52 protein-coding genes (2 of these 52 cut by a window edge) are annotated in these 57,671 nt (G+C 63.5%); 24 read left to right on the forward strand and 28 right to left on the reverse strand.

Going from position 1 to position 57,671, the window contains the following annotated elements; translation table 11 throughout:
* The 7 genes from BMY84_RS14605 to BMY84_RS14635 form a co-directional block, all read left to right on the forward strand.
* Positions 1-2,210, forward strand: the 3' portion of a protein-coding gene (locus BMY84_RS14605) for a glycoside hydrolase family 3 N-terminal domain-containing protein (RefSeq protein ID WP_093084795.1). 163 nt of this gene lie to the left of the window's left edge; 2,210 of the gene's 2,373 nt are visible here — the last part of the coding sequence; its start codon lies beyond the left edge, outside the window; its stop codon occupies positions 2,208-2,210.
* A 14-nt stretch (positions 2,211-2,224) separates the two neighbouring features.
* Positions 2,225-3,436: a D-mannonate dehydratase ManD gene (manD, locus tag BMY84_RS14610; protein WP_093084797.1), complete on the forward strand. Its 1,212-nt coding sequence runs from the start codon at positions 2,225-2,227 to the stop codon at positions 3,434-3,436.
* Between the two features lie 172 nt (positions 3,437-3,608).
* The gene (locus tag BMY84_RS14615; protein ID WP_093084798.1) at positions 3,609-4,922 is read left to right on the forward strand and encodes an MFS transporter; all 1,314 of its coding nucleotides are present in this window, start codon (positions 3,609-3,611) and stop codon (positions 4,920-4,922) included.
* Positions 4,919-6,334, forward strand: a complete 1,416-nt coding sequence (gene uxaC / locus BMY84_RS14620) for a glucuronate isomerase (protein WP_093084800.1) — start codon at positions 4,919-4,921, stop codon at positions 6,332-6,334. Before BMY84_RS14615 ends, uxaC begins: the two co-directional genes overlap by 4 nt.
* Complete coding sequence (locus BMY84_RS14625; protein WP_093084801.1) at positions 6,331-7,797, forward strand: mannitol dehydrogenase family protein; 1,467 nt, start codon at positions 6,331-6,333, stop codon at positions 7,795-7,797. The genes uxaC and BMY84_RS14625 overlap by 4 nt, the downstream gene beginning before the upstream one ends.
* 146 nt (positions 7,798-7,943) lie before the next feature.
* Positions 7,944-10,841: a TonB-dependent receptor gene (locus BMY84_RS14630; protein ID WP_093084802.1), complete on the forward strand. Its 2,898-nt coding sequence runs from the start codon at positions 7,944-7,946 to the stop codon at positions 10,839-10,841.
* Between the two features lie 385 nt (positions 10,842-11,226).
* Complete coding sequence (locus BMY84_RS14635; protein ID WP_093084939.1) at positions 11,227-12,453, forward strand: SGNH/GDSL hydrolase family protein; 1,227 nt, start codon at positions 11,227-11,229, stop codon at positions 12,451-12,453.
* Here the strand turns inward: BMY84_RS14635 and BMY84_RS14640 are convergent.
* Entirely contained in the window at positions 12,437-12,928 is a 492-nt protein-coding gene (locus BMY84_RS14640; protein WP_093084804.1) for an Lrp/AsnC family transcriptional regulator, read from the reverse strand. The two genes, BMY84_RS14635 and BMY84_RS14640, sit on opposite strands and share 17 nt — an antisense overlap.
* A gap of 98 nt (positions 12,929-13,026) precedes the next feature.
* Here BMY84_RS14640 and putA point away from each other — a divergent pair, with 98 nt between their 5' ends.
* Positions 13,027-16,626: a trifunctional transcriptional regulator/proline dehydrogenase/L-glutamate gamma-semialdehyde dehydrogenase gene (gene putA, locus BMY84_RS14645; RefSeq protein ID WP_093084805.1), complete on the forward strand. Its 3,600-nt coding sequence runs from the start codon at positions 13,027-13,029 to the stop codon at positions 16,624-16,626.
* Between the two features lie 184 nt (positions 16,627-16,810).
* On the opposite strand, the gene arfB is transcribed toward putA, so the two are convergent.
* On the reverse strand, positions 16,811-17,215 hold the full coding sequence (gene arfB / locus BMY84_RS14650; RefSeq protein WP_093084807.1) for an alternative ribosome rescue aminoacyl-tRNA hydrolase ArfB: 405 nt from the start codon (positions 17,213-17,215) through the stop codon (positions 16,811-16,813).
* On the reverse strand, positions 17,202-17,879 hold the full coding sequence (locus tag BMY84_RS14655; protein ID WP_093084808.1) for an RluA family pseudouridine synthase: 678 nt from the start codon (positions 17,877-17,879) through the stop codon (positions 17,202-17,204). Before BMY84_RS14655 ends, arfB begins: the two co-directional genes overlap by 14 nt.
* Before the next feature lie 67 nt (positions 17,880-17,946).
* Here BMY84_RS14655 and BMY84_RS14660 point away from each other — a divergent pair, with 67 nt between their 5' ends.
* Positions 17,947-18,897, forward strand: a complete 951-nt coding sequence (locus BMY84_RS14660; RefSeq protein WP_093084810.1) for an acyltransferase family protein — start codon at positions 17,947-17,949, stop codon at positions 18,895-18,897.
* A 251-nt stretch (positions 18,898-19,148) separates the two neighbouring features.
* Here BMY84_RS14660 and BMY84_RS14665 read toward each other — a convergent pair whose 3' ends face one another.
* Together BMY84_RS14665 and BMY84_RS14670 are read right to left on the reverse strand one after the other, a co-directional pair.
* Complete coding sequence (locus tag BMY84_RS14665; RefSeq protein ID WP_093084811.1) at positions 19,149-20,009, reverse strand: sigma-70 family RNA polymerase sigma factor; 861 nt, start codon at positions 20,007-20,009, stop codon at positions 19,149-19,151.
* Positions 20,009-20,464 carry a carboxymuconolactone decarboxylase family protein gene (locus tag BMY84_RS14670; RefSeq protein WP_093084813.1) on the reverse strand — a complete coding sequence of 152 codons (456 nt, stop codon included), beginning with the start codon at positions 20,462-20,464 and terminating at the stop codon, positions 20,009-20,011. Before BMY84_RS14670 ends, BMY84_RS14665 begins: the two co-directional genes overlap by 1 nt.
* Positions 20,465-20,636: 172 nt before the next feature.
* Here BMY84_RS14670 and BMY84_RS14675 point away from each other — a divergent pair, with 172 nt between their 5' ends.
* Complete coding sequence (locus tag BMY84_RS14675) at positions 20,637-20,822, forward strand: hypothetical protein (RefSeq protein WP_004212193.1); 186 nt, start codon at positions 20,637-20,639, stop codon at positions 20,820-20,822.
* 292 nt (positions 20,823-21,114) lie between these two features.
* Here BMY84_RS14675 and wrbA read toward each other — a convergent pair whose 3' ends face one another.
* Together wrbA and BMY84_RS14685 are read right to left on the reverse strand one after the other, a co-directional pair.
* On the reverse strand, positions 21,115-21,714 hold the full coding sequence (gene wrbA, locus BMY84_RS14680; protein WP_093084814.1) for an NAD(P)H:quinone oxidoreductase: 600 nt from the start codon (positions 21,712-21,714) through the stop codon (positions 21,115-21,117).
* Between the two features lie 102 nt (positions 21,715-21,816).
* Positions 21,817-22,536 (reverse strand): pirin family protein, encoded by a 720-nt coding sequence (locus BMY84_RS14685; protein WP_093084816.1) that lies wholly within the window; start codon positions 22,534-22,536, stop codon positions 21,817-21,819.
* Positions 22,537-22,642: 106 nt separating this feature from the next.
* Between BMY84_RS14685 and BMY84_RS14690 the strand changes: the two genes are divergently transcribed.
* From BMY84_RS14690 to BMY84_RS14700, 3 genes are all read left to right on the forward strand, one after another.
* A complete protein-coding gene (locus tag BMY84_RS14690) occupies positions 22,643-23,536 on the forward strand; it encodes a LysR family transcriptional regulator (RefSeq protein ID WP_093084817.1) in 894 nt (297 codons plus the stop codon).
* Positions 23,537-23,817: 281 nt separating this feature from the next.
* Entirely contained in the window at positions 23,818-24,525 is a 708-nt protein-coding gene (ctrA, locus tag BMY84_RS14695; protein WP_056682290.1) for a response regulator transcription factor CtrA, read from the forward strand.
* 162 nt (positions 24,526-24,687) lie between these two features.
* On the forward strand, positions 24,688-25,296 hold the full coding sequence (locus BMY84_RS14700) for a methyl-accepting chemotaxis protein (protein WP_093084819.1): 609 nt from the start codon (positions 24,688-24,690) through the stop codon (positions 25,294-25,296).
* A 93-nt stretch (positions 25,297-25,389) separates the two neighbouring features.
* On the opposite strand, the gene BMY84_RS14705 is transcribed toward BMY84_RS14700, so the two are convergent.
* The 6 genes from BMY84_RS14705 to BMY84_RS14730 form a co-directional block, all read right to left on the reverse strand.
* Entirely contained in the window at positions 25,390-28,218 is a 2,829-nt protein-coding gene (locus BMY84_RS14705) for a TonB-dependent receptor (RefSeq protein ID WP_093084820.1), read from the reverse strand.
* Positions 28,219-28,399: 181 nt separating this feature from the next.
* The gene (locus BMY84_RS14710) at positions 28,400-29,173 is read right to left on the reverse strand and encodes a metallophosphoesterase (protein ID WP_093084822.1); all 774 of its coding nucleotides are present in this window, start codon (positions 29,171-29,173) and stop codon (positions 28,400-28,402) included.
* A 16-nt stretch (positions 29,174-29,189) separates the two neighbouring features.
* Positions 29,190-29,744: a dCTP deaminase gene (gene dcd / locus BMY84_RS14715; RefSeq protein WP_093019718.1), complete on the reverse strand. Its 555-nt coding sequence runs from the start codon at positions 29,742-29,744 to the stop codon at positions 29,190-29,192.
* Between the two features lie 5 nt (positions 29,745-29,749).
* Complete coding sequence (locus BMY84_RS14720) at positions 29,750-30,208, reverse strand: cytidine deaminase (RefSeq protein ID WP_093084823.1); 459 nt, start codon at positions 30,206-30,208, stop codon at positions 29,750-29,752.
* Positions 30,208-30,891 (reverse strand): GH25 family lysozyme, encoded by a 684-nt coding sequence (locus BMY84_RS14725; RefSeq protein WP_371262423.1) that lies wholly within the window; start codon positions 30,889-30,891, stop codon positions 30,208-30,210. The genes BMY84_RS14720 and BMY84_RS14725 overlap by 1 nt, the downstream gene beginning before the upstream one ends.
* A 13-nt stretch (positions 30,892-30,904) precedes the next feature.
* Positions 30,905-31,387: a UPF0262 family protein gene (locus tag BMY84_RS14730; RefSeq protein ID WP_093084825.1), complete on the reverse strand. Its 483-nt coding sequence runs from the start codon at positions 31,385-31,387 to the stop codon at positions 30,905-30,907.
* Positions 31,388-31,500: 113 nt separating this feature from the next.
* Between BMY84_RS14730 and BMY84_RS14735 the strand changes: the two genes are divergently transcribed.
* Entirely contained in the window at positions 31,501-32,985 is a 1,485-nt protein-coding gene (locus tag BMY84_RS14735; protein WP_093084826.1) for a replicative DNA helicase, read from the forward strand.
* Between the two features lie 122 nt (positions 32,986-33,107).
* On the opposite strand, the gene BMY84_RS14740 is transcribed toward BMY84_RS14735, so the two are convergent.
* From BMY84_RS14740 to BMY84_RS14780, 9 genes are all read right to left on the reverse strand, one after another.
* Complete coding sequence (locus BMY84_RS14740; RefSeq protein WP_093084828.1) at positions 33,108-34,916, reverse strand: DUF885 domain-containing protein; 1,809 nt, start codon at positions 34,914-34,916, stop codon at positions 33,108-33,110.
* 36 nt (positions 34,917-34,952) lie between these two features.
* Positions 34,953-35,864: a beta-1,6-N-acetylglucosaminyltransferase gene (locus BMY84_RS14745; protein ID WP_093084829.1), complete on the reverse strand. Its 912-nt coding sequence runs from the start codon at positions 35,862-35,864 to the stop codon at positions 34,953-34,955.
* Positions 35,865-36,118: 254 nt separating this feature from the next.
* Entirely contained in the window at positions 36,119-36,910 is a 792-nt protein-coding gene (locus BMY84_RS14750) for a phosphoadenylyl-sulfate reductase (RefSeq protein WP_093084831.1), read from the reverse strand.
* Positions 36,903-37,343, reverse strand: coding sequence for a DUF934 domain-containing protein (locus tag BMY84_RS14755; RefSeq protein ID WP_093084832.1), 441 nt, complete (start codon positions 37,341-37,343; stop codon positions 36,903-36,905). The genes BMY84_RS14750 and BMY84_RS14755 overlap by 8 nt, the downstream gene beginning before the upstream one ends.
* Positions 37,336-38,967 carry a nitrite/sulfite reductase gene (locus BMY84_RS14760; RefSeq protein ID WP_093084834.1) on the reverse strand — a complete coding sequence of 544 codons (1,632 nt, stop codon included), beginning with the start codon at positions 38,965-38,967 and terminating at the stop codon, positions 37,336-37,338. The genes BMY84_RS14755 and BMY84_RS14760 overlap by 8 nt, the downstream gene beginning before the upstream one ends.
* Positions 38,968-38,969: 2 nt before the next feature.
* Positions 38,970-39,266 (reverse strand): DUF2849 domain-containing protein, encoded by a 297-nt coding sequence (locus BMY84_RS14765; RefSeq protein ID WP_093084835.1) that lies wholly within the window; start codon positions 39,264-39,266, stop codon positions 38,970-38,972.
* On the reverse strand, positions 39,263-40,090 hold the full coding sequence (gene cobA, locus BMY84_RS14770) for a uroporphyrinogen-III C-methyltransferase (protein ID WP_093084942.1): 828 nt from the start codon (positions 40,088-40,090) through the stop codon (positions 39,263-39,265). Before cobA ends, BMY84_RS14765 begins: the two co-directional genes overlap by 4 nt.
* A gap of 98 nt (positions 40,091-40,188) precedes the next feature.
* Positions 40,189-41,619, reverse strand: coding sequence for a succinylglutamate-semialdehyde dehydrogenase (astD, locus tag BMY84_RS14775; protein WP_093084837.1), 1,431 nt, complete (start codon positions 41,617-41,619; stop codon positions 40,189-40,191).
* A 50-nt stretch (positions 41,620-41,669) separates the two neighbouring features.
* A complete protein-coding gene (locus BMY84_RS14780; protein ID WP_093084838.1) occupies positions 41,670-43,064 on the reverse strand; it encodes a protein adenylyltransferase SelO family protein in 1,395 nt (464 codons plus the stop codon).
* A gap of 37 nt (positions 43,065-43,101) precedes the next feature.
* On the opposite strand from BMY84_RS14780, the gene BMY84_RS14785 reads away from it, so the two are divergent.
* The 5 genes from BMY84_RS14785 to BMY84_RS29740 all read left to right on the forward strand — a co-directional run bounded on the left by BMY84_RS14785 (position 43,102) and on the right by BMY84_RS29740 (position 47,546).
* On the forward strand, positions 43,102-43,971 hold the full coding sequence (locus tag BMY84_RS14785; RefSeq protein WP_093084840.1) for an alpha/beta fold hydrolase: 870 nt from the start codon (positions 43,102-43,104) through the stop codon (positions 43,969-43,971).
* Entirely contained in the window at positions 43,964-45,109 is a 1,146-nt protein-coding gene (locus BMY84_RS14790) for a glycosyltransferase family 4 protein (RefSeq protein ID WP_093084841.1), read from the forward strand. The genes BMY84_RS14785 and BMY84_RS14790 overlap by 8 nt, the downstream gene beginning before the upstream one ends.
* A 91-nt stretch (positions 45,110-45,200) precedes the next feature.
* On the forward strand, positions 45,201-46,604 hold the full coding sequence (locus BMY84_RS14795; RefSeq protein WP_093019834.1) for an NAD(P)H-dependent flavin oxidoreductase: 1,404 nt from the start codon (positions 45,201-45,203) through the stop codon (positions 46,602-46,604).
* Between the two features lie 10 nt (positions 46,605-46,614).
* Positions 46,615-46,824, forward strand: coding sequence for a DUF2093 domain-containing protein (locus BMY84_RS14800; RefSeq protein ID WP_093084843.1), 210 nt, complete (start codon positions 46,615-46,617; stop codon positions 46,822-46,824).
* 560 nt (positions 46,825-47,384) lie between these two features.
* Complete coding sequence (locus BMY84_RS29740) at positions 47,385-47,546, forward strand: hypothetical protein (protein ID WP_177204029.1); 162 nt, start codon at positions 47,385-47,387, stop codon at positions 47,544-47,546.
* 20 nt (positions 47,547-47,566) lie between these two features.
* On the opposite strand, the gene BMY84_RS14805 is transcribed toward BMY84_RS29740, so the two are convergent.
* From BMY84_RS14805 to BMY84_RS14820, 4 genes are read right to left on the reverse strand one after another with little or no spacing between them, the layout of a single operon-like run.
* On the reverse strand, positions 47,567-47,902 hold the full coding sequence (locus BMY84_RS14805) for a DUF6678 family protein (protein WP_371262424.1): 336 nt from the start codon (positions 47,900-47,902) through the stop codon (positions 47,567-47,569).
* Between the two features lie 5 nt (positions 47,903-47,907).
* Positions 47,908-48,786, reverse strand: coding sequence for a formyltetrahydrofolate deformylase (purU, locus tag BMY84_RS14810; protein ID WP_093084846.1), 879 nt, complete (start codon positions 48,784-48,786; stop codon positions 47,908-47,910).
* A 43-nt stretch (positions 48,787-48,829) separates the two neighbouring features.
* A complete protein-coding gene (astD, locus tag BMY84_RS14815) occupies positions 48,830-50,230 on the reverse strand; it encodes a succinylglutamate-semialdehyde dehydrogenase (protein WP_093084944.1) in 1,401 nt (466 codons plus the stop codon).
* A gap of 5 nt (positions 50,231-50,235) precedes the next feature.
* A complete protein-coding gene (locus BMY84_RS14820) occupies positions 50,236-51,258 on the reverse strand; it encodes a DUF1338 domain-containing protein (protein WP_093084847.1) in 1,023 nt (340 codons plus the stop codon).
* An 87-nt stretch (positions 51,259-51,345) separates the two neighbouring features.
* Here BMY84_RS14820 and BMY84_RS14825 point away from each other — a divergent pair, with 87 nt between their 5' ends.
* Positions 51,346-52,242, forward strand: a complete 897-nt coding sequence (locus tag BMY84_RS14825; protein WP_093084848.1) for a LysR substrate-binding domain-containing protein — start codon at positions 51,346-51,348, stop codon at positions 52,240-52,242.
* 98 nt (positions 52,243-52,340) lie between these two features.
* Here the strand turns inward: BMY84_RS14825 and BMY84_RS14830 are convergent, their stop codons facing one another.
* Positions 52,341-53,420 (reverse strand): SPOR domain-containing protein, encoded by a 1,080-nt coding sequence (locus tag BMY84_RS14830; protein WP_093084849.1) that lies wholly within the window; start codon positions 53,418-53,420, stop codon positions 52,341-52,343.
* 170 nt (positions 53,421-53,590) lie between these two features.
* On the opposite strand from BMY84_RS14830, the gene BMY84_RS14835 reads away from it, so the two are divergent.
* The 4 genes from BMY84_RS14835 to BMY84_RS14850 all read left to right on the forward strand — a co-directional run bounded on the left by BMY84_RS14835 (position 53,591) and on the right by BMY84_RS14850 (position 57,325).
* Positions 53,591-54,313, forward strand: a complete 723-nt coding sequence (locus BMY84_RS14835; protein WP_093084850.1) for a ParA family protein — start codon at positions 53,591-53,593, stop codon at positions 54,311-54,313.
* A gap of 16 nt (positions 54,314-54,329) precedes the next feature.
* Positions 54,330-54,845 carry a hypothetical protein gene (locus tag BMY84_RS14840; protein WP_093084851.1) on the forward strand — a complete coding sequence of 172 codons (516 nt, stop codon included), beginning with the start codon at positions 54,330-54,332 and terminating at the stop codon, positions 54,843-54,845.
* A gap of 19 nt (positions 54,846-54,864) precedes the next feature.
* Positions 54,865-56,247: an SPOR domain-containing protein gene (locus BMY84_RS14845; protein ID WP_093084853.1), complete on the forward strand. Its 1,383-nt coding sequence runs from the start codon at positions 54,865-54,867 to the stop codon at positions 56,245-56,247.
* Between the two features lie 136 nt (positions 56,248-56,383).
* Positions 56,384-57,325 carry a glutaminase gene (locus BMY84_RS14850; RefSeq protein ID WP_093084854.1) on the forward strand — a complete coding sequence of 314 codons (942 nt, stop codon included), beginning with the start codon at positions 56,384-56,386 and terminating at the stop codon, positions 57,323-57,325.
* On the opposite strand, the gene BMY84_RS14855 is transcribed toward BMY84_RS14850, so the two are convergent.
* Positions 57,322-57,671 carry the 3' portion of a cation:proton antiporter domain-containing protein gene (locus BMY84_RS14855; protein WP_093084855.1) on the reverse strand. Its footprint extends 1,435 nt past the window's final position, so 350 of the gene's 1,785 nt are visible here — the last part of the coding sequence; its start codon lies off the right edge, out of view — the gene reads right to left on this strand; its stop codon occupies positions 57,322-57,324. The two genes, BMY84_RS14850 and BMY84_RS14855, sit on opposite strands and share 4 nt — an antisense overlap.

Consider the following 57,671-nt stretch of genomic DNA (forward strand, 5'->3'; position numbering starts at 1 on the left):
AGGAGAAGGTCGGCCAGATCATCGCGCTCTGGGCGACCAAGGCGGATATCATGGATGACCTGACCTTCTCGCCCGCAAAGGCGAGCAAGGCCTATCCCCAGAGCTTCGGCCAGATCACGCGGCCTTCGGATCGGCGCGGCGCGCCCAATGGTTCGACACAGGCGGGTGGCGTTGGCGCGCGCTGGCGCACCCCGGCGGACACGGTCGCCTTCATCACCGCCGTCCAGAAATGGGCGATCAATGAAACCCGCCTCGGCATCCCCGTGCTGTTCCATGAAGAATCACTCCATGGTTATATGGCGACCGACGCCACCATGTTCCCGATGGCGATCGGCATGGCCGGTGCCTTCGACCGCGACCTGATGCGCGAAGTCCAGTCGGTCATCGCGCGCGAAGTGCGCGCGCGCGGCGTCCATCTGGCGCTCTCGCCGGTAGTGGATATCGCCCGCGACCCACGCTGGGGCCGGATCGAGGAAACCTTTGGCGAAGACCCCTATCTCTGCGGCGAAATGGGCGTCGCGGCGGTGTTGGGCCTGCAAGGGGAAAGCAAGCAACTCGGCCCGGACAAGGTCATGGCCACGCTCAAGCATATGACCGGCCACGGTCAGCCCCAGAGCGGCGAGAATATTGCGCCCGCGCCGATCAGCCAGCGGGAGTTGCGCGAGAATTTCTTCCCGCCTTTCCGGCAGGTGGTGAAGCGCACCGGCATTGCTGCCGTCATGCCGTCCTACAATGAAATCGACGGTGTACCGTCGCACCAGAATAAGTGGCTGCTCGGCGACATATTGCGCGGCGAATGGCATTTCGACGGTGCGGTGGTCAGCGACTATGGCGCGGTCCACGAACTCGACACCATCCACCATGTTCAGCCCGATCCGGAGGCATCGGCCCGCGCCGCCCTCCGCGCCGGCGTCGATTGCGAGTTGCCCGATGGCCAGACCTATCGGACGCTCGTGGAACAGGTCCGCGCGGGCAAGGTGCCCCTCGAAGCGGTCGACATCGCCTGCACGCGCATGTTGACGCTCAAGTTCCGCGCGGGCCTGTTCGAAAATCCCTGGCCGCGCCGCGACTATGACGCGCTGACCGGCAATGCTGAGGCGCGCGCGCTGGCATTGAAGGCCGCGCACAAATCGATCGCGCTGCTCAAGAATGACGGCACGCTGCCGCTCGCCGCCGGTGCGCACAAGCGGGTCGCGGTGATCGGCCCCAATGCCGCCATCGCGCGGCTGGGCGGCTATTCCTCGATCCCGCGTCAGGATGTGTCGCTGCTGGAAGGGGTGCAGGCCAAGCTCAAGGGCAAGGCGGAGGTCGTCCATGCCCAGGGTGTGTTCATCACCCAGAGCGAGGATCGTTCGGTCGATGAGGTCTATCTGGCCGATCCGGTCAAGAACCGCGCGCTGATCGCCGAAGCGGTCGAGGTGGCGAAGGGCGCGGATATCATCCTGCTCGCCATCGGCGACACCGAACAGACGAGCCGCGAAGGCTTCGCCAAGAACCATCTGGGCGACCGCACCAGCCTCGACCTGGTGGGCGAGCAGAATGAATTGTTCGCGGCCATGAAGGCGACCGGCAAGCCCATTGTGGTCTGCGCCATCAACGGCCGCCCGCCCAGCTATCCTGCCGTGGTGGAAGGCAGCAATGCGCTGCTCGAATGCTGGTATCCGGGGCAGGAGGGCGGCACCGCCATGGCCGATATCCTGTTCGGCGACGTCAATCCGGGTGCGAAGCTGCCCGTCACGGTCGCGCGCGACGCGGGGCAGATTCCGATCTTCTACAATCGCAAGCCCAGCGCCCGGCGCGGCTATGTGTTCGAGGATATCTCGCCGCTCTTCCCGTTCGGCTATGGCCTTAGCTACACCAAGTTCGAAATTGGAAAACCACGACTTTCTTCGCCGCGCATCGGCACGGGCGGCAGCGTGACCGTCGAAGTCGATGTGCGCAATGTCGGCCAGCGGGCAGGGGATGAGGTCGTCCAGATCTATGTCCATGACCAGGTCGCCAGCGTCACCCGCCCGATCAAGGAATTGAAGGGCTTCGAACGCATCACGCTCGCGCCCGGCGAAACGAAGACGGTGCGCATCCCGCTTGGTCCCGACGCCTTCACCCTGTGGAATCTCGACATGGAAGAAGTGGTCGAACCCGGCCTGTTCGACATCATGGTCGGACCCGACAGCCAGAACATCCAGACCGTCACGCTCGAAATCATCTGAACAGGACCGCTCAAATGCCCAAGATTATTGATGCCAAGGTCATCGTCACCTGCCCCGGCCGCAACTTCGTCACTTTGAAGATCATTACCGAAGACGGTGTTTATGGTCTGGGCGATGCCACGCTCAACGGCCGCGAACTGTCGGTCGCCAGCTATTTGCAGGACCATGTCATCCCCTGCCTGATCGGCCGTGACGCGCACCGGATCGAGGATATCTGGCAATATCTCTACAAGGGCGCCTATTGGCGTCGCGGTCCGGTGACGATGAGCGCCATCGCCGCCGTCGACACCGCGCTGTGGGATATCAAGGGCAAGCTGGCGGGCCTGCCGGTCTATCAGTTGCTGGGCGGCGCCAGCCGCGAAAGCGTTATGGTCTATGGCCATGCCAACGGCACCACGATCGAGGACACGGTCAAGACCGCGCTGGAATATCAGGCGCAGGGCTACAAGGCGATCCGCATCCAGTGCGGCGTGCCGGGCATGGCCAGCACCTATGGCGTGTCGAAGGACAAATATTTCTACGAACCCGCCGACGCGGACCTGCCGACGGAAAATGTGTGGAATACCAGCAAGTATCTCCGCATCGTTCCCGAACTGTTCAAAGCCGCGCGCGAAGCGCTGGGCTGGGACGTGCATCTGCTCCACGACATCCATCACCGCCTGACGCCGATCGAGGCGGGCCGTCTGGGCAAGGATCTGGAGCAATATCGTCCCTTCTGGCTGGAAGATGCGACCCCGGCGGAAAATCAGGAAGCGTTCAAGCTGATCCGTCAGCACACCACGACGCCGCTGGCCGTGGGCGAGATTTTCAACTCGATCCACGATTGCCGCGAGCTGATCGAAAATCAGCTGATCGATTATATCCGCGCCACCGTGGTTCATGCCGGCGGCATCAGCCATCTGCGCAAGATCGCCAATCTGGCCGACCTCTATCAGGTTCGTACCGGCTGCCACGGCGCGACCGACCTGTCGCCGGTCTGCATGGCCGCCGCGCTGCATTTCGACCTCAGCGTCCCGAATTTCGGCGTGCAGGAATATATGCGCCATACGCCCGAAACCGACGCGGTCTTCCCCCACGCCTACACCTTCGCGGACGGGGCCATGCATCCGGGCGAAGCGCCGGGTCTGGGCGTTGATATAGATGAGGAACTGGCGGCAAAGTACGAATATAATCGCGCCTTCCTGCCGGTAAACCGGCTGGAAGACGGCACCATGTTCAACTGGTGATGGCTATGCTGGACCTACTGTCCCTCTCCCAATGGGTCGAACGGAGGCACGTGGCTCCGTTCGAGGAAGGAGCCGCGAAGCGGCGGGAGGGTGAGGGCGATCTGCACCCCTTCCTCACCCTTCCCACGGCCCGCGCCCGCAGGCCCCTTCCCTCTCCTGAAAGGAGAGGGATATGAGTGCCATCTCAAAACTCTCCGTGCCCAAACTCTCCGGCCCACCCAAACCCTCCGGCAAAGTCCGCTGGATCGTCTGCGGCCTGCTGTTTGCGGCGGTGGTGCTCAGCTATATCGACCGGCTCGTCCTGCCGACGCTCAAGCCCGATCTTCAGGCCCGTTATGGCTGGAGCGAGAGCGGCTATGCCAGCCTCGCCATCTGGTTTCAGGCGGGCTACGGCATCGCTTATGTGGCCTTCGGGCGTCTGATCGACCGGATCGGCGCGCGGGCGGGCTATGCGCTCGCGGTGACGCTGTGGACGATCGGCCATGTCGCGCACATCTTCTTCACCTCGACGGCGGGGATGCTGCTGGCGCGCATTCCGCTTGCGATCGGGGAGGCGGGGACATTCCCCGCCGCCATCGCCGCGACCAATGAATGGTTCCCCAAGAAGGAGCGGGCGCTCGCCATCGGCATCTTCAATGCCGGGTCCAATGTCGGCGCGATCCTGACGCCGCTGGTGGTGCCGATCATCGCGGTGACGCTGGGCTGGCGCTGGGCCTTCATCCTGACCGGGCTGCTGACCGTCTTCTGGCTCGCGGCCTGGCTGACCTTCTACCGCCGCCCGCGCGAGAAGAAGGGGCTGTCCCGCGAAGAACTGGCCTGGATCGAAACCGATCCGGTGGAGCAGCATCGCCCGGTCAAATGGCTCACCCTGTTCGGCTATCGCCAGACATGGGCCTATATGGCGGGCCGCTTCATGATCGATCCGGTCTGGTGGACCTTCCTCTTCTGGCTGCCGGATTTCTTCAACAAGCAATATGGCGTGAAGATGCTGGACTTCGGTCCGCCGCTGATCGCCGTCTATCTGATGGCCGATGTCGGATCGGTGGCAGGCGGCTGGGCCTCCTCGCGCTTCATGGGCCGGGGTTGGAGCGTCAATCGCGCGCGCAAGACGGCAATGTTCCTTGCCGCATTGTGCGCCGTGCCGATCGCCTTTGCTACCCATGCGCCCAATATGTGGGTTGCCGTCGGCCTGATCGGGCTGGCCTGCGCCGGGCATCAGGGCTTTTCCGCCAATCTCTACGCCCTGCCGGGGGACGTCTTCCCGCGCCATATGGCCGGGTCGGTGGTCGGGCTGGGCGGTCTGGCCGGTGCGATCGGCGGGATGCTGATGGCGAAATTCGCCGGGGTCATTCTGGAAACCGTCGGCAGCTATGGCCCGATCTTTGCCGTCGCATCCTGCGCCTATCTGGTCGCTCTTTGCACTATTCATATTATCATAACACGTTATCAGGTCGTTGACACCGGTATCAGTGGAGTCGAATCTTGACGAAACCCTTGCATCTCCATCCCGATCGCCTTTTCCCGGCCGAGCCGACGACCCGCAGCATCGCCCGCGCCCTGCATGCGTCGGTGAAGTATCTGCCGATCATCAGCCCGCACGGCCATACCGACCCGCGCTGGTTCGCCTATGACGAGCCGTTCGCCAATCCGACCGACCTGCTGATCGTTCCCGACCATTATGTCTTCCGCATGCTCTACAGCCAGGGCGTGAAGCTGGAGGATTTGGGCATCCCGACCAAGGACGGTAGTCCGACCGCCAGCGATCCGCGCGCGATCTGGCGTCTGCTCGCCGAACGCTATCATCTGTTCCGTGGCACCCCTTCGCGCATGTGGCTGGACTGGGTGTTCTCCGACGTGTTCGGGCTGGAGGTTCAGCTGGAAGCGGCGACCGCCGATCTCTATTATGACACGATCGACGCCGCGCTGAAGACCCCGGCCTTCCGCCCGCGCGCGCTGTTCGAACAGTTCAACATCGAAGTGATCGCCACGACCGAAGGGCCGCTCGATCCGCTCGACCATCATCGCGCGATCCGGGAGTCCGGCTGGAGCGGCCGCGTCGTCACCGCCTATCGCCCCGATCCGGTGATCGACCCGGAACATGACGGTTTCCACCGCAATATCGAGAAGTTCGGCGCCGTCAGCGGCGAAGATGTGTCGACCTGGGCCGGCTATCTGCGCGCGCACCAGAATCGTCGCGCATGGTTCCGGGAAGCGGGCGCCACCTCGACCGACCATGGCCATCCCAGCGCCGCCACCGCCAACCTGTCCCGCGCAGAAGCCGAAGCGCTCTATGCCAGGGTGCTGGCCGGTCCGGTCACGCCGGCGGAAGCGGAACTGTTCCGTGGCCAGATGCTGACCGAAATGGCGCGCATGAGCATCGACGATGGCATGGTGCTGCAAATCCATCCGGGCGTGTGGCGCAACCATAATGCCGGCGTCATGGCCCGCTTCGGCCGCGACAAGGGCGCCGATATTCCGATGGCGACCAGCTATGTCGATGCGTTGAAGCCTTTGCTCGACGCCTTTGGCACCGATCCGCGCCTGTCGGTGATCCTCTTCACCCTGGACGAAACCAGCTATTCGCGTGAACTCGCGCCGCTGGCCGGCCATTATCCGGTGCTGCGCCTTGGTCCGCCCTGGTGGTTCAACGACAGTCCCGAAGGCATGCGCCGCTTCCGCGAGCAGGTGACGGAGACGGCCGGTTTCTACAATACGGTCGGTTTCAACGACGACACCCGTGCCTTCCTGTCGATCCCCGCGCGCCATGACGTCGCCCGGCGGATGGATTGCGGCTGGCTGGCGCAGTTGGTGGTCGAACATCGCATCGAAGAGGATGAGGCGTTCGAACTGGCCCGCGCGCTGGCCTATGACCTCGCCAAGCAGGCCTATAAGCTGTGACCCGACTATCCTTGCAAACGCTGGCGGATTTGCCCGCAGATGTGATCCGTCCTGCCTATGACCGGTCGGCAATGACATGCGGCGTCGTCCATCTGGGCATTGGCGCCTTCCACCGCGCGCATCAGGCGGTGGTGTTTGACGATGCGCTGAATGCGGGCGACATGCGCTGGGGCATCATCGCGGCCTCGCTGCGATCGCCCTCGGTCCGCGACCAGATGGCGCCGCAGGATGGCCTTTACACCATGCTGGTGCGCGATGGCGCGGCCGAGCAGGCGCGGTTGATCGGCGCGGTGCAACAGGTGATCGTCGCACCGGAAGAGCCACAGGCATTGCTCGCCGCACTGGCATCGCCCGACACGCATATCGTCACGCTGACCGTCACCGAGAAGGGCTATAAGCTCGATCCGGCGACCGGCGCGCTGATCGAAAGCGATCCGCAACTCGCCGCCGATCTCGCTTCGCTGGAGAGTCCGCAGACTGCGCCGGGCTATCTCGTCGCCGCGCTGGCGCTGCGCAAAGCCGCGGGCCTGCAGCCCTTCACCGCGATCAGTTGCGACAATCTGCCGCATAACGGCACCCGCCTGCGTGCCGCCGTGATCGCGCTGGCCCATCGCCATGATCCGGCGCTGGCGGACTGGATCGCGGCGGAGGGGGCTTTCCCCGAAACCATGGTCGACCGCATCGTGCCCGCGACCACGGCCGATGACATCGAAGCGCTCACCCGGCGCATCGGCGTCGAGGATCAGGCCATGGTCAAGACCGAGCCTTTCATCCAGTGGGTGATTGAGGACAGTTTCTGCGGCCCGCGTCCGGATTTCGGCGCAGGCGTGCAGGTCACGGCCGCCGTTGCCCCATGGGAGGAGGCGAAGCTGCGCCTGCTTAACGGCGCGCATAGCGGCATCGCCTATCTGGGCGGCCTCGCTGGCATCGACCATGTCCATGAAGTGCTGGCCTTGCCCGAAGCCCGCCATTTCGTCGAAAGCCTGTGGGACGAGGCGGAAACGACCCTGTCGCCCCCGGCCGAGTTGGATGTCGCCGCCTATCGCCGCGACCTGATGGCGCGTTTCGACAATCCGACGCTGAAGCATCGCACGCGCCAGATAGCGATGGACGGATCGCAGAAGCTGCCCCAGCGTCTGCTCGCCACCATCGCCGCCCGGCTGGCGGCGGGGCAGGGGATCGATGCCCTTGCGCTGGCCGTCGCCACCTGGGTCCGCTGGCAGGCTGGGCTGGATGATTTGGGGCAGTCGCATCAGGTGGACGATCCGCTTGCCGCGCCGATCGCTGAGGCGCTGGCACAGGCGACTGATCCTGAATCCCGCGTCGCGGCGATTCTGGCGTTCGATGCCGTCGTGCCGCCCGAACTGGCGTGCAACCCGCTGTTGGCCGAAGCGTTGACGCGCTGGCTGACGATACTGGAGACGCAGGGTGCAAGGGGCGCATTGGCGGCTTTCCGCCAATGACAACGTAGACACCTATATCGTTACCATTTCCAATGCCGCCGCATCTTGACAATCAGGATGCGGCGTTTATTGAAGTCTTAGTGATAGCGCTACCAGTTTGGCCCACCGGAGAGTCGGGGGCAGCGCTCAGGGAGAGGAACGGATCAATGTCTTCACGCACGCATCATTTCCGTAATGCGCTGTTCGCCGCCTCGGCGATCGGCTCGCTCGGCCTGTCGCAGGCCGCTTTTGCGCAGGATAGCGCGGCAACTGCCGCCGCCCCGCAGGCCGATGCAGCCGTTGCGCCGCAGGACGATGGCGTTGCGGACATCGTCGTCACCGGCATCCGCGCATCCTTGCAGAGCGCTACCAATGCGAAGAAAGATGCTGTCGCTTTTGGTGACTCGATCTTCGCCGAAGACATCGGCAAGCTGCCCGCCACCAACCTCGCCGAAACGCTGAACCGCATGCCGGGCGTCCGCCTGCGTCGCGACAATAATGGTGAAGGCACGCAGGTCGCGATCCGCGGCCTTGGCCCCAGCTTCACCCGCGTATTGCTGAACGGTTCGCAGATTCAGGTCGCGTCGGATGGCGGCACCAACGGCGGCAGCGCCAACCGTGAAGTCGATCTCGACTTCTTCCCGTCCGAACTCTTCACCCGCCTCGATCTGGCCAAGAGCCCGTCGCCCTCGACGCTGGAAGGCGGCATCGCCGGCACCGTCAATCTGCGCAACGCGCGGCCTTTCGACAAGGAAGGCACGCACTTTACCGTCGTGGCACAGGGCCAGTATACCAGCCCCAATGACAAGGTCAGCCCGCGTGGCGCGATCGTGGCCAGCCATACCACCGACACGTTCGGCATATTGGTCGGTGTCGCTGGCGTGAAGACCAAGACCCGCATCAAGGGTTTTGAAACTGTCGGTTGGACCGATGGTAATCTTGGCCGGGATACGGCTGGCAATAATGATGCCGGCGGTAATAACTTCTCTTGGGCGTCGGTCGTCCCGGCCAATGCCGGCCATGGCCTAGTCGCTGGCCAGCCGGTCGATGTCGTCGCGACGTCGGGCCTGACCCGCTCGCAACTCAGCACCGCGCTGTTGCCGCGTCTCGGCCGCGAAAGCCTGACCGAAGGCACGCGCTCGCGCATCTCGGCGCTGGCCGCGCTCGAATGGCGCCCCAGCGATGAACTGCATTTCGCCATCGACGGCATCTGGGCCAAGTCGACCCGCGACTATACGAAGGTCAACATGAACTGGCAGGTCCGCAATTCCGGCCCTGGCACCAGCGCACAATCGACTGGCGGCATGATCCCGATCGACCTGACCGTGGACGAAAATAATGTCGTGACCAGCGGCACCTTCGCCAACTCTTCCTACTTCCTCGAAGCCAGCATGTTCAAGCAGACGACGAAGTTCTGGAACGTCAACCCCAGCGTCAGCTGGGAACCGACCGACAATCTGAAGGTCAACCTCAGCGCAAACTATTCCAAGAGCCGCTTCTTCCGCGAACAGCCGACCTGGGCTTTCCAGACCACCCCCAATTCCGGCGTCGACACCTATTATGAAAATAATGGCGGCGACTATCCCTCAATCACCAGCAATCTGGACCTTAACGATCCGAACAATGGCAGCTGGCAGTGGTATCGCCAGAATATCCAGCTGGTCCGCCGTCACACCGAAACCAAGGGCGCGCATTTCGACGTCATGTATGGTGATGATCAGTTCAACGTGAAGGTCGGCGCTGCCTATGACCGGGCGACCCGTTCGATCCGCGCCTATGACAACAGCTCGGCCTATCAGTTGTCGGTCTGCGGCACGGGGTGCACCGGCGCCACCGGCTCGATCACGACCAGCCAGATCGCGCAATATCTGAAAAGCTCTTCAGTCGCCGGCTTTGTTGTCCCCGATTTCAACGCCATCAAGTCGGCCACCAACTATACCAGCTATCGCGACAGCGCGCCCGAAGCGCGTGGCGCGGTTACGGGCGGCGCGACTGGCGACATGGATGAAAAGGTGATGGGCGCCTATTTCGAAGTGAACGGCGTGACCGAAATTGCCGGTCGTGACCTGCACATAAATGCCGGTATGCGCTATGCTCATACCGATCAGGAAGTGACCGGCCCCAGCCAGGTCGGCACCACGATCGTCGATATCACGTCGCGCTCCAAATATGAAAATTTCCTACCGTCGATCAACCTGACCTATGACGTGGCCGACAATATCAAGCTGCGTGCATCGGCCTCGCGCACCATGACCCGTCCGGATGCGGGCCAGATCCTGCCCGGCGTCACCTTCTCCGATCCGTCGGCCCTGGTCGCGACGGCTGGCAACCCGGACCTGAAGCCCTACACCTCGGACAATTATGATCTAGGTGGGGAATTCTACACTGGCGGCATCGGCTATATCGGCGTCTCGGCCTTTACGAAGAATGTTCAGGGCTTCACCACCACGGTGCCGACGCAGGCGACCTTCGGTTCGCTGAACATCCCTTATGCCAGCCTGCTTTCGACGCAGCAGATTGCTTTGACCGATCGTTCGGCGGCGACTGGCGTTGCCGTCAATGATCTGGCCATTACCGTGAACCGTCCGGTCAACCTTTCTGACCTCAAGATCAAGGGTCTGGAAGCGACTTGGGTGCAGCCGCTCGACTTCTTCGTGAAGGGCCTCGGCTTCTCAGCCAACGGCACCTATCTGAAGCAGTCGTCGTCTTCGGGTCTGGTGGCCGAAGGCGTGTCGAAATATTCGTACAACCTTCAGGGCTTCTACGAAAATCACGGCCTGTCGATCAGCCTGAACTATGTGTGGAATGGCAAGTCGATCGCACCCGGCGGGAACGGCCCGCAGAACGGCATCACCGGCGCGGACCTGAAGGCTGATGCCCGTGGTCAGCTCGACCTGTCTGCCGGCTACGAACTGCCCTTCTTCAACAAGGCGATGCGCCTGACGCTGGACGTGCTGAACATCACGAACGAGCCGATCCGCACCACCTTCGAATATAGCAATGCTGCCTATTCGGTCTATTATCCGGGCACGTCGGTCCTCGCCGGCATCCGGGCCAACTTCTGATCCTCCCCCAGGACCAATACAGAGGGCCGGCCGCAACGCCGGCCCTTTTTTGCAGGGAGAGGAGGCAGGCTAAGGCTGCCATGATCCTGCCCGACAAAATCCTTTCCATGTTGGATTTAATCTGGTCAATCCTGTGCCATGACACAGCAGCATTCGGCCCTGTCCCATCCCTTCGCACATCCGTATGCCGCCGGCGGTGGCATAGCCCGACTCCATCACATGTCGCGTTACCGTCGCCTTTGTGGTGCTTCACTGTGGCGCCAGAAGCGCGTGACAGGCGCGTTGATGCCGCTTTTGTAGGCCATAATCAGTGGAAAACGCCCGGAAATGCGAAGCCAGTGACGGTGTGAACTTCGCTCCTGTGATCTTGCAAAGGCAGACAATGATGCGTCTCTCCCTTCTGGCCGCTCTCCCGCTCGCTCTGATCGCGACCCCTGCGACCGCAAAGACCTGCACGCCGACCTGGGTGGCCGGTTGGGCCTCGTCGCAATTCCGCCCCACCGGCGACGCGGAACTGCCCGCCGGCACGCTTCGCGACCAGACGCTGCGACAGATCGTGCGTCCCTCCATATCGGGCGACCGGTTGCGGGTGCGCCTGTCCAACCTTGCCGGAACCACGCCGCTGCGCATCGCCGGCGCCAGCATCGGCCGCGCGCTGGGGCCGGCTTCGGCGGCGGTCGATCCCGGCACGCTGATCTCCCTGCGTTTCGACGGCGCGCCGGAGGTCGTCATTCCGGCCGGTGCCGACTATCTGTCCGACCCGGTATCGCTGCCGGTCGGCGCGCTGGAGAATATCGCCATCTCGATCCGCTATGACGGGGAACCGGAACAGACATCGCATCCCGGATCGCGCGCGACGTCCTGGCATCTGCCGGGCGACCATCTGACCGATGAAGCGATGGCGGGGGCGGCCAGCTTCGATCATTGGTTCAATCTCGCCGCGCTGGAAGTCGAACGCTGTGCGCCCGCAAAGCTCATCGTGGCGCTGGGCGATTCCATCACCGATGGCAAAGGCTCCACCACCAACGGCAATGACCGCTGGACCGATGTGCTGGCACAGCGGCTTCAGGCTGACCCGAAGCGCCGGGACATGGCCATCGTCAATCAGGGCATTGGCGGCAATCGCCTGCTGCATGACGGGCTTGGCCCCAATGCGCTTGCGCGGCTGGACCGCGACGTGCTGGCCCAGCCCGGCGTCACCCATCTGATCCTGCTGGAAGGCATCAACGACCTTGGCACCCTGACCCGCGACGCACCGGTAAGCGCGGCCGAGCATCAGGCCCATGTCGCCCGCATCATCGGCGCCTATCGCCAGATCATAGCCCGCGCCCATGCCAGGGGGATCAGGGTGATCGGCGCGACGATCATGCCCTTTGTCGGCAACGGATACTATCATGCCGATGCACAGAATGAGGCGGACCGGCAGGCAGTGAATAGCTGGATCAGGACGCCGGGCCATTTCGACGCGGTGATCGATTTCGACCGCGTGACCCGCGACCCTGCGCATCCCGACCGGCTGCTGCCCGCCTATGACGACGGCGACGCGCTCCACCCCTCGCCAAGGGGCTATAAGGCGATGGGGGAGGCGATCCCGCTCAGCCTTTTCGACTGACCCGTCTGTGTCCGGCCTCCAGCACCGTTTCCATTGCGACGAAGGTGGATGTGCTGGCGACATGGGGCAGGGCGCTGATCTTCTCGCCCAGAACGACCCGGTATCGCCGGATATCGGACGTCCGCACCTTGAGCAGATAGTCGAAATTGCTCGCCAGCATATGGCATTCCTCGACCTCAGGGATGCGCCGCACCGCCGCGTTGAACTCGCGCAGCGCCGCTTCCCGCGTGTCGGACAGCTTCACTTCGGTAAAGGCGATATGGTCCATGCCCAGCTTCGCCGGATCGACCATCGCGCGAAAGCCGCGAATGACACCGGCCTCCTGCAACCGCTTCAGCCGCACCTGGCAGGGCGTCTTGGAAAGGCCAACAAAAGCAGCAAGATCGGTAACGGTCATCCGCCCGTCATCGACCAAAGCGGCTATGATACGGCGGTCGAACTCGTCCAGTTCGACTGTTCGGGGCTTATTATCCATCCATTTTGCCTAACATGGGCCTTTTAATAAGTCACTCCGTCCATATCCGGTGCCTTCATAAGACGGAACGAAAAGCTGATCCGGGTTATTCATGGCGTATGACCGACCAGCCATTCGCCAGCTTCGCCCCCGCCATCCGCCAGCCTACCCCGCTGCGTCAGGCGATCACCGCCGCCTATCGCCGGGACGAAGCCGAGGCGCTCGCCCCCCTGATCGCCGCTGCGACCCTGCCGGCAGAGACGAAGGCCGCGATTGCCGACACCGCCCGGACACTCGTCACCACGCTGCGCGCCAATCACAAGGGCACCGGCGTCGAGGGACTGGTGCAGGAATATGCGCTGTCCAGTCAGGAGGGCGTGGCGCTGATGTGTCTGGCCGAAGCGCTGCTGCGCATCCCCGACACCGCCACGCGCGACGCGCTGATCCGCGACAAGATCGCCGATGGCGACTGGGGCTCGCATCTGGGCGGGGACAAGTCGCTGTTCGTCAATGCCGCCACCTGGGGACTGGTGGTCACCGGCAAGCTCGTCGGCAGCGTCGATGATCGCGGCCTTGGCGCGGCGCTCACCCGCCTCGTCGCCCGCGCTGGTGAACCGGTCATCCGCCGCGGTGTCGACCTCGCCATGCGGATGATGGGCGAACAGTTCGTCACCGGCGAGACGATCAAGGAAGCGCTCAAGCGCGCGAAGGAGCTGGAAGCCAAGGGCTTTGCCTACAGCTACGACATGCTGGGCGAGGCGGCCACCACGGCCGCCGACGCGAAACGCTATTATGCCGATTATGAGCAGGCGATCCACGCCATCGGCAAGGCATCGGCCGGACGCGGCATCTATGCCGGTCCCGGCATCTCGATCAAATTATCGGCGCTCCATCCCCGCTATGTCCGCGCGCAGGCCGATCGGGTCATGCGCGAATTGCTGCCCGCCGTGAAGAAACTGGCGCTGCTATCCAAAGGCTATGATATCGGCCTCAATATCGATGCGGAGGAGGCCGACCGGCTCGAACTCTCGCTCGATCTGCTGGAAAGCCTCGCCACCGATCCCGATCTGGCGGGCTGGAACGGCCTTGGCTTCGTGGTGCAGGGCTATGGTAAGCGCTGCCCCTTCGTCATCGACTGGATCATCGACCTCGCCCGTCGCGCCGACCGCCGCATCATGGTGCGGCTGGTCAAGGGCGCCTATTGGGACGCGGAGATCAAGCGGGCGCAGGTCGATGGGCTTGCCGACTTCCCGGTCTATACCCGCAAGGTCCATACCGACGTCGCCTATGTCGCCTGCGCGCAGAAGCTGCTGGCCGCGCCCGACGCCGTCTTCCCGCAATTCGCGACGCATAATGCGCAGACGCTGGCGACCATCTATCAGCTTGCCGGGCCGGACTTCACCATCGGCAAATATGAATTTCAGTGCCTCCACGGCATGGGCGAGCCGCTCTATGAACAGGTCGTCGGCGTGGGCAAGCTGGACCGCCCCTGTCGCATCTATGCGCCGGTCGGCACGCACGAAACGCTGCTGGCCTATCTGGTTCGCCGCCTGCTGGAAAATGGCGCGAACAGCAGCTTCGTCAATCGCATCGCCGACCCCGAAGTGTCGATCGAGGAGATGATCGCCGATCCGGTCGATGTGGTGCGCGCCATGGCCCATCCCGGCCATCGCCATGATCAGATTGCGCTGCCCGCCAGTCTCTATCCCGAACGGCGCAATTCCGACGGGATCGACCTTAGCAACGAAGATGCCCTTGCCAGCCTGAGCGCAGCGCTGCGGGAAAGCGCCGCGATCGGCTGGACCGCCGCGCCCGAAGGTGCGACGGGGCCGTCGCGCACCGTGTTCAATCCCGCCGATCATCGCGACGTGGTCGGCCGCGTCACCGAAGCCTCGGTCGAAGAAGCCCGCGCCGCCGCCATCCGTGCCGCCGCATCGCTCTGGGTCAACAGCCCGGTCGCGGATCGCGCCGCGGCGCTGGATCGCGCGGCCGACGCAATGCAGGCGCGCATGCCGATCCTGCTCGGCCTCGTCGTCCGCGAAGCCGGCAAGTCGCTGCCCAACGCCATCGCCGAAGTGCGCGAGGCGATCGATTTTCTGCGCTATTATGCGGCGCAGGCCCGCACGACCTTCGGCCCGGCGCAGATCGCGCTTGGCCCCGTCACCTGCATCAGTCCGTGGAACTTCCCACTTGCCATCTTCACCGGGCAGGTCGCCGCTGCACTGGTTGCGGGCAATCCGGTACTGGCCAAGCCCGCTGAGGAAACCCCGCTGATCGCGGCCGAAGCGGTGCGCCTGCTGCATGAAGCCGGCGTCCCGGCCGATGCGCTGCAACTGCTGCCCGGCGATGGTCGCATCGGCGCGGCGCTGGTCGCGGCGCCGCAAACGGCGGCGGTGATGTTCACAGGATCGACCGAAGTCGCCCGGCTGATCCAGCGCCAGCTTGCCACGCGCTTGTCGCCATCGGGCCGTCCCATCCCGTTGATCGCCGAAACCGGCGGCCAGAATGCGATGATCGTGGATTCCTCCGCGCTCGCCGAACAGGTGGTTGCCGACGTCATCGCCTCCGCTTTCGACAGCGCGGGTCAGCGTTGTTCGGCGCTCCGCATCCTGTGCTTGCAGGAAGATGTGGCCGACCGCACGCTCATGATGCTGAAGGGCGCGCTGGCGGAATTGTGGATCGGCCGTACCGACGCGCTGAAGGTCGACATCGGCCCGGTCATCTCCGCAGAAGCCCGTGACGGCATCAACACACATATCGATGCCATGGCGGCACTGGGCCGCAAGGTCGAACAGAGCATATTGCCCGCCGAAGCCGCCCACGGCACCTTCGTCGCGCCGACGATCATCGAGATTGAATCGATCGCCGATCTGGATCGTGAAGTTTTCGGTCCCGTCCTGCATGTGCTGCGTTTCCGGCGTGAGCGTCTGGATGCGCTGGTCGACCAGATCAACGCCACCGGCTATGGCCTGACCTTCGGCCTGCATACCCGCCTCGACGAGACCGTCGCCCGCGTCACCAGTCGGGTGAAGGTGGGCAATGTCTATGTGAACCGCAATGTCATCGGCGCGATCGTCGGCGTACAGCCTTTTGGTGGCTGCGGCCTGTCGGGCACCGGCCCCAAGGCGGGTGGGCCGCTTTATCTGGGCCGTCTGGTCGCGACCCCGCCGGTCTTCGCCGCGCGGGTCAGCCATTTGCGATCGCCGCTCCATGCCTTTGCCGACTGGCTCGATGCGCGGGGTGACACAGAGGCGGCGGCGCAGGCCCGCCGCACGGGGGACGCATCCGCGCTGGGTGTCGAGATTGCGCTGCCCGGCCCGGTGGGGGAACGCAACCTTTATGCCCTGCATCCGCGCGGCCGCATCCTGTTGCGCCCGGCGACCCATCAGGGCCTTTATCGTCAGATGGCGGCGATCCTGGCGACGGGCAATCAGGGCGTGGTGCAGGGCATGACCTTGCCAGACGATCTGCCTGCCGAAGTCGCCGCCTGCTTCACCCACAAGACAGCCGACCATTATGCCGCCGCGCTGGTGGAAGGGGACGCCGCCAAGATCGCCGCGACCACCCAATGCGTCGCCGATCTGCCCGGCCCGATCGTGTCGGTCCATGCCGACGATCATGGCCATGGCTATTGCCTCGACTGGCTGCTGGAGGAACAGTCGACATCGGTGAACACCACGGCGGCCGGCGGCAATGCCAGCCTGATGATGATCGGTTAATGCGCCACCGGCAAGGTTGCGCTAGAGTATCGCACCTTTAATCAGACCCACATCCGTTCGTCCTGAGTAGCCATTGAGCGAAGTCGAAATGGCGTATCGAAGGGTCGCGCAATGCTTCGATACGGGTCTTCGACAAGCTCAGCCCCTACTCAGCACGAACGGTTCAGATTAAAGGCAAGGTGCGCTAATCCAGTCGCACCTTGCCGCGTCCCTGCTTCACCGAACTGCGCGCTTTCTTGGTGTCGACGCGCCGGGCCTTGGCGGCCTTGCCGGGCTTGGTCGCGATCCGGCGGGCATCGCGTTCATGCGCCTTGGCGATCATCTCCATCAGCCGGTCGCGCGCATCCTGCCGGTTCGCCTCCTGCGTGCGGAAGCGATTGGCCTGAATCAATATCTCATTGGCGGAGGTCAGGCGCGATCCCGCCAGTTCCTTGATCTTGCGATAGGCATGGACGGGCAGGCCCAGCTTGAACAGGTTGACGCGCAGTTGCACTGCGGTCGCCACCTTGTTCACATTCTGCCCGCCGGGTCCGCCCCCGGTGATGAAGCGCTCCTCCAGCGCATCATCGGGAATATCAAAGTCCGGCATCGTCCAGTATCTCCGGCCCGAAACCGGCGGCGACGAAGGTGGCGGGCAGGGGCGCCGTCGCTTGCGCGGCGGGCTTGTCGCCGCGCGGCATGCTCAGGAAGCGGCTGTGCAGCAGCATCGCGCCCTTGCCATCACCATAGACCGGATCGCCGACGATGCCGAAGCCCAGCCCATGCTGGGCATGGACGCGGATCTGGTGCGTGCGGCCGGTTTCCGGGGTGAAGGCGATCAGCGCGCGACCATCCTTCTCCGCCAGCTTGCGCCAATGGGTGACGGCGGGCTTGCCGGCCTTCGCCGCGATCATGCGCCAGCCTTGTGCGGCGGTGCTGACTTTCTTCAGCGACAATTCGATCGTGCCTTCATCCTCTGCCGGCACGCCTTCCAGCACGGCCAGATAGCGTTTCGTCACCGTGCCAGCCTCGAACGCGGCGGCGAAGCGCTTGTGCGCCTTGGGATTGCGGGCGAGTAGCAGGCAGCCACTGGTGTCGCGATCCAGACGATGCACCGGCAGCGGCCAGCGCTGGAACCCGAAGGTCAGCGAGGCGAGATGATTTTCCAGCGCGATCGACCCGTCGCGCGGGGCATCCACCGGCAGGCCGGCGGGCTTGTCGAGGATCAGCGCCTCGCCATCGATAAACAGGACATGGTCGGTCAGCAGGGCCAAGGAAGAGGTTCCGATCGCATATAGGAAGAATTGACGTAATCGCCGCATCCTATAGGGCGTGGGGGCGATGGAGAATAGGGGGCATCAGCAGGCCCCATATCGGCTCGACTGGGTCGATGTGGCACGCGGCATCGGCATAGTGGCGGTGGTGGTCGGCCATGTCTGGACGCGCGGACCGCTGCGCGACGCCATGTATGCCTTTCACATGCCGCTCTTCTTCCTGCTGTCGGGCATGCTTTCGCGTGCCCATCCGGTGGGGGCCTTCACCCGGCGGCAACTGATCAGCCAGATGCGGCCCTATGCCGCTTTCCTGATCCTGCTGATCGTCGCCGACCAGAGTATCGAGCGGCTGAAAGGCCATCTGCCGATCTTTCATAGCTGGCCGGAGGATATGGCGCCGATCCTGCTGGGCGGCTTCTGGCTGCGCGGGCCGTTCACGATTTTCTGGTTCGTGCCCTGCCTCATGGTGGCGCGCATCCTGTTCAATGTGGCGCTCAACCGATGGCCCCACCCTCTCGACCGGCGCTGGGCAGTCCTGCTTCTGCCGATGCTGCTGATCGCCTATGCGCTGGGCTGGTGGACGCAGGCGTCGCCGCTGGGGCTGCTGAGCGCGCCGATGGCCTTCGTGCTGCTGTGGGTCGGAGCGGTCTGGCCAAGGATGCGCTGGCATAATGGCCTGATCCTGCCGCTGGGCCTGTTGGCGGGGGCAGGGCTGTCCGGCCTGTTGCCGACGCTCAACATGAAGGTCGCGGATTATGGCGCGCCCCTGCTGTCGATCGGGGCGGCGGTGGCCGCATCCTTGCTGATCTTCCGCCTGTCAGCGCGGATTTCGAACCATGCTGGGCCATTGGCGGCGCTGGGACGAGCATCGCTGGTGATCATGTATCTGCATGTCGCGGTGATCCACTATCTGACGCCCTATCTGGGCAAGCCATGGCTGCTGGCGCTGGCGTTGGTACTGCCTTTCGCGGCCTACCACCTGATCGGGCGAACGCCGCTGCGGCGGGTTTTTCTATAGTCGAGACTTGATGGCGGGGAGGGGGTGAAGAGTGGAGGGTCTGCTTTTGTTGCCCCTACCGCTTGCGGGAGGGGCGGCGAGACTTAATGACCCCGGCCTTGAGCCGGGGGAATTTAGTCGCAGCGGGGTGGGCATTTGCAACGTTGCGCAGGCCCACCCCCTTGATGGGAGTCACGTGCCTCCCATCAACCCTCCCGCTTGCGGAAGGGAGAACAAGGTCCACTTCTGGCCGATACTGCCGCTTCATGCCGTCAATGCAGATGCCGCAGCTTGTCGGGGTTGCGCATGATGTAGATGGCCTTGACCTTGCCCTCCTCGATATCGAGCGCAGTGGTCTGCACCTCGCCATCGGCCTCGCGGGTGACGAAGCCGGGCAGGCCGTTGATGATGCAGGTGCGCAGCAGGGTCGATCCATATTTGCCGAACAGCACCGCCAGCGCCTTGTGTACCTGCATGACCTGACCATAGCCGATTGCCGGGCGGATCGCGGCCGGGCGCTTGCCGCCGCCATCGCTGTGCAGGCTGACATCCTGCGCTAGCAGCGCGCCCAATGCGCCCATGTCGCCGCTGCGCGAGGCGGCGAAGAAAGCGCCGGCAATTTCCATGCCGCGCGCCTTTTCCACCTGATAGCGGGGCCGGGCATCGCGGACATGGCTGCGGGCGCGGGCGGCCAGCTGGCGGCAGGCAGCGGTGTCGCGGCCGACAGTGACGGCGACTTCCTCAAAGCCCAGCCCGAAAACATCGTGCAACAGGAAGGCGGCGCGCTCCAGCGGCGAAAGCCTCTCCAGCGCCAGCATCAGGGGCAGGGTGACATCCTCCTGCGCATCCTCTTCCTCGACCAGAGGTTCGGGCAGCCAGGGGCCGACATAGGTTTCGCGCTGCACCCGCGCCGATTTGAGCTGGTCGAGGCAGAGGCGCGTCACCGTGCGGCGGAGAAAGGCTTCGGGCTCACGGATATCGCCGCGATCGACGCCCATCCAGCGGATGAAGGCTTCCTGCACCACATCCTCGGCATCGGCGACCGACCCCAGCATGCGATAGGCGACCCGGATCAGCCGGGGACGCAGCGGGTCGAAACTCTCGGCTGCGTCCATCTGCGTCCTCCGCTCCATCAGGCCGCTGCCTTCATCGGCATATCATACCAGAGGTTGAAGCCCACGGCGATCCGGTTCCAGCCGTTGATGATGTTGATCATCAGGGTCAGCTTGACCTGCTCCTCCTCGGTAAATTCCCAGTTGAGCGCTTCCTTTGCGGCTTCATGGCTGTGGCCCTTGGCGATCTCGGTCAGCGCCTCGGTCCAGGCCAGCGCAGCGCGTTCGCGATCAGTGTAGCAGGGGGCTTCGCGCCAGGCGGTGAGCAGGTAGATGCGCTGTTCCGTCTCGCCCTTCGCGCGGGCTTCGTAAGTGTGCATGTTGATGCAGTTGGCGCAGCCGTTGATCTGCGACGAGCGGATTTTCACCAGTTCGATCAGGCTTGGTTCCAGACTGTCGGCGATGGCTGTGGAGAGAGCGGTCCAGCTCTTCATCAACTGGGGGGCGGCGGCATAAGGATTGATCTTGTCGGTCATGATGCAGTTCCTTTCCTCAAGTTCTGCAACCATGACGAGACAGGCGCGGCGGATGTGACATGGGGCCGCCTTATTTTTTGGCGCGCGAAAAAAATTTACATCCTCGATGCTCTGGACAGGGGGCGTGGGCGGCGGCTACCCGCCGCGCCCTATGTCAGTCATTGCAACCATCATGAACACGGCCACCGGCCAGCCCATCCAGAAAATGAAGTTCGAGCGCATGCCCAAGCCCTGGGTGTCGCTGAACCTTGAAAATGGCGAGTTGGTGACAGCCGACCGCGTCGTCGTCGGGAAGCCGGCGCCGGGGAAATTCATCACCCCGGTCGAAGTCTGGGTCACGCCCAAGACGTTGGGATAAGGGCGCCTCTGGCGCATCCGCACCGGCCCGCACCCCCACCCGACCGCCCATCAGGATACCATGTCTGGGTGGTCGGGTGGGGGTGCGGGCCGGTGCAGTATCGAAAATGCGCTCTTCCGCGCATTTTTCAAACAGACTCTAAGCGCGCCTCGCGCCGCCATCCCTGATCCACGCCCATAAAAAGGGCTGGCGCATAGTCCCGATGCGCCAGCCCTTGCTGCGTTTCTCAAAGCCTTGATGCGACCCAAGGGCTTTTCGGCACGCTGCATTCATCAGACGTCGCCAGAGGCGATCAACCGTGCAGCTTGATCGCAGTTTCCGCGATACGACGGCCCTGATAGCGCGCGCCGTCCAGTTCTTCCTCGCTCGGCTGGCGGCTGCCGTCGCCATCGGCCAGCGTGGTGGCGCCATAGGGCGATCCGCCGCGTACCTTGTCCACGCCCATCTGCCCTGCAAAGCCATAGTCGAGGCCGACGATGGTCATGCCGAAATGCAGCAGGTTGGTGATGATCGAGAAGAGCGTGACTTCCTGCCCGCCATGCTGCGACGCGGTCGAGGTAAAGGCGCCGCCGACCTTGCCGTTCAGCGCGCCGCGCGCCCACAGGCCACCGGCCTGGTCGAGGAAGGACGCCATCTGGCTGGACATGCGGCCAAAGCGCGTGCCGGTGCCCACGATGATCGCGTCATAGTCGGCCAGATCCGCGACGGCGGCGATGGGCGCTTCCTGATCCAGCTTGAAATGCGCGGCCTTCGCGACTTCCAGCGGCGCGGTTTCAGGCACGCGCTTGATATCGACGGTCGCGCCGACAGCGGCGGCGCCTTCGGCCACGGCATTCGCCATCGTCTCGATATGACCGTAGGAGGAATAATAGAGAACCAGAACCTTAGCCATGAAAAGTCTCCTTACCTGAAAGCTGAGAAGAGGGGGTGGCCGCCTGCATGAGGGGGATGCAGGCGGCCCGGCTCGCCCCAGGGGATGGGCGAGCCAAGGGGGTCAGATACTATCCACCAGAACGATCTCGGCATCCTCGATCGCGGTGATGGTGATGGGCGCGCCGCCGATAATGGCTGCGCCGTCGCGGGCTTCAAAGGGCTGGCCATCAATCTCGATCCGGCCAGTCGCCGGGACGAGATAGAGATGACGTCCTTCGCCGCTTTCATAAGTCACGCTCTCGCCCGCCCGGATCGTGCCGCCCAGCAGGCGGGCATCGGCGCGGATGCGTAGCGCTTCCCTGTCATCATCATAGCCGCTGGCCAGCACGACCAGCTTGCCGGAACGATCGCCCTTCGGGAAAGGCTTGGCGCCCCAGCTGGGCTGACCGCCGCGGGCGCGGGGAATGACCCAGATCTGGAACAGGGTGGTGGTTTCGTCCTCCAGATTATATTCGGCGTGGCGGATCCCGGTGCCCGCCGACATCACCTGAACGTCGCCTGCTTCCGTACGACCCTTGTTGCCCAGACTGTCCTGGTGGGTGATCGCGCCGGTGCGGACATAGGTGAGGATTTCCATGTCGCTGTGCGGGTGCGGCGGAAAGCCCGAACGCGGACCGATTTCGTCATCGTTCCACACCCGGATCGCGCCCCAGTGCATGCGCTCTTCATCATAATAGTCGGCGAAGGAAAAATGATGGCGTGCGTTGAGCCAGCCATGGTCGGCATGGCCCAGCGACGCGAACGGGCGGCGCTCGATGCGGCTCGCGGTGGTCGTGGTCATACTAAATGCCTTTCGTTGCGGAGGCAGAGGCTTCCGCTTGCTTTCCGACAATCTAGCCATCAGTGTCGTTTCTTAAACCGGCAGCTTTGAAACGGATTGTTTCCCAATGCGACTACCTGACTTTGAAGCATGGGCGATGTTCGCCGCCGTGGTGGAGCATCGCAGCTTCACTGACGCGGCCAAGGCGCTCAGCGTGTCCAAGGCGACCGTGTCCAAGGCTGTGACCCGGCTGGAGGAGCATCTGGACACCAGCCTGTTCAACCGCACCAGCCGCCGTCTGGCGCTGACGGAAAGCGGCAAGCGGCTGGCCGATCATGCCCAGCGGATATTGGTCGAAGGGCAGGCGGCGGAAGAGGCGGCGCGGGACGAGACGGCGGACCTGTCCGGCGTGGTGCGCCTGGGCGCGCCGATGACCTTTGGCCTGCTCCGGGTCGCGCCGCTAATCGCGCAATTCACGAAAGAACATCCGCTGGTCGATGTCGACCTGCATCTGTCGGACGCCAAGATAGACATTGTGGAGATGGGGCTGGACGCCACCATCCGCATCGCGGACATGCCCGACAGTTCGCTCCGCGCCCGTCGGCTGGCTGATGTGACGATGCATACCATCGCGGCCCCAGCCTATCTCGACGCACGGGGGCGGCCGCAGCATCCCTCCGACCTCGGCACGCATGATTGCCTTTGCTATTCCAACGTGGCCACGCCTGACGTCTGGCGCTTTTCCGGGCCGGGGCAGCAGAATGTGGTAGTTCAGGTGCGCAGCCGCATCACGGTGAACAGCGGGGAGGCGATGCTGCCTGCGCTGCGGCTGGGTGTAGGCATTGCGCGCCTGCCCGATTTCATCATCGGCGATGCACTGGCGAAGGGAGAGGTGGAGGAGGTGCTGGTCGACTGGCGGCCAGCGCCCTTCGGTCTGCACCTCGTTACCCCGCCATCGCGTCTGCGTCCTGCGCGGGTCGATGCGCTGCTGGACTTCCTGACCAGGCATCATGGCTGTTAACCCAACTCGTCAACCTGGCTGAAAAGGGTTGCCAGGGCGATTACCCCGGTTGGCTCAAATGGTCGACCGAACCTTTCGTTTCGCAGGTGAATCCAGCTTGACTCAGGGTAGGGCGTTTCGGCTTCAACTCTTTGTAAATAGATTCGTTTTGCCACGACTCGCGGATTTCTGCCGGTTAGCGAAAAATTAACCTTTGTCCTTCAGAAGTTTTTTGGTTAATGAATTGGAGCAGAAGCCGTTCTGGTGGGGTGAACGGGACCTGCGACACAAAGGGGCTTCACATGCGCGTGCTGCTGATTGAGGACGAACCGACCACGGCCAAGGCGATCGAGCTTATGCTCACGACCGAGGGGTTCAACGTCTATACGACCGATCTGGGCGAGGAAGGCCTCGATCTGGGTAAGCTCTATGATTATGACATCATCTGTCTCGACCTGAACCTGCCGGACATGCATGGCTATGACGTGCTCAAGAAGCTGCGCGCGGCCAAGGTGCAGACGCCGGTCCTGATCCTGTCGGGCATTAGTGAGATGGACAGCAAGGTCCGCTCCTTCGGCTTTGGCGCCGATGACTATGTGACCAAGCCTTTCCACCGCGAAGAACTGATCGCGCGCATCCACGCCGTGGTGCGCCGGTCCAAGGGGCATAGCCAGTCGGTCATCCGCACCGGCAAGCTGTCGGTCAACCTGGACGCCAAGACCGTGGAAGTGGACGGCAACCGCGTTCACCTGACCGGCAAGGAATATGCGATGCTGGAGCTGCTTTCGCTCCGCAAGGGCACGACGCTGACCAAGGAAATGTTCCTGAACCACCTTTATGGCGGTATGGACGAGCCTGAACTCAAGATCATCGACGTGTTCATCTGCAAGCTGCGCAAGAAGCTGGCGCTGGCGTGCAGCGGTGACAATTATATCGAGACGGTCTGGGGCCGTGGCTATGTGCTGCGCGATCCGGACGAAATTCTTGAGGAGCAGGCCAAGGTCGCCTGATTTCCATAGATATTCGAGGGGGTGGAAAGGCCGGTCGTCCGCAAGGATGCCGGCCTTTTCCTTATGCTGCGTTCCGTCGCAAATATGTAAAATGCAAAAATGGTCTTAAAGGCCCGTTTACCAGTTGCGCGCTACTGCCATGACAAAGGAGCATATGCGTTCATGGGCCAAGCCGCACATCACAGTCTGGAAGCTGCGTGGGATGCGATCTGCCGTTCACAGGCGGTGATCGAATTCGACCCCACGGGCATCATCCTGTGGGCCAATGACCTGTTCCTGGACGTCATGGGCTATCGACTGGACGAGGTCGTCGGTCGGCATCACCGGATATTCTGTGACGAAACGTATGCGCGTAGTCACACCTATTCCGAATTCTGGCGCAAGCTGGGCATGGGTGACTTCGACGCGGGCGAATATCGACGGCTGGGCCGGGACGGTCGCGAAGTCTGGCTACAGGCAACCTATAATCCCGTGTTCGACGCCCAGGGGCGGGTGCAACGCATATTGAAGATCGCGACCGATACGACGCCGTCCAAGACGCTGCGGGCAGAACTCAAGACTATGGTCGATGGGCTGGTCGACATCGTCGATGGCATCGGCGTGATCGCGAACCAGACCAACCTGCTTGCGCTCAATGCCACGATCGAGGCTGCACGAGCAGGCGAGGCCGGTCGCGGATTTGCGGTGGTCGCGGCCGAGGTGAAGAAATTGGCTGGCGATACGCGATCAGCAACTGATCGCGCCCGCGCGATGGTCAACGCGGCCGTCTGACGATAGGAAAAAGGCCGACGGGATACCGTCGGCCTCATCCATTTTTACGATTTCGTCAGGTGCGGATTGCTCTGCGCCTGATCCATAATGTCGTCAGAATTCCAGATTGAACCGGCCATAATAGAAGCCGCCGCTGATCCCATAGGGCGCGTAGGCATTATACAGGCTGCCCGCCAGCCGGTTTACTGGCTTCAACTTGTTGGGATAGGTGTTGAGCAGATTGTTGGCGCCGATCGACAGCTTGACGCCCTTGGCCAGCTTATATCCCAGTTCGAGATCGAGGATGGTCTTTGGCTTCAGTTCTTCGTCGGCATAGCCCGACGTGCAGGTCGTCGACAACGTCGTGCAGGACACCCAATCAGCTGTATGGAGCACGGGAGACGCCGCACGCTGCGTGACCTTGCCATAGCGGGTGGCGCGCAGATTGGCATTGAACTGGCCGGTTTCCCACAGGAAATTGGCGATGAACTTGTTGCGCGGGGTGCCTTCGCTCAGATCACCCTGCCGGTCGCGCGCGACGAAGGATACGCCGCTGCCACCCGTTGGCGGGGGATCGATATGGGTGAAGATCGTCTTGTTGAAATTGGCAGACAGCGAACTCGTCAGATTGCCGAGGCTGCCCAGATTGGCGCGATGCGTGGCGACGATATCCAGACCGCGGGTTCGGGTGTCGGCTGCGTTCGAGAAGATGAGCGCGCCATAATTGCCAGCATAGCCATTGGCGTTCAGGATATCGACGACCGTCGTGCCCGACAGCGTGCCGCTGAGCAGGATGCGGTCCTTCACCTTGACCTGATAGGCGTCGACGGTGAGGTTGAAGTTGGGCAGGGGCGTCAGGACCAGGCCTGCCGAGAAGTTGGTCGATTTTTCCGGTTTGAGCGCCACGGCACCGAGCGCTTGTGCTGCGGCACTGTCGACCGGCAGCGCGACCACCGGGCGCAACTGGCTGACGCCGTCGATGACGACGCCGATCGTGCTGGACGAGTTATAATGCTGCTGCTGGAGGGTGGGCGCGCGGAAGCCGGTGCTGGCCGTTCCGCGGATCGCTATGCCCCTGACCGGCTCGATGCGCAACGATGCCTTGCCCGTATCGGTGGTGCCGAAGTCGGAATAATCCTCATGCCGTCCGGCCAGGCCGAATTCGACGCCCTCGATGATCTTGCCCTCGATATTGGCGTAGGCGCTCCAGTTGTCGCGGCTCCAGCTTCCCGATCCTTCGGGGGTGAAGCCGATCACGCCTTGCGATCCGATGCCGCTGGCATAGGTGCCGCCGCGCCAGCCGCCGACGGGGAAGATATAGCCGCCATTTTCGTAGGAAACAGAATCGCCGGGGCTGATGACGAACTTGTTCTTCTTATACTCGCCGCCCACCGCGACCGAGAGCGGCCCTGCAAGGCCGATGTCGAACTCCTTGCTGAGGTCCAGATTGCTGACCCATTCGTCAAAGCGCAGCTTGCCGAGGTAGAAATGGGTTGGGCTTGCTGTGCCAAGCGATGGGTTGAGCGATGTCGTCTGCGAATATTTGACCTCGTCCTGCCCATAGCTGGTGCTGAGGTCGAAATGCACGCCGCCGCCCACTTCGCCGCGCAGGCCGCCCGCGAACTGGAAATCCTCGTCATAGACATGGATGCGCGGAATATAGCCTTCCGGATAGATGGAGATGATGTTGTTGGCGGCTTGCGGCGTACGGTAGGTCAGCCAGCCAGCCGCATGGCGCTTGGAATAAGTGCCGAAGCTATAAAGCTCCAGACTGTCGCCCACCGGCAGCATGGCATCATAGCCAAAATTGCCACCGATGACCTGAGGCTGGCCATATTTGGCGCGGATGCGATCGGGATTATCGTTGCGGGAATCCCCTGTCGGATAAAATTGCCCGGTGATCGGGCTGCTCTTGGTTATCGTATTTTCCTGAAGAACCCCGTCGCCAGACAGGTGGATATAGCCACCATCCTGGCCCAGTGCGAAGCCATTGTCGATCTGCCAGCGGGCCTGCCAGCCGCCATTGTCGGCCGTGCTGCCCATGGTCAGCGCGGCGCCGCCGGACGTGTCATTCTTCAGGATGATATTGACCACGCCGGCGATCGCGTCGGACCCATATTGCGCCGACGCGCCGTCGCGCAGCACTTCGATCCGCTGGATCGCATTGCCGGCGATCAGGTCCAGGTCCGGCGGCGACTGGCCGTTCTGCACGCTGCCATTGATGAACAGGGTGGCGGTATTATGACGACGCTTGCCGTTTACCAGCACCAGCAACTGATCACCGCCCAGGCCGCGCAGCGACAGGGTGCGCACGGCCCAACTGGCGCCGGCACCGTTGTTCGATACGTTGATCGAGGGAACCAGCGTGCCGAGCAGGTCGCGTACCGACTGCTTGCCGCTCGTTTCCAGATCCTTGGCGCCCAGCACGTCGATCGGCGCAAGGCTCTCCGCCACGGTGCGGGTGGTGGTGCGGGTGCCGGTGACGATGATCGGGGTGGCGTCTTCCACCGGCTCAGGCGCAGGTGCCATCGTCATGCCTTCAGCGCTTGCGCCGGGCAGGCTGGCCTGGGCGAACTGGAGCGCCAAAGGGCCGCGGCGGGCTGCGCTGCGGTTGGCTGGGGCAGCGAGGGCGATGACCCCTGCGCCTGCTTCCGAGGATTTGAGATCGGTGCCGGCCAGCAGCCGGTCGAGCGCCGCCTGGGTCGACATCCAGCCCTGAATGCTGCGGCTGCGGACCGTGGCCACTTCGTCATAGGGGAAGAGGATACGCACGCCCGACTGGGTCGATAGCTGGCGCAGCGCGCCGCTCAATGGCTGAACCTCAATGTCGAACTTGTGCCGCTGGCTCATCGCTGCATCGGTTTTTGCAGCTGCGAGAAGTTGCGTAGGCGAAGCAAGGCAGATGGCGAGGGCTGTCCCCGCCATGACGTGGCGTATACGCATTGTCAGTTCCCCTGATCTGGCGGCGCTCAAGCCGCTCAATTACCCCAGACGAAGCAATTGCGACATTCCGCTACTTCATATGTCATCTTTGAGACATAAAATACTGCTGATAAGATTATGAGAAATGGTGGCGAGCGGTGGCTATATTGCTGCCCTGTCAGAGATGCTGCGCTGCGGTGGATCAGGCGCCGGTCTGCAAAAACCAGCGGTCGGTCCCTTCCAGACCGATGGCGGTCAGGCGGCCGGAAAAATAGGCCCCGGTGTCGATGCCGATACGGTTGGAACGTTCATCCACCTCCGGCGTGATGCTGTGGCCGTGGACGATCATCATCGGATGCGCGCCTTCATGGTCCAGAAAAAGGCGTCGGACCCAGCGCAGGTCGGCAGACTGTTGCTGCGCGATCGGCACGCCCGGCCGGATGCCGGCATGCACGAACAGATAGTCGCCGATCGCGATGCTGTCAGGCAGGGCGTCGAGGAAGTCGACATGCGCGCGCGGCACATGATTGAGCATCCAGACGGTCAGTTCCGCATCGGTCATGCTGTCAAAGTGCAACGGGGCAAGGCCATAGCTGGTCAACGTTTGCGCGCCGCCGGCCCGGCGAAAGGTGGGCAGGATGCGCTCATCGCCGCGCGCAGCGAGGATGAACAGTTCCTCATGATTGCCCTTGACGCAGTGCACGGCATCACCCACCGCCATCATCGTCTTCACCCGCTCCACGATCTCGCGTGAGGCGGGGCCGCGATCGATCAAGTCGCCGAGCAGCACCAGATTGGGCGCCATCGGCCCACGCACCCGATCGTCTATCGCGATCAGGCGCAGCAATTCCTCCAGCAGGTCGAGCCGTCCATGCACGTCGCCGATGGCATAGACGCGCCTGTCCGCGCCCACGCTGGGCGGCGGGCGATCGATGGACGGTTTGTCCTCCTGCTTGCCGAAACGCCAGAAATTCATGGCGCGCAGTTTCGCATCACAGGCGGGGGAGTGTCACCCCTTGCTGCCCCATATATTTGCCCGCGCGGTCTGCATAGCTGACCTCGCACGGCTCATTGCCCTGAAGGAACAGGAACTGACAGGCCCCTTCATTGGCGTAGATCTTGGCAGGCAGCGGCGTGGTATTGGAAAATTCCAGCGTCACATGGCCCTCCCAGCCCGGCTCCAGCGGCGTGACGTTCACGATGATGCCGCAGCGGGCATAGGTGGATTTGCCAAGGCAGATGACCAGCACGTCGCGCGGCACCCGGAAATATTCGACCGTGCGGGCCAGCGCGAAGCTGTTGGGCGGGATGATGCAGCAGTCGGTCTTGCGATCGACGAAATTCTTGGGATCGAAATCCTTGGGGTCGACGATGGTGCTGTCGACATTGGTGAAGATTTTGAACTCGTCCGCCACCCGCGCGTCATAGCCATAGGAGGACAGGCCGTAGCTGATGCACCCCTCACGCCGCTGGCTTTCCACGAACGGCTCGATCATGCCGGTTGTCTGCGCCTGTTCGCGAATCCATTTGTCGGAAAGAATGGCCATGGGTTTCAGCTCTTTTTCATGGGGCCAATGCCCAGGTCCGCAGGACCAAAAGCATGGGGAAGGAGATCGGCGACGCGCAGGTCGAGCACGCGGTCGCCGCTGGGCGTGGCGCAATAGATGGCAAGCGTCCGCCCGGCCATCTGTTCCGCTTCGTTCATGATCTGGCGGCACCGGCCGCAGGGGGTGACGAGCGCCTCTTCGGCGGCATCCATCGCGCCGCCGACCACCGCGATTTCCGTTACGTCTTCGAAACGACCCTGCGCATTGACCGTGGCGAGCGCGACCGTTTCGGCGCAGAGCGACAGGCCATAGCTGGCATTTTCGAAATTGCAGCCGGTGACGATGCTGCCGTCGGTCAGCCGCACCGCCGCCCCCACGGCAAAGCGGCTATAGGGGGCATGGGCGTTGGCCATCGCGGCGCGTGCGGCGGCGATCAACTGTCCAACTTGCTGTTCATCTTGCATCAGGGTGCCACCACATTCCAACGGACCGGACCATTGACGCCGTCGATATGCCGCATATCGCTGGCTGTCCACATCACCCAGGGCTTGGTCGCATAATCGGGCGGGAAGAAATTGCCGTCCAGCCACAGCGTCCGGTTGATGCCGGAGCCGATATCATAGGCCTTGTCGAAATCCTCGCTGACGTTGAGAAGGGCCGGCTTGCCCGCATGGCTCTCCACCAGATTGATCAGCGTGTTGAGGTCGGACAGCAATTGGTCGCGGCCGGGGCGTGCCTGGCAGCCCGGTGTGAAGTCCATGCGGATGACCGGGGGCAGGGCGGCATTGTCACGCGGCACCGTGGTCATGAAGCTGGTCGCCTGATCGCTCGGCTGTCGGCACAGGCTGAAGTCGATCATCGCGCCATAACGCATGCCGACGGCGCGCACGCCGCGCCAGTTGGCGGCGAAGGCCGGATCGCGCCTGCCACCGGCGTCAGCCGCGCGCAGATAGGCCAGGTCCGCCCCTTGCGCGGCCAGAGTGCCCCATTCGACCGGGCCATTGTCGGCGCTGATCGACACGCCCTGCACGGGATATTGGTCGCGCGCCGGCGCCCAGCCGCGCGCATAGAGCCACAGCGCCACCGCCAGCGCCGCGACCACCGCCAATGCCGCCCCGATCCGGAACAGCAGGCCCCCCAAAGTCACAACCCTGATCGTCTTACCCCTTGATATGCAGCACGCAGATCAGCGTGAACAGCCGCCGCGCCGTGTCGAAATCCACGTCGATCTTCCCCTCCAGCCGCTCCTTCAGCACCTCCGCCGCATCATTGTGGATGGCGCGGCGGGCCATGTCGACCGTCTCGATCTGTTGGGGGGAGGCGTTGCTGATCGCCTGATAATAGCTGTCGCAGATGGCGAAATAGTCACGGATCGGCCGCCGGAACCGGCCCAGACCCAGGATGATCGCCTCCAGCGGGCTGTCATCCTCCCGGTTGATCTCGATCACCAGCCGGCCTTCCTCGACCCGAAGCATGACCTTATAGGGGCCGGCATAGCCGTCGCCATGCTCGCGCTGCGGCGCGAAGTGATTATCCTCCAGCAGGTCGAAGATGGCGATGCGCCGTTCCTGCTCCACGTCGGCATTGCGCCACAGGATCGTGCGCTGGTCCAGCTGGATGTCTATGATGCGCGGATCGGCCATATGCAAGCGAACAGTCAGTGCGGCGGCGCGCGCCGAAATGCAAGCGGGACTTATCCACAGATGCGTGGATGTAGCCCCTTGCGCATGTCCGGTCGGGAGAGGAAAGAGGGCGCATGGTCGAACTGCTGAAAATCAACCCCGCTGAAAACAGCGGAACCGAACTCCCGCGCAATGTGGAGGCGGAAGCCGCGCTGCTGGGCGCGATCATGATCGACAATCGCATTGCCGAGGATGTGCAGCTCAAGCTGAAGGCCGAACATTATTTCGAGCCGCTGCATGGCCGTATCTATGACGCGATCATGCGGCTGCTGGACAAGGATATGGTCGCCAATCCGGTGACGCTGCGGCCGATGCTGGAGCAGGACCCGGCGCTCAAGGAACTGGGCGGTCCGGCCTATCTTGCGCAACTGACCGGCAATGGCGCGGCACTGATCGGCGCGCGTGACTTCGCGACCCAGATCTATGACCTCGCCCTGCTGCGTCAACTTGTCAGCGTTGGCCGGGAACTGGTTGAAAATGCGCTCGACACGAGTGAGGAAGTCAACCCTCGCGAGCAGATCGAGGCGGCCGAAGTCGCGCTCTACAAAGTGTCGGAGGGTGAGGGCGAGAGCGGGTCGGTCAAGAGCTTCCTGACGGCGTCGACGGCAGCGGTTCAGGTCGCGGAACGCGCGCTCAACAGCGGCGGTCACGTTTCGGGCATCACCACCGGTATCAACAGCCTGAATGCCAAGATCGGTGGTTTGCACAATTCTGACCTTATGATCCTGGCCGGGCGCCCCGGCATGGGCAAGACGTCGCTGGCCACCAACATCGCCTATAATGCTGCTTCCCGCTGGCTGCGCGATCATGGCGACGGCATCCCGCCGGAAAAGAATATGGGTGCGAAGACGGCCTTCTTCTCCCTCGAAATGTCGGCGGACCAGCTGGCGACCCGCGTTCTTGCCGAACAATCGGGCATTTCGGGCGAAGCGCTGCGCATGGGCAAGATCAGCCGGGCGGATTTCCAGAACCTGTCCCGCGCCGCTCGCGACCTTCAGGAACTGCCTTTGTTCATCGATGATACGCCCGGCCTGACGATCGCGGCGCTGCGGACCCGCGCGCGCCGTCTGAAGCGTCGTCATGATATCGGCTTCATCGTCGTCGACTATCTTCAGCTGTTGCAGGGTAGCGGGCGCGGCAACGAGAATCGCGTGAACGAGATTTCGGAAATTTCGCGCGGTCTGAAGACTTTGGCGAAGGAGCTTCATGTCCCTGTGCTGGCCTTGTCCCAGCTCAGCCGAGCCGTGGAACAGCGTGAGGACAAGCGGCCCCAGCTATCCGACCTTCGTGAATCGGGATCGATCGAGCAAGACGCGGACATGGTCTGGTTCGTGTTCCGCGAGGATTATTATGAAGCGGCCAAGGAACCCAAGCCGGAAGATGAAGCCGCCTATGCCGCTTGGAAGGAGAATATGGAGCGCATCTACGGCAAGGCGGAAGTTATCGTCGCCAAGCAGCGTCACGGCTCAACCGGCCGCATCCGCATGAAGTTCGACGCGAAGATCACCCGCTTCTCCGACCTGGCCGAAGATGGCTATGAGGATCTGAGTTACGAATAATCCCGAAAAATCTGTCATTCCCGCGAAGGCGGGAACCCATCTCCCAACCCATATTCTTGGTGCAGGGTCGAGAGATGGGTCACTGCTTCCGCGGGGATGACGATAGTGGATAAAGCGGGGCGTTACGCGGCCTTGACCGCCTTCGCCCGCGCCGCCACGCGCTTCTCCAGCATCGACAGCGGCATCGCACCTTCCTCCAGAATGGCGTGGAACTGTTTGAGATCGAAGGCATCGCCCAGTTCCGCCTGCGCTGCCGCACGCGCCTTCGTCCAGACGCCATGACCGACCTTGTAGCTGGTCGCCTGTCCCGGCTGCGTGCAATAGCGCTCCACCTCGCGCTGACAGCGGGGGCGGGCGAAGCCGGTCTTTTCGACCATATAGTCGGTCGCCTGCTTCACATCCCACTTCTTGGCATGAATGCCGGTGTCGACCACCAGTCGGGCTGCGCGGAACAGGAAGGACTGGAGATAGCCGGCCCGATCGATCGGCGTCGCATAGCCGCCCAGTTCGTCCGCCAGTTGCTCGGCATAGAGCGCCCAGCCTTCGGTATAGGCGCTCATGAACGCGGTCTTGCGCAGCATCGGAATATCGCCGGCGGTCTGCGCGGTCGAAATCTGGAGATGATGGCCCGGCACGCCTTCATGATAGGTGAGCGAGGGCAGGCCATATTTCGGCCAGTCGCCGACATCCTTCAGGTTGATGAAATAGATGGCCGGGCGGGAGCCGTCGAGTGCAGCGCGGTTATAATAGCCGTTGGACGCGCCGTCCTGAATCTCAACTGGCACCGCGCGGATTTCCAGCGGGGTATCAGGAATAGTCGCGAAAGCATTGGGCAGCTTGGCCTTCATTGCGTCGATATCGCGATTGAGCTGCGCCAGCAGCGCGGCGCGCCCTTCGGCGCTGTCGGCATAAAGCTGGGCCGGATCGACATTGAGCGCGGCCAGCCGCTCGCCGATCGTACCACCGGTGCGTCCGGCATCCTTCAGGATGGTATCAAGTTGGGCGCTGATGTCGGCGACCTGCTCCAGCCCCATGGCATGGATTTGCTCAGCGCTCAGGTCCGTGGTGGTCGCCTGCTTCAGGGCGGCCGCGTAGATTTCATCGCCACGCGGGGTGCGCCACACACCGTCCCCGGCAGCGGTCTTGCCCTTGAGCGCTTCGATCGCGGCAATCTGTTCATCCAGCGCGGGATAGATGGCCTTTTCCACGATCGCGTTGGCCTGCCCCTGCCAGTCGCCGGCAATGCCCTTGGCAGCGGCGCGCTTGACCAGCGACTGGACCATGGAACTGTCGGCGGCAGGCTGGCTGCGCAGCTTCTTCAACTGGCCCAGCGTCAGGTCGAGCGACCAGCCCGGCGCCAGATAGCCGCGCGCTGCTTCATCCCGCTGAAGCGCGGTGTCGGTCCGCAGGTTGCGGGCGAAGGCGTCGAGCCGCGCGACATAGGCTTCGCAATCCGGCGCCGCGACGATCGTATGGGACGTGTTGAGAAAATCGGGGGTCGAGAAATAACTGCCGCCCTGCTGGAAGATGCGATAGGGCCGCTGCACGCTGTTCAGCCCGAATTTGCCGGCCGACACGGTCTGCTGGTCGAGCGCGTAGAGTACGACGTCGAGGTTCAGCCGCTGCGCGTCGGACAGGCTGGCGGACTTGAAGCCGTCCAGTTCCTTGATCGCGGCCTGCGTGGCGGCCAGCTTCTTCATCATGCCCGATTTGCTATTGTCGTCGAGCTGGCTCTTGGCCATCGAGCGCGCGCCCTTGTCCAGGCCCAGGCTCGTGACCATCGCGGGCGACAGATCGAGTTGCCGTTCGAAGATCGACGCGAAGGCGGCCGACAGGCGGGCGTCATCACCCCCGGCCTGCGCCAGCGCACGCGGCGCGGCGGCGCTCAGCGCAACGGCGCCGGTGGTAGCGAGAAATTGACGGCGATCCATGACGCGACTCCCTTATCCTTGAATAAGGGAGACTTTCTAAGCCGGGGATATGATCCGTCCAGAGGCTTGTAACAATGTTGCGTGCACGCTGCCGGGGACGGGCAAGGTCGTGGCGGCCGGGGTCAACAGATGCGCTTCGAGCAGGTCGAGGATATGGCTGTCCTCCTGCGCATCGAATTTGCGGGCGAACAGGTCCGGGCTCAGCGTCAGCCGCAATGCGTCGCGCGTGACGAAAGTGCGAGGACGCAATTTGATGTCGCCGTCGGGAATCCAGTCGATCGTGCGCAGATCGTCATTCACGACCTTGCCGCCGGAAAAGGCGTTCATCATCACCGTCTGGAAAAAGCCTTCATCGGCAATCAGCGTGCGACGGTAGAAGCGCTTGAATCGTCCGGTGGCCGGATCGTGGCAGGCAAAGTCGCAGAAATTGCGCGTGACCGCCTTCCACTGGGTGCCGATATAGGGGGTGACGGCGGCCATGGGGCCACGGCGGACGCCGGTCCGCACGATCCGGTTGAAGGCCTCCAGAAAATAATGGCTGAGGCGATTCATCGTGTCGGGACGGACCGCCTGTTGCGGAACGGCGCGAATAAACTCCGTTCCATCGTGGCTGGCCAGATAGTCGGCGATATAGGCCTGCGACTTGAGCGGAAAATCCTGTCCGCTCAGGTTGATGAAATAGCGCCAGTCCGCATTCATCTCCAACAGCTTGGCCATGCCCCGCAATTCCGCGTCGACAAGACTGTAACCGCCCCACAGCATCTTGCGCGAAGGCAGCATGGCGACGTTGGCATAGGGTTTGAGGAAGGCGGCAATGTCGGCGATCATCTGTGGCCCGGACCGCCGGTCGACATGGATCAGATACTGATTGCCCGGCACATAAATCGCCCGGAACATGCGCTTGAACTGTTCGGGGAAGCGATGGACGAGAATCAGATAGGCGATCATACAAGGCGTACTCCATCGGGCCCGCATCCGGTCAGTCGACCAGATGCGGTGCGGGTGTTTCCAGCCTTTTGGAAAATGATCGAACCTGGGTCCGATCGGCATAAGGGGTTCAGGTCGAAGCGAGGCCGCCCCGGTCCTATGCCGAGATCGGCATATAGGGATTGCGCAGGGCGATTGTTAGGGGCGCGCCGAAATGAGGTCGCCAGACATCCAGGAGCGTCCGCCGTACCAGGGGCGGCGGACGCTTGCGTCGGTTAGAAAACCGGCTGGTTCGCCGGGTCTTCCGGATCGGCGATGGGAGCCGGGATTGGCGAAACCGGCGAATGGATGCCGCATTCCACCTTGTCCCAGCCGCGCCAGCGACCCGCGCGGGGATCTTCGCCCGGCATCACCTTGGACGTGCAGGGTTCGCAGCCGATCGACAGATAGCCCTGCGCCTCCAGCGGGTGACGGGGCAGGTTTTCGCGGTCGAAATAGACTTCCAGATCGGCCTTGGTCCAGTCGCCCAGCGGGTTGAGCTTCAGCCGGCCATCCTCCACCTCGAAACGGGGCAGGTTCTGGCGCGTCACCGACTGAAACGCCTTGCGGCCCGAAATCCAGGCGTCCAGGCCATCCTTGGCGCGCTTCATCGGCTCGACCTTGCGGATTTCGCAGCAGCCGTCCGGGTCATAGGACCAGCGGAGGCCCGTCTCGTCCTTCTTCGCGATCACGTCCGCGATCGGGGCGACGGTGCGGCTGTCGGTAAAGCCGAGGCGCTTGATCAGCGTGTCACGATAATTGAGCGTCTCGGCAAACATCTTGAGCGTGTCGACGAAGATGACGGGGACAGTCTTGTCCGCCTTGGCCACCAGATCGAGGAGCACCGCGCTTTCCGTGCCGAAGGAGGAGACGACGGCGACATTGCCGGCGAGGCCTTCCGCGAACACGGTCTTGAGCATGGCGATGGTGTCGACGCCCTCGAACCGCGCGTTGAGCGCGTCGGCATCGGCCTGCGTAAAGGCAGGGCGGGCGTCGATAATGTCGATCTGGCGGGCAGGTTCAGCCATTAATTTTCTCCGGGTGCCGTTTCGCCCAGACGGGCTGGCGGCCATCGATCGCCTTTTGATAGACGTCGGCATAGCGATTGAGCGCGCGATCGACGGCGGCGTCGTCCAGCGGCTTTGCGGGGTGGAAGCTGTCGAAGCCGCAGCGGCGCATGGCGTTGATCTGGTCGACCAGCACATCGCCCACGGCGCGCAATTCGCCCTGATAGCCCGATTCCCGCAGGATGCGCGCGGCGGAGTAGCCGCGCCCGTCGCCATAGGCCGGGAAGTTCACCTCGACCAGCGAGAGCCGGTCGAGATAGGGCAGCAATTCGCGGGCATCCTCACCCGGTTCGACCCGGACAGCGGTAGCGTTGGTCTGGCCGGTGAAGGCTTCGACCGTGACAGCGGGTTCCTGCGCGGATTCGCCGTCGCGGAAGGACAGGAACTCAACCATAGATCGCCTCCTTGAAGGGCTTCATGCCAAGACGGCGATAGGTGTCGAGGAAGCGCTCGCCGCTTTCCCGCTGTGCGAGGTAAAGATCCGTGACCTTCTCGATCGCATCGACCACGCCGTCCTCGGAGAAGCCGGGGCCGGTGATCTGGCCCAGCGACGTATCTTCCGCGCCCGATCCGCCCAGCGACAGCTGGAAATTCTCCACGCCCTTACGGTCCACGCCCAATATGCCGATATGGCCGGCATGATGGTGGCCGCAGGCGTTGATGCAGCCGCTGATCTTCAGCTTCAGTTCGCCCAGTTCCGCCTGCCGTTCGGCTGCGGCGAAGCGCTGTGCGATCTTCTGCGCCAGTGGGATCGAGCGCGCATTGGCGAGCGCGCAATAATCCAGGCCGGGGCAGGCGATGATGTCGGTGATCAGGTCGAGATTGGCCTCGGCCAGCCCTGCTTCGTCCAGCTTCTGCCAGATGGCGTAGAGGTCGGCCTTCTTCACATGGGGCAGGACCAGATTCTGCGCATGGGTGACGCGCAGTTCGTCGAGCGAATATTGCTCGGCCAGCGAGGCGACCAGTTCGATCTGTTCCGCCGACGCGTCGCCGGGGATGCCGGTCAGCGGCTTCAGGCTGATATTGACGATCGCATAGCCGGGCTGCTTGTGCGTCGCGACCTGACGGTCGACCCACAGGGCGAAAGCCGGATCGGCGCGGTCGATCTCTTCGCTCAGGCCCGTTTCATAGGCGGGATTGGCGAAGAAGGTGCGGATGCGGTCCAGTTCTTCGACTGGCGGGTTGAGGCCGAGTTGCTTCATATGCGCAAACTCTTCCTCGACCTGACGCTTATACTCCTCGACGCCGATTTCGTGGACCAGGATTTTGATCCGCGCCTTATACTTGTTGTCGCGGCGACCGTAGCGGTTGTAGACGCGCAGGCAGGCTTCCAGATAGGAGATGATCTCCTCCTCCGGCACGAAATCGCGGATTTGCGGGGCGACCATCGGGGTGCGACCCATGCCGCCACCGGCATAGACTTCGGCGCCGACCACACCATCCTTCGACACCAGCTTCAGGCCGATATCGTGCAGGCGCATCGCCGCGCGGTCGTCGTCCGACGCGATCACCGCAATCTTGAACTTGCGCGGCAGATAGGTGAATTCCGGGTGGAAGCTCGACCATTGGCGCAGCAGCTCGGCCCAGGGGCGGGGGTCCGCCACTTCGTCGGCGCTCACACCGGCATATTGGTCCGAAGAGATGTTGCGGATGCAATTGCCGCTGGTCTGGATGGCGTGCATCTCGACGGTCGCCAGTTCGGCGAGGATGTCGGGCGCATCGGCCAGCTTGATCCAGTTATATTGCAGGTTCTGGCGCGTGGTGAAGTGGCCATAGCCCTTGTCATACTTAGCCGCGATCTCGCCCAGCTTGCGCATCTGCTTGCCCGACAGCGTGCCATAGGGGATGGCGACGCGCAGCATATAGGCGTGGAGCTGGAGATAGAGGCCGTTCATCAGCCGCAGCGGCTTGAACTGGTCCTCGGTCAGCGCGCCGGTCAGGCGGCGCTGCACCTGATCGCGAAATTCGTCGACACGGGCGTCGACGATGGACTGGTCATAGCTGTCATAGCGATACATGGTCAGATCACCCAGTTGCCGGCGTCGGCATCATTCGGTTTGAGATTGAGGTCGGGGCGGACAGTCGGGCCAAGGGCGCGAATGCGGTCCTTGATATGGGCCGGGCGCACGCCTTCGTCGGTCAGCGTAGCGTCGATCACATAGGCGCCCACGACGCGCAGCGCGGCTTCTTCGGTGCGGGCGAGATCGTCGCCATGGTCGCCCACATCAGCGCTGTCGCCGACCTGCCGCGACCAGCCGTCGCCCGCCCACCAGATGACGTCGCCGCTCACCAGGTCATTGCCCGTCAATATCTTCATTCTACCCTTTTCCCATCCGGTCCGGTCGTTGCCGATCCTTCGATATTCAGTGCCCCATGCAGATGGCTGTCGCGATAGGCGATCAGCGCGTCCTGCGCCAGCGCATGGGCGGCGACTTCGCCGACCACGATCAGCGCCGGGCTGACCACCTGTTCCCGCACCACCATGTCGCCCAGATCGGCGAGCAGGGTGCGCAGTGTCCGCATGTCCGCGCGCGTGCCATTTTCAAGCACGGCGACGGCCAGGGCCGGCGACACGCCATCGGCCATCAGCTTGTCGGCGATGTCGGCGGCGGTCGCCACGCCCATATAGATAACGAGTGTACGACCTTTACCCGCCAGACCGGACCAGTCCTGATCGGTCAGCCCCTTGCACTGGCCAGCGACGAAGCTGACCGCGCTGGAGGCCGCGCGATGGGTGAGGGGGAGTTGCGCGGCCGCCGCGCTGCCGATCGCGGCGCTGATGCCGGGCACGACTTCCACCGGCACGCCGGCGTCGCGACAGGCGTCGACTTCCTCGCCGCCCCGGCCGAAAATGAAAGGATCGCCGCCCTTCAGGCGGACGACCCGGCGCCCTTCGCGCGCCAGATCAATCAGCAGGGCGTTGATTCCCTCTTGCGGCATCGAATGGCGGCTGCGCTGCTTGGCGACGGAGATCAGTTCGGCGTCGGGCGATGCCAGCGCCAATATGGCGTTGGATACCAGCCCGTCATGCACGATCACGTCCGCATCGCCGATCAGGCGCGCTGCCTTGAGCGTCAGCAGTTCCGGATCGCCCGGTCCCGCGCCCACCAGGTGGACGGTAGCAGATGCATTTTCAGCCATGGTCGCCCACATGGCGAATGCGCCGCATGAGTTCAATTCAGAATGGGTATCGCGGGGATTAGGAAATGTTTTCGCGCCCTTGCCGGATCTGGGCGGGTTCAGTCGCCCATGGCCGCGACGTCGATATCCTTCAGGCCCACGCCGATGGACGCGCGGGGCGTCTCGATCTCCGCCGATACCACCGGATAGGCACAATAATCGGCGGCATAATAGGCGCTGGGTCGATGATTGCCGGAGACGCCTACTCCGCCAAAGGGTGCGTTGGAAGAGGCGCCATTGGTCGGCCGGTTCCAGTTGACGATGCCGGCACGGATATTCGACCAGAAGAGATTATATTGCTCCGGCGATCCGCCGATCAGCGACGCGGACAGGCCATAGCGACTATTATTGGCCTCTGCGATGGCGTCCTCAAATTCAGTTACCCGGATCACCTGAAGCAAGGGGCCGAACAGTTCGACATCGGGCCGCTCCTTCATCGCGGTCACGTCGATGATGGCGGGCGTCAGGAAGGGCAGGCCCTTTTGCGGGCGCACCATATGCTTGATCGGCCGGCCGCCATTGCTCATCAGCCACAGGAAACTTTCGGTGAGACCATCGGCGGTCTGGTTGTCGATCACCGGTCCCATATAGGGGGCGGGGTTGGCATGGGGATGATCCACGATCAGCCGGTCCGCCAGCTTCTTGACCTCGGCGATCAGTCGGTCGGCGAGGCTTTCCTTCACGATCAGGCGACTGGCGGCGGTGCAACGCTGGCCGCTGGTCATGAAGGCCGACTGGACTACCAATGTCGCGGCCGCACTGATTTCCGGCGTGTCCCACAGGATGATCGGATTGTTGCCGCCCATCTCCAGCGCCAGAATCTTGGACGGATTACTGGCAAATTGGCGGTTGATGGCGATGCCGGTCTGCGCCGATCCGGTAAACAATACGCCGCCGACATCGGGGTGCGCGTTCAGCGCCTTGCCCGTATCTGCGCCGCCGATCAGCAGTCGGATGACATCGGTGGGCACGCCCGCTTCATGGTAGAGCTTTACCAGCATTTCGCCCACGGCGGGCGTCTTTTCCGACGGCTTGAATACCACCGCATTGCCGGCCAGCAGCGCGGGGATGATATGGCCGTTGGGCAGGTGTGCCGGGAAATTATGGGGGCCAAGAACCGCCATCACGCCATGGGGCTTGTGCCGCACGGACTGGCGCGCGCCCAGCGCCGCTTCCAGCCGCCTTTGCCCGGTCCGTTCGGAATAGGCCGCCACGCTGACGTCGATCTTGCCCATGACGGCGGCGACTTCGTTGCGGGCGTCCCACAGCGGCTTGCCGGTTTCGCGGGCGATCAGGTCCGTCAGCGCATCCTCATGGCGGCGCACGACATTGACGAAGCGACGCAGCGTTTCGATGCGATAGGCGATGGGCTGCGCGGCCCATCGCGGCCAGCCGGCGCGGGCGCGCGCGACTTCCGTATCGACATCGCCCGGCTCGCCTTGCCACAGCAAGGTGCCGGTTGCAGGTTCATAAGATGTAAGCGCGACCATTTGGGCCGGGGGTATGACGGAAATTGGTTAAGGAATGGCGAGGGATATTTTCAACTCGTCGCTTTCGGCCCCAGCGCTTCCCCCATGCGCCGGATCGCCGCAACCTTGGCATGGAGCGGCGCCCAGTCGTCATCCCGGTCGATCGCGCTCCAGATGGCCTCGACTTCCTCGATATGCATGGAGCAGGGCGCTTCGTCTGACCAATAGGCATGATCGCGCGCGCCGGGTGTCGCGTTAAAGCTCTGGATCGCTTCCCGGAATGGCGCCCAGGCAGCGTCGTTATAGGCGGCGTCATCCCCCGCCACGCCGCCCCGCCAGTCATGGAAGAAGCGGTCGATTGGCGTTGCGCTCGTCACCATGCCGCGCACGGCGGCCTCGATCATCGGGCCGGGTTCCGCGCCCGGCTCCACGCCCAGCCGCCAGCAGAAACGGCGCTGCATCGCATCGCCATAGAGGACCGGGAATCGCTCCAGTTGCTCGATCAGGGCAGGCGCCTCGACCAGCGCGCGTAAAGACACCGCCAGTTGCGCGACGTCCCAATGGATGGCCTCGGCCTGCCGCCCAAAGGCATAAAGGCCATTATGGTCGAAATAGGCGGCGGTGAAATTCGCGTCCCACAGCGGCGTGAAGCGCCACGGCCCATAGTCGAAACTCTCGCCCGTCACATTGATATTGTCGCTGTTGAGCACTCCATGGACGAAGCCCGCGACCATATAGCTCGCCGCCAGATCAGCGGTACGCTCCACCACGCGCCCCAGCAGTTGCGCGGGCGGATTGTCGCCCGGCGCCTCGCCATATAGCCGCGTCAGGGCATAGTCGGTCAGCCGCTCCAACAACACTTTGTCGTCATGGAAGGCCGCACGCTGGAAGGTGCCGATGCGGATATGCGAATGGCTCAGCCGCACCATCGCCGCCCCGCGCGTGGGGGAGGGTTCGTCATTGCGCTCCAGCGCTTCGCCCGTCTCGATGATGGAGAAGGTCTTCGACGTGTTGACGCCCAGCGCCTCCAGCATCTCGGTCGCCAATATCTCCCGCATGCCGCCTTTCAGCGTCAGCCGACCATCGCCAAAGCGGCTATAGGGCGTCTGGCCCGATCCCTTGGTCCCCAGATCGAGCAGGCGATCGTCGGCGTCGCGCATCTGTGCGAACAGAAACCCGCGTCCGTCGCCGATGTCGGGATTATAGTGACGGAACTGATGGCCATGATAACGCAGCGCCAGCGGCCGGGGCAGGCTGCCGTCCAGCGGCTGGAAACGGCCGAAATGCGCGATCCATTCCTCGTCGCTCAACCGATCCAGCCCCACCGAAGCGGCTGCCCGGTCATTACGATAGCGCAGGATCGTTTGCGGGAAGTCGGCCGCGGCTACGGGATCGCCGATGTCGGGCATCAGCGTGTCGATTTCGGTCGCGGGGCGATAATTGGCGGCTTGCAGCGTCTGGTTCATAAGGCGATATGGGGGAAGGTCACCAGAAGGATCAAGCTTGAGCGGATATAGCGACGGATATTGGTGGTCTCCTGACGGCCTTCGGCTCCATTACCGGGATTATGCCGGCGGAGAGGACGGGCGTCCGCCGCTGCTCTGCCTGCCGGGCCTGACCCGCAATGCGCGCGATTTCGAGCCGCTGGCCGGTCGGCTGGCGGGCGAATGGCGGCTGATCTGCCCGGACATGCGTGGTCGCGCCGAAAGCGCCTATGCCAAGGATGCGATGACCTATGTCCCGCTGACCTATTTTCAAGATATCGGCCGCTTGCTGGCCGACCTTGCCATTACCCGCTTCGTTGCGGTCGGCACCTCGCTGGGCGGCATCATCACCATGTTGATGGCCGCCACGCATAAGGAATGGCTGGCAGGCGCGGTATTGAACGATGTCGGCCCGGTGCTGGATGAAGGTGGGCTGGCGCGCATCCGCTCCTATGTCGGCGTCGGTCAGTCGCATCCCACCTGGGTCCATGCCGCCCGCGCGCTGGCGGAGGCGAATGAAGACGTTTATCCGGGTTATGACCTGGAACAATGGCTGGCCATGGCCAAGCGCCTCTATCGCCTGAACAGCGGCGGGCGCGTGGTGCTGGATTATGACATGAAGATCGCCGAACCGATCCGCGCCATGGGCAGCGAAGCGGGCGTCGACATGTGGCCGGTGGTGCAGGCCTTTCGGGGCATCCCGACCCTGTTGCTGCGCGGCGAACGGTCCGACCTGCTGAGCGAAGCGACGGCGCAGCGCATGATAGGGGACATTGGCGACACTGTCGAACTGGTCACGGTGCCCAGCGTCGGCCATGCGCCTGCACTGGATGAGCCGGAAAGCGCGGCAGCGATCGACCGGCTGCTGACCCGTGTCCTCCATGGCTGACATGTCAGGCGGGAAACGGCCCCATATCCTCCATGTCCACGGCAGCTTCACCCTGGGCGGCAAGGAAGCGCGCGCCATCCGGCTGATGAACATCTGGGGTGACAAGGCGCGCCATAGCATCGTCAGCGCAGACGTGCAGGCGCTGAGCGCGCGCAGCGCGATCGATCCGGCGATCGATGTGGATTTTCCCGACGGGCCATCCTTCGCCGGTAAGCCGGGACCGGCGCGCTATCGGGAGATACGGGCTTTCCTCAAGCGCTTCGACCTGATCCTGACCTATAATTGGGGATCGATGGATGCGGTGATGGCGCATCGGCTGGCGGGCGCTTCGGCTGGCATGCCGCCGCTGATCCATCATGAGGATGGCTTCAACGCGGACGAAGCGAATGGCCTCAAGACCAAGCGCAACCTGTTTCGTCGCCTTGCCTTGCAGCGCGCCCATGCGCTGGTCGTGCCCTCGGTGCGGCTGGACGGGATTGCCCGCACTGTGTGGAAGCAGTCGACCGAAAAGGTGCATCTGATCCGCAACGGTATCGATGTCGCCCGCTACGCGCAGCCGCCCGCGCCGGATGCGATCCCCGGCCTTGTCCGCACGCCCGGCAAGCTGCTGGTCGGCACGCTGGCAGGCTTGCGCGCGGTCAAGAATATCCCGCGCCTCGTCCGCGCCGTCGCTGCCCATAAGGAGCGGCTGCAACTGGTGGTCGTGGGGGAGGGACCCGAACGGGAAGCGATCCTGGCGGAGGCCGCCGCCCATGGCCTGAACGATATCCATATGGCCGGCTTCATGGATCGCCCCTGGCGCTTCGTCGGCCTGTTCGATATTTTCGCCCTGTCGTCTGACAGCGAGCAATTTCCGATCTCTCTGGTGGAGGCGATGGCGGCCGGAGTGCCCGCAGCCTCAATGGACGTGGGCGATGTCGCCAATATGGTCGCGGCCGAAAACCGCCCCTTCGTCGTGCCAGATGAGGCCGGGCTTGCGGCGGCGCTGGGGACGCTGGCGACAGATGCCGATCTGCGCGCTCGTCTGGGCGCAGCCAATCGCCAGCGGGCGCAGCGCGATTATGCGGAACCGGATATGGTAAACGCTTATGCACGCCTTTATGGCGAGGCTCTGGCCAGTCCCATGATTTTGCGCTAGGGCGCGCCAAATTCGTCATAGACAGCCAAAGCTGCTATAGGGTCGCTTTTTACCCGGTCGAGGGGGCCGGGTGCATGTGCAGGAGATGTCGTTGTTCAAGGGGTTGAAGCCCATCGTCTATGGTGGCCGCGAAGTCTGGCCGATAGTCGAAGGTGGCAAGGGCGTTGCCGTATCCAACCACAGCAGCTCTGGCGCCTGGGCGGCGGCCGGCGGCATCGGCACGGTGTCGGCGGTCAACGCCGACAGCTATGACAGTTTCGGCAATGTCATCCCGCAACTCTATCATGGCCGCACCCGCCGTGACCGGCATGAAGAACTGATCGCCTATGCCATCGACGGCGCCGTCGAGCAGGTGAAGCGCGCGTTCGAAATTGCCGGTGGCAAGGGCGCGATCAACATCAACGTCCTGTGGGAAATGGGCGGCGCGCAGCGGGTTCTGCACGGCGTTCTGGAAAAGACCCGCGGCATGGTGGCCGGCGTCACCTGCGGCGCGGGCATGCCCTATAAGCTGAGCGAAATCGCCGCTTCCTACAATGTCAGCTATCTGCCGATCGTTTCCTCCGGCCGCGCCTTCCGCGCGCTGTGGAAGCGCGCCTATAGCAAGGCGTCGGAATGGCTGGCGGCGGTGGTCTATGAAGATCCCTGGCTGGCGGGCGGTCATAACGGCCTGTCCAACGCCGAAGATCCGCGTGCGCCGCAGGACCCCTATCCCCGCGTGCGCGACCTGCGCGCCACCATGCGCGAAGGCGGCATTTCGGATGAAGTGCCGATCGTGATGGCGGGCGGCGTCTGGGCGCTCAAGGACTGGAACGACTGGATCGACAATCCGGAACTGGGTTCGATCATGTTCCAGTTCGGCACCCGTCCGCTGCTGACGCAGGAAAGCCCGATCCCGCAGGGCTGGAAGGACCGGCTGATGCAATTGGAGCCGGGCGATGTGCTTCTGCACAAATTCTCGCCCACCGGCTTCTATAGCTCGGCGATCCGCAATCCCTTCCTGCGCTCGCTCGAAGCGCGGTCGGACCGCCAGATCCCGTTCAGCACCGAACAGGCGGGCGATCATACCCACCAGCTGGACGTGGGCGTGAAGGGCAAGAATTTCTGGGTGACGCTGGGCGACCTTCAGCGCGCGCGCGAATGGTTCGGCGCCGGCTTCACGTCGGCGCTCAAGACACCGGACAATACGCTGGTATTCGTCGATGACGCGGAAAAGGCGGAAATCCGCAAGGACCAGACCGATTGCATGGGCTGCCTGTCGCAGTGCAGCTTTTCCAGTTGGATGGACAGCGAAACCAACTCGACCGGACGTCTGGCCGATCCACGCAGCTTCTGCATCCAGAAGTCGCTTCAGGAATCGGTCCACGGCGGCGATCTCGACAAAAATCTGTTGTTCGCGGGCCATGCTGCCTATCGGTTCAAGCAGGACCCCTTCTATTCGAACGGGTTCGTGCCGACCGTGAAGCAGCTGGTCGACCGCATCCTGACCGGCGATTGATGGGGCCGCAATGATCGGGGATATTCAGGGGCTGGCGGTGCTGCACTATGGCGCTGCCGATTTCGATATCGTGCGGCCGGGGCGTTTCGTGCTCTGCGCCGTTTCGGGCGCACGGATCGATCTGGAAGATCTCAAATATTGGAGTGCCGAGTTGCAGGAGGCCTATCGTGGGCCGGAAGAGGCGACTCGGTCCATCCTCAAACATCGGGAAACGAACTGATCCGGAGCGATTCGTTCGCGTGCTAACAAAAATGCGGCGCACTATCTCTCCAAATAGCCTTTCAAGGGGTCGATAATGTCGGCTTACCTTCGTTTCGGCTCGCTCCGCCGCAACTTTGCTGTTCCGTTGCGGTAAAAACTGATGTAATCTTTTCCCATAAGCGACAAAGATCGCTCTTGGTGGAAGGATGTTGAGTGATGTCTCGTATTGACGTCTTTGGTGATCGTATCTGCATCGTATCGAGCCTGCTGATCGTCGGCTGGTTCCTCTACAGCATCGTGGGCTGATCGGCTTTACGGGCTTTCGGTCTGGCCGCTTTTCCCGCGGATTCCGCCTGGCAGCAGGAATTGGCACGCACCTCTGGCGGGCAAGGTCATCTGTACCTGCCCCCAAGCAAAGCTATTTCGACATTCTCAATTTAATCGCTAGATAAAGTGGCGAGCTTAGCGCTCCGCGGCTTTTGAAGGATGTCAGCTTGCTCCGCGTCACCAACGGCTAAAGCGCACGGTGCCGAAGCGACCACGCCAGGTTTCGTGTTCCCTTGCTTGAAGGAGAAGACGATGACCCGCACGACCACACGCGCCCGCCTGCAACGCCATGCCCAGTCGGCGCAGCATATCTATATCCCACACAGCAGTTGGACTCGCGCCGATCACAAGGTGGCTGCCGCGACGCCCGCGCCTATCGCTGCGGACGACTTCTGGGCGCGGCTGGGGCTGTAGATTACGTCCGCGATGGCTTTCTACAGATAGTTCATTGCCATGTTTTCGGCTTGATAACCGTAGATGCGAAAACCTTCTGCTGTTTCCTCACCGGGTACATGGATGGCCTGCAAGATTTCGCGAACGGCTTTGCGCTTGGTATCGTCTGTAACGAGAATGTCGAGGTAGGAAATGCAATTGTAGCCGCCGATACGGAAATGGTAATACCAGTCTGCATCCGGCTCTGACTGATAGCCTTCGGTTGAAACCGTGCGCCATTTGCAGGGGAAGGGTAGCTCATGCATGGCAAGCCTGATTTCGTCCCACTTGGTGTCGTTCATGACGGAAGTGGGTTTGCTTTTCTGTCTATCGGCCATGTCGATTACCGGAACACCACCGTCTTGCCGCCATTGATCAGCACGCGCCGGTCGGCGATCCAGGCGACCGCGCGGGCCAGCACCTGCGCCTCGATATCGCGGCCGATGCGGATCATGTCGTCGGCGGTGGCGCGATGGTCGACGCGCTCGACCGCCTGTTCTATGATCGGCCCTTCGTCCAGATCGGCAGTCACGAAATGGGCGGTCGCGCCGATCAGTTTCACGCCGCGCTCATGGGCGCGGTGATAGGGGCGGGCGCCCTTGAAGCCGGGCAGGAAACTGTGATGGATGTTGATGCAGCGCCCGGCCATCCGCGCGACCAGTTCCTCTGACAGTATCTGCATATAGCGGGCGAGGATCAGATAGTCGGACCGGCTGCGGTCGAAGATATCGAGCAGTGCGGCCTCCTGCGCCGCCTTGTCGCCATTGGCGGGCAGTTCATGATAGGGGATGCCATGCCATTCGGTGATGCGGCGCATGTCGGGATGGTTGGACACCACGCCCATGATATCGACCGCCAGCATGCCCGTCTGCCAGCGGTGGAGCAGGTCGGCCAGGCAATGCGATCCCTTCGACACCGCGATCAGCATGCGCGGGCGATGGCTGGCGGCGGTCAGAGACCAGTCCATCGCAAATTCTTCGCCAATGCTCGCGAAATCGGCGCGCAGGCCATCGGTGTCGTGCATCCGGTCATCGGTGGCTTCGAATGCGACGCGCATGAAGAACAGGTCGGCTTCCCGGTCGGCATATTGCTGGCTGTCGGTGATAAAGCCGCCGCGTGTCGCCAGAAATTGGCTGACCGCTGCGACGATGCCGACGCGATCGGCACAGACCAAGGTCAGAACCCAGGATGGAATGACAGGGTTGGATACAGGATTGGACAAGGGGCCCCTCCGATAAGGATGGCAAGCCGTTGCCCTAATGGCTTTAGCTGTTCAAGCCGTTAACTGGCACCGCCACCACGCCATCCGCCTCGAAACTGGCAATGGGATAGGCGCAATAGTCGGCCGCATAATAGGCGCTGGGCCGGTGATTGCCCGATGCGCCCAGACCACCGAAGGGCATATTGCCCGCAGCGCCTGTGGTCGGCCGGTTGCGATTGACCACGCCGGCCCGGCTTTCCTCCACCACGCGCTGCCACAGCGCTTCGTCCTGCGAGATCAGGCCCGCCGACAGGCCGAAGCTGGTGGCATTGGCGGCCGCGATCGCCGCATCGAAATCCGGCACCCGGATGATCGACAGCACGGGAGCAAAAATCTCTGCATCCGGCGCTTCCATGCCGGTCATGTCCAGCAGGGCAGGGGTGACGAAGGCGGCGCTGCGACCATTGATGCCGTTGAACGGGCGGATGACCTTCGCACCATGGGCGATCAGGTCGCTGACGGCGCGGTGGGATGCGGCAGCGGCCTGATCCGACACCAGCGGCCCCATGAAGGCCTCGCCCGGTTCGTTCCAGGCGGCGATGGGAAGCTGTGCGGCCAGTGCGGCGGTCGCCTCCACGATGGCATCGCCGGTCGCGCCTTCCGGCACGATCAGCCGCCGCGCGCAGGAACAGCGCTGGCCGGTGGTGATGAAGGCCGAATTGACGATGATCGACGCGGCGGCTTTGGGACTGTCCCAGGCGATCAGCGGATTATTGCCGCCCAGTTCCAGCGCCATGATGACATGCGGCCGGTCGACCAGCGCACGTCGCAACGCCGCGCCGGCGCCCGCCGATCCGGTGAAAAGCAGCCCGTCAATATCGCCCGCTACCAGGGCTTCGCCGGTCGATCGTCCGCCCTGCACCACGGTCAGCAACCCTTCGGGCAGGCCTGCGGCGGCCCAGGCATCGGCCATTGCCGCGCCAGTGGCCGGGGTGATCTCGGAAGGCTTGAACACGACGGCATTGCCCGCGATCAGCGCCGGAACGATATGGCCGTTGGGCAGATGGCCGGGGAAATTATAGGGGCCGAGCACCGCCATCACGCCATGACCACGATGGCGCAGCACCGCCCGGCCAAAGGGCATGTCGGCTGCGCGCTCACCGGTGCGTTCGCCATGCGCCTTGATCGACACATCGACCTTGGCGATCATCGATCCGATTTCGGCGTCGCTTTCCCAGAGCAGCTTGCCCGTCTCGCGCGAGATGAGTTCGGCCAGCGCGGCCCGCCGTTCGCCCAGCACCTGCGCGTAGCGGCGGGCGATGGCGATGCGATCGTCCACCGGCAATGCGCGCCAGCCGGGCAGGGCGGCGTGGGCGCGGGCGATAGCGCGATGGCATTCTTCCGCGCCCGCGACCGGCCCTTCCCAGACCAGTTCGCGCGACGCCGGGTCGAAGGACTGTAACATGGCGCTCACTTTGCTTCCTTCGCGCTGGTCATGGCGAAAATGCCGGTGGCGTTGCCGGTGTCGAACGCCAGGTCGAGGCGACCCGTTGCCGGGTCGATGTCGCGACTGATGAATTCATAGAAGGAGCCCGGCACCATACGCAGTTCCCCGTCAGCGAACGGACGTTCGACACTGTCGGCGCGAAAAGCCGTCTGGCGCACTCGTCCGGTGGCGGAGATTTCCAGCTTCTCCTTCATCGGGCGGTCTTCCGCCTTCAGGCGATCGGCCAGCGCGGCGACATTGGCGACCCGGTCGGTGGCGTGGTTGAAGGCATTGCCCTCGGTCGCGATCCAGGCCGCTTCATTGGATCGGGACAGCAGCAACTGATAATCGTCGAAGGCGGGCGGTTCATGCTGGCGATCGAAGGCGGACAAAATGGTCGGCAGAACCGCCATTGCATCAGCGAGTGAGACAGTTTCTCCTGCGGCATAGCGCGCCAGAACCGCCTTCGCCGCGTCATCCAGCGGATCGCGCGATGTGCCGAAGACGCGAGCCGCCGCCTCGCCAAATTCCGCGTCGAACCTATCGACATGCAGTTCGGACAGGAAGAATTGCGGAATGGCTTCGGGATAGTCGACATGGCGATAGGCGCGGCCGGTCATGCGCAGCCGTTCCAGCGGATAAAGCGCCGCCATTTCGAACCCCAGCGGCAGGAAAATGCGCGTAAAGGCATCCTCGCCACCGGGCAGGGCGCCGGTCGGCCCCTCCGGAAAGCGGATCGCCCGCAACGCGCCATGATCGAACAACACGGTGCCGCCCCGCGCCAACGTGTCGGCGACATAGGCGTCACCGCTGGGCACACGGACGAGCAGGTCGTGGAACAGGCAGACATTCATCGCCATGGCAAAGGCGGCGCGCGACACGCTGTTGCCGCTCTCGGCCAGCAGCGCCGGGTTGATCGTCAGCATGTTCAGCGTCTGGCGGGCAATATCCTTGCCCAGTGTCGCGACGACCAGCGCCTCTATCGTGCTTATATTCTCATTCGACATGAAATGCTCCGGGGTGATAGCATCATTATCGCAAGATAGGCATGATTTTCAAAATGGCGACCTGTCATCTGTTGATGCGAGTTTGGAATGAGCAATTTCCGCAAATGGCTACCCCCGATGAGCACGCTGACCGCGTTCGAGGCGGCGGTGCGCCATGGCGGCTTTTCCCGCGCCGGGCAGGAAATCGGCCTGACCCAGAGTGCGGTCAGTCGTCAGATCGCCCAGTTGGAAGCTTGGCTGCAAACGCCTTTGTTCGACCGGATCGGGCGGCGGGTACGCCTGAATGAGGCCGGACGCGCCTATGCCGAGGATTTGCTGCCTGCGCTTGATGCCATCCGCCGCGCCAGCGCGCGGGCTTCGTCGCGGCCATCGCAGACGGCGCTGCGGGTGGCGACCCTGCCCAGCTTCGGCATGCGCTGGCTGGCGCCGCGCCTGCCGCAACTGACCGCGCGCCATCCCGATCTGGTGATCGATTTTGCCGCCCGGTCCCAGCCCTTCGATTTCGGGCATGAGGATTTCGATGCAGCTGTCCATTTCGGTGTCGCGGAGGAATGGCCCGGCGTTGCGATGGACTTTCTTTTCCGGGAGGAAGCGGTGCCGGTTTGCGCGCCGGAATGGCTTGCGGCGCATCCGCTGCGCGAGCCAGCCGACCTGCTGCATGTGCCCTTGCTCAGCCAGTCTTCCCGCCGGGATGCCTGGGCGCGCTGGCTGGCGGCGGCCGGTGTGGATGCGTCGGGACTGCTGCCCGGTCCCGCCTTCGAACATTTTCTGATGCTGGCGCAAGCGTCGGCGGCCGGGGCAGGGGTTGCGCTGATCCCCAGTTTCCTGATCCGGCCGGAACTGGAGGCGGGGACTTTGATCATCCCCTTCGCCCGGCCGATGTCGACCGAGCAGGCCTATTATCTCGTCTATCCGCCCGATGCGCTGGCCGGGCCACTGGCCCAGTTTCGCGACTGGATGCTGGATCAGGCGCGGGGCGGGTGAGCTTTTCCAACATCCCCGTTCGCTTCGAGCGATGTCGAGAAGCGGCCAGAACGGCGCTTATCGTTTTTCGACTTCGCTCGAAACGAACGGAGGTAGCATTACATCTTCTTGGGCATGCAGTCCGCACCGGCCGCCCTGATCGCGCCGCACAGGCGGCTGGCGTCGGCGCTGCTGGCGATCGGCCCGGCCTGAAGCCGCGTGACGGCTCCGGCTTTCACCAGATAGGGTTGATAGGCGGACAGGCCGCCGACCTTCTTGCTGAGCTGACTCCAGAGCGCACGGGCGCGTCCTTCTTCGCCGAATGCGCCAAGCTGAACGCGCCAATTGCCCGATGCTGCCGGTGCAGGCGTGGCGCGGGGCGCAGGCGGCGTGGGTGCTGGCTTTGCCACGGCCACCTGCGGTGCAGGCTTGGGCAGAACAGGCTTGGCCGGAACAGGCTTGGGTTGTACCGGCTTTGGCTGGGTCGGTGCGGGGGTGGCGCTCGCCACCTGCCTCGGTGGCGAGGCCGAAGGAATGTTCATGATCGAAGGCGGCAATTCGGTCGTGCGGACCGCAGATGGGGTGCTGCGCATGGGGGTCGGCGTAACGGCCGCCATCGCGTTGCTGCTGCTGTCATTCTTTTCCAGGCTGGCGGCCAGGGCCAGACCCTGTCTGCGCTGGTCTTCAGGGATGAACTTGTCCATCTGCTCAAGGCTGGACGAGGCCTGCGGCAGGCCCGCAGCCGAAGCGCGGGTCATCAGCGCATAGGCACGCACCCAATCCTTGCCGATCATGTCCCCGTTGAACAGGGCGGTCCCGACAATATATTGCGCGCGCGGTTCGCCACGCATGGAGGCATGCTGGAGATAGGGCATGGCGCCGCTCCGGTCCCCCTGCTGGAACAGCAGCAGGCCCAGATTATCCTCGGCGCGCATATGCCCCTGTTGTGCGGCCTTGCGATACCAGTCGATCGCAATATTCAGATCCGGCTGGACGCCGCGGCCCAGCTTATAGGCTTGGCCCAGATTGAATTGCGCGTCGGAATCGCCCGCCTGCGCCAGCGGCCGCCATTCGCCGATCGCCTTGGCATAGTCGCCCTGCTGCCAGGCATCGACGCCGGTCTTTACATCGGCGATGGCCGGTGCGGTCGCGATCAACAGCGCGGCAGCCGCCGATCCCCAAATATGTCTACCGTGCATGTATCCATGCTCCTGCCCAGATGAATTTACAAAACATCTATCCCCAAACAAGGTTAATGTCGCGTTAGCGCGAGTGCATCAAGACAAGACATAGTCATGCATGCAGTTAACCGAATTTTAGGCGCGCCCATGGCAATCCCTACGGAACTGGATTTTCTGGGGGGACGTGCGTGCGGATTCTGGCATTGGCATCACAGAAGGGCGGATCGGGCAAGACGACCTTGTCCGGTCATCTTGCTGTGCAAGCGCAGATGGCTGGCGCCGGCCCCGTGGTGCTGATCGATATCGACCCGCAGGGGTCGCTCGCCGATTGGTGGAATGAGCGGGAGGCCGAATATCCCGCCTTTGCCCAGACCACGGTCGCGCGTTTGGCCGCCGATCTTGAGATATTGCGTCAGCAGGGCTTCAAGCTGGCTGTCATCGATACGCCGCCTGCCATCACCATGGCGATTCAGAGCGTCATTTCCGTGGCCGAACTGATCGTCGTGCCGACCCGGCCCAGCCCACACGACCTGCGCGCCGTGGGCGCCACCGTCGACCTGTGCGAACGCGCGGGCAAGCCGCTGATCTTCGTCGTCAACGCCGCCACGCCCAAGGCGCGCATCACCTCCGAAGCCGCTGTCGCCCTGTCGCAGCATGGCACGGTCGCGCCGGTGACGCTGCATCATCGCACCGATTTCGCGGCATCGATGATCGATGGCCGTACCGTGATGGAGGTCGATCCCAAAGGTCGCTCGGCCGGGGAGGTCGTGGCGCTCTGGTCCTATGTGTCGGATCGCCTCGAAAAGAATTTCCGCCGCACGGTCTTTTCCGTGCCCCAGGGCAGCGTCGGTACGGTCGGCGCACCGCGCCCTTCGGGCGGAGGCTTCGGCCGCCGCGTGATCGGCCAGTAAGGGGAGGGACAGACCAATGGCAGAACCCAAACCGCTCGCATCGCTGACCTCCGGCCTGCTCGCCCGCAAGGGCGCGGCGCAGCCTGCCATGCGCCGCCCGATGCTGGGCTTCGGCCGCGCCGCGACGGCAGCCGTTCCGCAGGATGATCTGGGCTGGAACGACATGGGCTTCGACGTGGAGCCGATGCCACAGCCGGTCGAAGAGCCCGTTGTGCCGATTGGCCTGACACCGATGGCACCGGTCCCGCCGATCACGGCCCCGGAGCCGCCGGTCGTCAAGGAACGCCGGACTCTGGCGCAGCGGATCATGGGTAAGGGCGCCAAGACCGATGCCAAGGCCGCAACGGGGCGCAAGGCCGCCTTCACGCTGCGGCTGGACGCCGAACGCCATCTCAAGCTGCGGCTGGCCTGCGCGATCACCGGGCAGTCGGCCCAGCAGATCGTCACCCAGTCGCTCGACGATTTTCTCAACGACCTGCCGGAAATCGACCGGCTGACGCAGCAGCTGCCGCACATGCGCGACGGCCAGTGAATGAAGGGTGGGTATTGATATGAACCGCAAGACATTTGGAAAGGCGGCACTATCCTCGCTGATCGTCGCCACCACCATGGTCGGCTGCACCGGTGCAGCCTTCCGTCCCCGGACCTCAGCGGTCCAGCAGAAGGGCGATCCGGCCAAACTTGCTGCCGCCGCTGAAAAGGCGCTGGCCAGCCGCAACGCCGTCAAGGCGGTGGAATCGGCTGAAGCCGCGGTCCAGCTTGCGCCGCAGAACGCTGCCTATCGCCAGATATTGGGTCGCGCCTATGTGCTGGCCGGCCGCTTCGCCTCGGCTGAAACCGCGCTTGCCGATGCGATGGATCTGGGCAATGCTGATGCCAGCACCGTCGTTAGCCTTGCGCTGGTGCAGGTTGCGCAGGGCCGTCCCGACGCGGCGCGCAACCTGCTGATCGAACATGCCGACACCGTCCCTGCCGGCGATTATGGCCTGGCCATGGCGATGGCCGGCGATCCGGTCGAAGGCGTGCGCATCCTGTCGCAGGCGATCCATGACCCGTCCGCCACCGCCCGCACGCGCCAAAATCTAGCCTATGCCTATGCGCTGGGCGGCCGCTGGAAGGATGCCCGTATGATTGTGGGCATGGACATGGAACCGCTGGACGCCAACAAGCGGATTTCCGATTGGGCGCAGATTGCCGAACCGTCGCTGGCTCCGATGCGCGTCGCCGCACTGATGGGCGTGATCCGTAATGAAGGTGATCCGGGCCAGCCGATCGCGCTGGCGCTGGCCGCGCCCGTTGCTGCGCCGGTGCAGATGGCGGAGGTCACGCCGGCCGCCGCGCCGGAGCCCGAAGTGCAGCCGATCGCGCCCGTACAGGTCGCTGAAGCCGCGCCTGCGCCTCAACCGCCTGCGCCCCAACAGGTTGTGCAACCAGCACCCGTGCCGGTCATCAAGGCATCGTCCAGGCCGGTGCGCGTCGCGGCGCGCGATTTCATCATTGAGGATCATAACGCTCGCCCGGTCGCGGCAAAGGCTTTCGCCAAATCCTCTGCCAAGACACAGGTTGCTGCCGCGCCGGTTGCCCGGATGCAGCAGGCTGCTTTCCTCAAGCCCGTCAGCAATGGCGCCAGCAACTGGGTCGTCCAGCTTGGCGCCTATGACAGTGCAGCGATCGCCAAGGAAAAATATATGAGCATGGCCGGTCGCAGCGGCACGCTGGCGGCTTTCCCGGTTCTCACCAGCCAGGCGACGGTCAACGGCAAACCCTATCATCGTCTCGCCATCAGCGGCTTTGCCAGCCGGGCTGACGCAACGCTGGCCTGCCGCACGATCCGGGCGCAGCGCGGCCAGTGCTTCGTGCGTGAAACCGCTCCGAACGCCACTCCGCAGCGCTGGGCGCTCGCCACTCGCGGACGCCAATACGCTTCACGCTGATTCCTACGCTCCCAAGCGATCCTTGAAGCGCGCAGACCCATCGGGTTTTGCGCGCTTTTTCTTCTGACGGAAGGCGAGTTGGGGAACGGATTTTCCGCCGTGCCATGTCTGGCCTTTGCGCTTATGGAGCGTCGTCATGGTCCCCGATCTCCCCGCTCTTGTCGACGAAATCGCTACCACCATGCAGGCGATGGAGGATCGCGGGCAGGTTGCCAGCTATATACCCGAACTGGCCAAGGTCGATCCGGCGCAGTTCGGCATTGCCATCGCGACGGCCGACGGTCGTCTGCTGGTCGGCGGTGACGCCGACACCGGCTTTTCGATCCAGTCCATTTCAAAGGTGTTTGCGCTGACTTTGGCGCTGGGCAAGGTCGGCGATCAGCTATGGGATCGGGTGGGGCGCGAGCCGTCGGGTAATGCCTTCAATTCGATCGTCCAGCTTGAACAGGAGCAGGGGATTCCGCGTAACCCCTTCATCAATGCCGGTGCGATCGTGGTGTCCGACGTCAATCTGGGTGGGCATCAGCCGCGTGTGGCGATCGGCGAAATGCTGCGCTTCGTGCGCTATCTCGCCGGCGATGACGCGATCGCCATCAATGAGGAGGTGGCCGCCTCCGAAACCGCGACCGGCTTTCGTAACATGGCGCTGGCCAACTATATGCGCGCCTTCGGCAATGTCCGCCATCCGGTCGATCTGGTGCTGGGCAGCTATTTCCATCAATGCGCGATCGAGATGAACTGCCGCCAGTTGGCGCTGGCCGGCCGCTACCTCATGCTGGACGGTCGGCATCCCGACGGGGGCAGGGTAGTATCGCCCGGTCGCGCCCGGCGCATCAATGCACTGATGCTGACCTGTGGCCATTATGATGCATCGGGCGATTTCGCCTTTCGCGTCGGCATTCCCGGTAAGTCGGGCGTGGGCGGCGGCATCCTTGCCATCGTGCCGGGGCGGGCATCGATCGCGGTCTGGTCGCCGGGGCTCAACGAAAATGGCAACAGCCAGTTGGGCACGCAGGCGCTTGAGTTACTTGCGCGCCGCACTGGCTGGTCGGTCTTCAGTCCGCCGGATGCGCGTTAAGGCACCTCATCCGGACGCAGTCGGCGCAGCTTTGGGGCGATTTCCAGATGGGCGGCTTCCTTGATGCCCATGCGCAGATCTTCGCGCGTCTGATGGATCGACGCGATCACTGGCCCCATCGCGACGCCTAGATCGACCAGCGCTGTTTCCGCCAGCTGCAATGAACTTTCCAGCGTCTCCGGTACGGCATCGCTCGCGCCTGCCTTGTAGAGTTGGGTCGCATGATCGGTGTCGCGCGCCCGGGCGATGATCGGCAGGTCGGGCACCCAGCCGCGCACCCGCTTGGTCACGCGCACCGATAGCACCGGATCGTCCATCGTCAGGATCAGCGCGCGGGCATGGCCCA

Origin of the sequence: Sphingobium sp. AP50, from assembly GCF_900109095.1 — a bacterium.
Lineage (GTDB): Bacteria > Pseudomonadota > Alphaproteobacteria > Sphingomonadales > Sphingomonadaceae > Sphingobium.

Bases quoted from the DNA above. Each gene is read 5' to 3' on its own strand.
- BMY84_RS14665 (WP_093084811.1), bottom strand. From the start codon at position 20,009: ATGGAGCGGAGGACGCAGATGGACGCAGCCGAGAGTTTCGACCCGCTG.
- BMY84_RS14790 (WP_093084841.1), top strand. From the start codon at position 43,964: ATGGCTGACATGTCAGGCGGGAAACGGCCCCATATCCTCCATGTCCAC.
- astD (WP_093084837.1), bottom strand. From the start codon at position 41,619: ATGGTCGCGCTTACATCTTATGAACCTGCAACCGGCACCTTGCTGTGG.
- BMY84_RS14690 (WP_093084817.1), top strand. From the start codon at position 22,643: ATGCGACTACCTGACTTTGAAGCATGGGCGATGTTCGCCGCCGTGGTG.
- BMY84_RS14615 (WP_093084798.1), top strand. From the start codon at position 3,609: ATGAGTGCCATCTCAAAACTCTCCGTGCCCAAACTCTCCGGCCCACCC.
- BMY84_RS14850 (WP_093084854.1), top strand. From the start codon at position 56,384: ATGGTCCCCGATCTCCCCGCTCTTGTCGACGAAATCGCTACCACCATG.
- BMY84_RS14675 (WP_004212193.1), top strand. From the start codon at position 20,637: ATGAACACGGCCACCGGCCAGCCCATCCAGAAAATGAAGTTCGAGCGC.
- BMY84_RS14805 (WP_371262424.1), bottom strand. From the start codon at position 47,902: ATGGCCGATAGACAGAAAAGCAAACCCACTTCCGTCATGAACGACACC.
- astD (WP_093084944.1), bottom strand. From the start codon at position 50,230: ATGTTACAGTCCTTCGACCCGGCGTCGCGCGAACTGGTCTGGGAAGGG.
- arfB (WP_093084807.1), bottom strand. From the start codon at position 17,215: ATGCCGGACTTTGATATTCCCGATGATGCGCTGGAGGAGCGCTTCATC.
- BMY84_RS14720 (WP_093084823.1), bottom strand. From the start codon at position 30,208: ATGCAAGATGAACAGCAAGTTGGACAGTTGATCGCCGCCGCACGCGCC.
- BMY84_RS14825 (WP_093084848.1), top strand. From the start codon at position 51,346: ATGAGCAATTTCCGCAAATGGCTACCCCCGATGAGCACGCTGACCGCG.
- ctrA (WP_056682290.1), top strand. From the start codon at position 23,818: ATGCGCGTGCTGCTGATTGAGGACGAACCGACCACGGCCAAGGCGATC.
- dcd (WP_093019718.1), bottom strand. From the start codon at position 29,744: ATGGCCATTCTTTCCGACAAATGGATTCGCGAACAGGCGCAGACAACC.
- cobA (WP_093084942.1), bottom strand. From the start codon at position 40,090: ATGGCTGAAAATGCATCTGCTACCGTCCACCTGGTGGGCGCGGGACCG.
- BMY84_RS14660 (WP_093084810.1), top strand. From the start codon at position 17,947: ATGGAGAATAGGGGGCATCAGCAGGCCCCATATCGGCTCGACTGGGTC.
- wrbA (WP_093084814.1), bottom strand. From the start codon at position 21,714: ATGGCTAAGGTTCTGGTTCTCTATTATTCCTCCTACGGTCATATCGAG.
- BMY84_RS14830 (WP_093084849.1), bottom strand. From the start codon at position 53,420: ATGCACGGTAGACATATTTGGGGATCGGCGGCTGCCGCGCTGTTGATC.
- BMY84_RS14705 (WP_093084820.1), bottom strand. From the start codon at position 28,218: ATGCGTATACGCCACGTCATGGCGGGGACAGCCCTCGCCATCTGCCTT.
- BMY84_RS14730 (WP_093084825.1), bottom strand. From the start codon at position 31,387: ATGGCCGATCCGCGCATCATAGACATCCAGCTGGACCAGCGCACGATC.
- BMY84_RS14780 (WP_093084838.1), bottom strand. From the start codon at position 43,064: ATGAACCAGACGCTGCAAGCCGCCAATTATCGCCCCGCGACCGAAATC.
- BMY84_RS14840 (WP_093084851.1), top strand. From the start codon at position 54,330: ATGGCAGAACCCAAACCGCTCGCATCGCTGACCTCCGGCCTGCTCGCC.
- BMY84_RS14635 (WP_093084939.1), top strand. From the start codon at position 11,227: ATGCGTCTCTCCCTTCTGGCCGCTCTCCCGCTCGCTCTGATCGCGACC.
- manD (WP_093084797.1), top strand. From the start codon at position 2,225: ATGCCCAAGATTATTGATGCCAAGGTCATCGTCACCTGCCCCGGCCGC.
- BMY84_RS14735 (WP_093084826.1), top strand. From the start codon at position 31,501: ATGGTCGAACTGCTGAAAATCAACCCCGCTGAAAACAGCGGAACCGAA.
- BMY84_RS14745 (WP_093084829.1), bottom strand. From the start codon at position 35,864: ATGATCGCCTATCTGATTCTCGTCCATCGCTTCCCCGAACAGTTCAAG.
- BMY84_RS14765 (WP_093084835.1), bottom strand. From the start codon at position 39,266: ATGAAGATATTGACGGGCAATGACCTGGTGAGCGGCGACGTCATCTGG.
- BMY84_RS14760 (WP_093084834.1), bottom strand. From the start codon at position 38,967: ATGTATCGCTATGACAGCTATGACCAGTCCATCGTCGACGCCCGTGTC.
- BMY84_RS14710 (WP_093084822.1), bottom strand. From the start codon at position 29,173: ATGAATTTCTGGCGTTTCGGCAAGCAGGAGGACAAACCGTCCATCGAT.
- BMY84_RS14700 (WP_093084819.1), top strand. From the start codon at position 24,688: ATGGGCCAAGCCGCACATCACAGTCTGGAAGCTGCGTGGGATGCGATC.
- BMY84_RS14755 (WP_093084832.1), bottom strand. From the start codon at position 37,343: ATGGTTGAGTTCCTGTCCTTCCGCGACGGCGAATCCGCGCAGGAACCC.
- BMY84_RS14685 (WP_093084816.1), bottom strand. From the start codon at position 22,536: ATGACCACGACCACCGCGAGCCGCATCGAGCGCCGCCCGTTCGCGTCG.
- BMY84_RS14640 (WP_093084804.1), bottom strand. From the start codon at position 12,928: ATGGATAATAAGCCCCGAACAGTCGAACTGGACGAGTTCGACCGCCGT.
- BMY84_RS29740 (WP_177204029.1), top strand. From the start codon at position 47,385: ATGACCCGCACGACCACACGCGCCCGCCTGCAACGCCATGCCCAGTCG.
- BMY84_RS14670 (WP_093084813.1), bottom strand. From the start codon at position 20,464: ATGACCGACAAGATCAATCCTTATGCCGCCGCCCCCCAGTTGATGAAG.
- BMY84_RS14800 (WP_093084843.1), top strand. From the start codon at position 46,615: ATGATCGGGGATATTCAGGGGCTGGCGGTGCTGCACTATGGCGCTGCC.
- BMY84_RS14845 (WP_093084853.1), top strand. From the start codon at position 54,865: ATGAACCGCAAGACATTTGGAAAGGCGGCACTATCCTCGCTGATCGTC.
- BMY84_RS14820 (WP_093084847.1), bottom strand. From the start codon at position 51,258: ATGTCGAATGAGAATATAAGCACGATAGAGGCGCTGGTCGTCGCGACA.
- BMY84_RS14750 (WP_093084831.1), bottom strand. From the start codon at position 36,910: ATGGCTGAACCTGCCCGCCAGATCGACATTATCGACGCCCGCCCTGCC.
- BMY84_RS14630 (WP_093084802.1), top strand. From the start codon at position 7,944: ATGTCTTCACGCACGCATCATTTCCGTAATGCGCTGTTCGCCGCCTCG.
- putA (WP_093084805.1), top strand. From the start codon at position 13,027: ATGACCGACCAGCCATTCGCCAGCTTCGCCCCCGCCATCCGCCAGCCT.
- BMY84_RS14740 (WP_093084828.1), bottom strand. From the start codon at position 34,916: ATGGATCGCCGTCAATTTCTCGCTACCACCGGCGCCGTTGCGCTGAGC.